43 protein-coding genes (1 of these 43 only partly in view) are annotated in these 57,671 nt (G+C 43.8%); 16 read left to right on the top strand and 27 right to left on the bottom strand.

Annotated features, from left to right (window positions below; translation table 11 throughout):
* From C5749_RS10880 to C5749_RS10845, 8 genes are all read right to left on the bottom strand, one after another.
* A protein-coding gene (locus C5749_RS10880) for a GH92 family glycosyl hydrolase (protein ID WP_105725950.1) crosses the window boundary here: on the bottom strand, positions 1–553 show its start. The gene continues 1,745 nt to the left of window position 1, outside the view; only the first 553 of its 2,298 coding nucleotides appear in the window; it begins with the start codon at positions 551–553; its stop codon lies beyond the left edge, outside the window.
* A 60-nt stretch (positions 554–613) separates the two neighbouring features.
* Positions 614–2,794 carry a hypothetical protein gene (locus tag C5749_RS10875; RefSeq protein WP_219847965.1) on the bottom strand — a complete coding sequence of 727 codons (2,181 nt, stop codon included), beginning with the start codon at positions 2,792–2,794 and terminating at the stop codon, positions 614–616.
* A gap of 29 nt (positions 2,795–2,823) precedes the next feature.
* Positions 2,824–3,639, bottom strand: coding sequence for a DUF3823 domain-containing protein (locus C5749_RS10870; protein WP_105725948.1), 816 nt, complete (start codon positions 3,637–3,639; stop codon positions 2,824–2,826).
* Between the two features lie 61 nt (positions 3,640–3,700).
* Positions 3,701–5,761, bottom strand: coding sequence for a RagB/SusD family nutrient uptake outer membrane protein (locus C5749_RS10865; protein WP_105726996.1), 2,061 nt, complete (start codon positions 5,759–5,761; stop codon positions 3,701–3,703).
* Between the two features lie 41 nt (positions 5,762–5,802).
* A complete protein-coding gene (locus tag C5749_RS10860; RefSeq protein WP_105726995.1) occupies positions 5,803–8,982 on the bottom strand; it encodes a SusC/RagA family TonB-linked outer membrane protein in 3,180 nt (1,059 codons plus the stop codon).
* A gap of 28 nt (positions 8,983–9,010) precedes the next feature.
* A complete protein-coding gene (locus tag C5749_RS10855; RefSeq protein WP_105725946.1) occupies positions 9,011–10,456 on the bottom strand; it encodes a glycoside hydrolase family 76 protein in 1,446 nt (481 codons plus the stop codon).
* 18 nt (positions 10,457–10,474) lie between these two features.
* The gene (locus C5749_RS10850) at positions 10,475–12,301 is read right to left on the bottom strand and encodes a carboxypeptidase-like regulatory domain-containing protein (RefSeq protein WP_105725944.1); all 1,827 of its coding nucleotides are present in this window, start codon (positions 12,299–12,301) and stop codon (positions 10,475–10,477) included.
* Positions 12,302–12,341: 40 nt separating this feature from the next.
* A complete protein-coding gene (locus tag C5749_RS10845) occupies positions 12,342–13,814 on the bottom strand; it encodes a glycoside hydrolase family 76 protein (RefSeq protein ID WP_105725942.1) in 1,473 nt (490 codons plus the stop codon).
* A 289-nt stretch (positions 13,815–14,103) separates the two neighbouring features.
* Between C5749_RS10845 and C5749_RS10840 the strand changes: the two genes are divergently transcribed.
* Positions 14,104–16,620, top strand: a complete 2,517-nt coding sequence (locus tag C5749_RS10840) for a Kelch repeat-containing protein (protein WP_181151359.1) — start codon at positions 14,104–14,106, stop codon at positions 16,618–16,620.
* 75 nt (positions 16,621–16,695) lie between these two features.
* Here the strand turns inward: C5749_RS10840 and galK are convergent, their stop codons facing one another.
* From galK to cobA, 11 genes are all read right to left on the bottom strand, one after another.
* A complete protein-coding gene (gene galK, locus C5749_RS10835; protein ID WP_105725938.1) occupies positions 16,696–17,850 on the bottom strand; it encodes a galactokinase in 1,155 nt (384 codons plus the stop codon).
* A gap of 9 nt (positions 17,851–17,859) precedes the next feature.
* Complete coding sequence (locus tag C5749_RS10830; protein ID WP_105725936.1) at positions 17,860–18,897, bottom strand: UDP-glucose--hexose-1-phosphate uridylyltransferase; 1,038 nt, start codon at positions 18,895–18,897, stop codon at positions 17,860–17,862.
* A gap of 162 nt (positions 18,898–19,059) precedes the next feature.
* Positions 19,060–20,334, bottom strand: a complete 1,275-nt coding sequence (locus tag C5749_RS10825; RefSeq protein WP_105725934.1) for a metallophosphoesterase — start codon at positions 20,332–20,334, stop codon at positions 19,060–19,062.
* A 13-nt stretch (positions 20,335–20,347) separates the two neighbouring features.
* Positions 20,348–21,370, bottom strand: a complete 1,023-nt coding sequence (gene hemH, locus C5749_RS10820) for a ferrochelatase (RefSeq protein WP_105725932.1) — start codon at positions 21,368–21,370, stop codon at positions 20,348–20,350.
* Between the two features lie 73 nt (positions 21,371–21,443).
* On the bottom strand, positions 21,444–22,292 hold the full coding sequence (locus C5749_RS10815; RefSeq protein ID WP_105725930.1) for a 4-hydroxy-3-methylbut-2-enyl diphosphate reductase: 849 nt from the start codon (positions 22,290–22,292) through the stop codon (positions 21,444–21,446).
* 519 nt (positions 22,293–22,811) lie between these two features.
* Entirely contained in the window at positions 22,812–23,150 is a 339-nt protein-coding gene (locus C5749_RS10810; protein ID WP_105725928.1) for a Rieske (2Fe-2S) protein, read from the bottom strand.
* 98 nt (positions 23,151–23,248) lie between these two features.
* Positions 23,249–25,054: a translational GTPase TypA gene (gene typA / locus C5749_RS10805; RefSeq protein WP_105725926.1), complete on the bottom strand. Its 1,806-nt coding sequence runs from the start codon at positions 25,052–25,054 to the stop codon at positions 23,249–23,251.
* A 130-nt stretch (positions 25,055–25,184) separates the two neighbouring features.
* Entirely contained in the window at positions 25,185–26,381 is a 1,197-nt protein-coding gene (kbl, locus tag C5749_RS10800; RefSeq protein WP_105725924.1) for a glycine C-acetyltransferase, read from the bottom strand.
* Between the two features lie 74 nt (positions 26,382–26,455).
* A complete protein-coding gene (locus C5749_RS10795) occupies positions 26,456–27,703 on the bottom strand; it encodes an ABC transporter permease (protein ID WP_105725922.1) in 1,248 nt (415 codons plus the stop codon).
* Between the two features lie 105 nt (positions 27,704–27,808).
* Complete coding sequence (locus tag C5749_RS10790) at positions 27,809–28,240, bottom strand: DUF2147 domain-containing protein (RefSeq protein WP_105726994.1); 432 nt, start codon at positions 28,238–28,240, stop codon at positions 27,809–27,811.
* A gap of 97 nt (positions 28,241–28,337) precedes the next feature.
* On the bottom strand, positions 28,338–29,099 hold the full coding sequence (cobA, locus tag C5749_RS10785; RefSeq protein ID WP_105725920.1) for a uroporphyrinogen-III C-methyltransferase: 762 nt from the start codon (positions 29,097–29,099) through the stop codon (positions 28,338–28,340).
* Between the two features lie 149 nt (positions 29,100–29,248).
* Between cobA and nirB the strand changes: the two genes are divergently transcribed.
* From nirB to mobA, 13 genes are read left to right on the top strand one after another with little or no spacing between them, the layout of a single operon-like run.
* Entirely contained in the window at positions 29,249–31,768 is a 2,520-nt protein-coding gene (nirB, locus tag C5749_RS10780; RefSeq protein ID WP_105725918.1) for a nitrite reductase large subunit NirB, read from the top strand.
* 34 nt (positions 31,769–31,802) lie between these two features.
* The gene (gene nirD, locus C5749_RS10775) at positions 31,803–32,150 is read left to right on the top strand and encodes a nitrite reductase small subunit NirD (protein WP_245893721.1); all 348 of its coding nucleotides are present in this window, start codon (positions 31,803–31,805) and stop codon (positions 32,148–32,150) included.
* A gap of 27 nt (positions 32,151–32,177) precedes the next feature.
* The gene (locus C5749_RS10770) at positions 32,178–32,567 is read left to right on the top strand and encodes a hypothetical protein (RefSeq protein WP_245893720.1); all 390 of its coding nucleotides are present in this window, start codon (positions 32,178–32,180) and stop codon (positions 32,565–32,567) included.
* Between the two features lie 4 nt (positions 32,568–32,571).
* Positions 32,572–33,519 (top strand): bifunctional molybdenum cofactor biosynthesis protein MoaC/MoaB, encoded by a 948-nt coding sequence (gene moaCB, locus C5749_RS10765; protein WP_105725916.1) that lies wholly within the window; start codon positions 32,572–32,574, stop codon positions 33,517–33,519.
* Position 33,520: 1 nt separating this feature from the next.
* The gene (locus C5749_RS10760) at positions 33,521–34,729 is read left to right on the top strand and encodes a molybdopterin molybdotransferase MoeA (RefSeq protein ID WP_105725914.1); all 1,209 of its coding nucleotides are present in this window, start codon (positions 33,521–33,523) and stop codon (positions 34,727–34,729) included.
* Positions 34,730–34,741: 12 nt separating this feature from the next.
* The gene (locus C5749_RS10755) at positions 34,742–36,064 is read left to right on the top strand and encodes an MFS transporter (RefSeq protein WP_105725912.1); all 1,323 of its coding nucleotides are present in this window, start codon (positions 34,742–34,744) and stop codon (positions 36,062–36,064) included.
* Between the two features lie 29 nt (positions 36,065–36,093).
* Positions 36,094–39,606: a nitrate reductase gene (locus C5749_RS10750; protein WP_105725910.1), complete on the top strand. Its 3,513-nt coding sequence runs from the start codon at positions 36,094–36,096 to the stop codon at positions 39,604–39,606.
* Complete coding sequence (locus C5749_RS10745; protein ID WP_105725908.1) at positions 39,599–41,095, top strand: rubredoxin; 1,497 nt, start codon at positions 39,599–39,601, stop codon at positions 41,093–41,095. Before C5749_RS10750 ends, C5749_RS10745 begins: the two co-directional genes overlap by 8 nt.
* 1 nt (position 41,096) lies before the next feature.
* The gene (locus tag C5749_RS10740; RefSeq protein ID WP_105725906.1) at positions 41,097–41,825 is read left to right on the top strand and encodes a sulfite exporter TauE/SafE family protein; all 729 of its coding nucleotides are present in this window, start codon (positions 41,097–41,099) and stop codon (positions 41,823–41,825) included.
* A complete protein-coding gene (moaA, locus tag C5749_RS10735) occupies positions 41,825–42,775 on the top strand; it encodes a GTP 3',8-cyclase MoaA (protein ID WP_105725904.1) in 951 nt (316 codons plus the stop codon). Before C5749_RS10740 ends, moaA begins: the two co-directional genes overlap by 1 nt.
* Before the next feature lie 2 nt (positions 42,776–42,777).
* Positions 42,778–43,014 (top strand): MoaD/ThiS family protein, encoded by a 237-nt coding sequence (locus tag C5749_RS10730; protein ID WP_105725902.1) that lies wholly within the window; start codon positions 42,778–42,780, stop codon positions 43,012–43,014.
* On the top strand, positions 43,014–43,442 hold the full coding sequence (locus C5749_RS10725) for a molybdenum cofactor biosynthesis protein MoaE (RefSeq protein ID WP_245893718.1): 429 nt from the start codon (positions 43,014–43,016) through the stop codon (positions 43,440–43,442). Before C5749_RS10730 ends, C5749_RS10725 begins: the two co-directional genes overlap by 1 nt.
* A gap of 32 nt (positions 43,443–43,474) precedes the next feature.
* Positions 43,475–44,098 carry a molybdenum cofactor guanylyltransferase gene (mobA, locus tag C5749_RS10720; protein WP_105725900.1) on the top strand — a complete coding sequence of 208 codons (624 nt, stop codon included), beginning with the start codon at positions 43,475–43,477 and terminating at the stop codon, positions 44,096–44,098.
* Here the strand turns inward: mobA and C5749_RS10715 are convergent.
* Positions 44,081–44,776: a Crp/Fnr family transcriptional regulator gene (locus C5749_RS10715; protein ID WP_105725898.1), complete on the bottom strand. Its 696-nt coding sequence runs from the start codon at positions 44,774–44,776 to the stop codon at positions 44,081–44,083. The genes mobA and C5749_RS10715 overlap by 18 nt on opposite strands.
* 189 nt (positions 44,777–44,965) lie before the next feature.
* Here C5749_RS10715 and C5749_RS10710 point away from each other — a divergent pair, with 189 nt between their 5' ends.
* Positions 44,966–45,316 (top strand): phage holin family protein, encoded by a 351-nt coding sequence (locus C5749_RS10710; protein WP_105725896.1) that lies wholly within the window; start codon positions 44,966–44,968, stop codon positions 45,314–45,316.
* 28 nt (positions 45,317–45,344) lie between these two features.
* On the opposite strand, the gene C5749_RS10705 is transcribed toward C5749_RS10710, so the two are convergent.
* The 6 genes from C5749_RS10705 to C5749_RS10680 all read right to left on the bottom strand — a co-directional run bounded on the left by C5749_RS10705 (position 45,345) and on the right by C5749_RS10680 (position 54,412).
* Positions 45,345–46,289 carry an FAD:protein FMN transferase gene (locus C5749_RS10705; protein ID WP_105725894.1) on the bottom strand — a complete coding sequence of 315 codons (945 nt, stop codon included), beginning with the start codon at positions 46,287–46,289 and terminating at the stop codon, positions 45,345–45,347.
* 2 nt (positions 46,290–46,291) lie between these two features.
* Positions 46,292–48,475 (bottom strand): PepSY domain-containing protein, encoded by a 2,184-nt coding sequence (locus C5749_RS10700; RefSeq protein ID WP_105725892.1) that lies wholly within the window; start codon positions 48,473–48,475, stop codon positions 46,292–46,294.
* A gap of 7 nt (positions 48,476–48,482) precedes the next feature.
* Complete coding sequence (locus tag C5749_RS10695; RefSeq protein ID WP_219847964.1) at positions 48,483–48,965, bottom strand: DUF2271 domain-containing protein; 483 nt, start codon at positions 48,963–48,965, stop codon at positions 48,483–48,485.
* A 1-nt stretch (position 48,966) separates the two neighbouring features.
* Entirely contained in the window at positions 48,967–50,484 is a 1,518-nt protein-coding gene (locus tag C5749_RS10690) for an ankyrin repeat domain-containing protein (RefSeq protein ID WP_105725890.1), read from the bottom strand.
* Between the two features lie 117 nt (positions 50,485–50,601).
* Entirely contained in the window at positions 50,602–51,999 is a 1,398-nt protein-coding gene (locus tag C5749_RS10685) for a hypothetical protein (protein WP_105725888.1), read from the bottom strand.
* Between the two features lie 25 nt (positions 52,000–52,024).
* Positions 52,025–54,412 (bottom strand): TonB-dependent receptor, encoded by a 2,388-nt coding sequence (locus C5749_RS10680; RefSeq protein ID WP_245893717.1) that lies wholly within the window; start codon positions 54,410–54,412, stop codon positions 52,025–52,027.
* A gap of 279 nt (positions 54,413–54,691) precedes the next feature.
* Here C5749_RS10680 and nagB point away from each other — a divergent pair, with 279 nt between their 5' ends.
* Positions 54,692–56,614, top strand: a complete 1,923-nt coding sequence (gene nagB / locus C5749_RS10675; protein ID WP_105726989.1) for a glucosamine-6-phosphate deaminase — start codon at positions 54,692–54,694, stop codon at positions 56,612–56,614.
* 67 nt (positions 56,615–56,681) lie between these two features.
* On the opposite strand, the gene C5749_RS10670 is transcribed toward nagB, so the two are convergent.
* Positions 56,682–57,560 carry a helix-turn-helix domain-containing protein gene (locus tag C5749_RS10670; protein WP_105725884.1) on the bottom strand — a complete coding sequence of 293 codons (879 nt, stop codon included), beginning with the start codon at positions 57,558–57,560 and terminating at the stop codon, positions 56,682–56,684.
* Positions 57,561–57,671: the final 111 nt, after the last annotated feature.

Here is a 57,671-nt window from a genome sequence, read left to right as displayed (position 1 = left end):
TATTTTCTTCTGGTATAAGCTTGACAAAAGAGCCTTTGTCAAAAGCGTCGATGACAATATATGCACTGTCGGTCTTTGGAAAGGTAAACTTGAAGACGACGGCCCGTTGCGATGGACTGAATTCTGTTGTAACGTCGTGATCTGCAAGAAATACACTATAATAGTAAGGTTTTGCAATTTCTGTCTTATGTGAAAACCAACTGGCCCGATCCTCCTGATCAAATACCGGCTGCCCCGTTATAGGCATCAACGAAAACTGTCCGTAATCGTTGTTCCATGGACTAGGTTGATGTGTTTGTTTAAAACCCTTAATCTTGTCTGCCGTATACGTGTAGATCCATCCATCTCCCATATTACCTGTCTGCGGAGTCCAGAAATTCATGCCCCACGGTCGGGCGATAGCTGGATAGGTATTCCCTGTTGAAAGTTCATACTTAGATAAGGTACCTACTAATGGGTTTACGTAATCTACCAGTTCAGCTGACTGCGCGACAGCTTTTTGCATACACGCCATACACAACAGCGTTAACAGGGAAAAAAAAGTTTGCTTCATATTTTATATAACTATTCGTCTATTATTTATATTATTTAACACTTATAAATGCCTTGCATCTTACCATCCAAACGCCACTTTTACACCATCGGGATCGTTTTCAAACCCTAAAAGGTAGGTTCTCGATTTATTATCCCAGTCCTGTAGATTAAAGACCTCCTGTCCGTTGACCTTTACGCTCTGCGGTTGCCGCGGAAGCAGCACTCTTGAAATGCCCGTTGTTTCTATAGGGCTTTTCGCCACATAAGAATAACTATTTTTGGTGGTCACCTCCTCATAGGTGCGGTAGGCAGCGGCCAATACCTGCGGCTGTTCTTTATTCTTAACGAGATCTACGTTCATAAAGTATCCCTGTTCGCCGGGAGCGATCGTACGGGTCGCATATACCGGAAGCTTAGGATCGAACAAGTCGATTAGCGTGCCGTTGATGGTGTAGTTTCCTTCGCTGACACTTTCATCCATTACTGCCACTAGTTCGAATGGCCCCCGCTGCAGGTAGAAATTATTTTTAAAAGCCAACGTTCCTCCCGCAGCTCGGTAGCGCTCCTGTACGGCACGAATCAGATCTCCACTGGCGTTGGCTCGCATGGCGTACGCTTTCGGATCCTTACGGATAACCTGTACCGATCCCTTGCCATAGGTATAAAGACCTTCCCCAGCTCCGGGGTCTATGCTCATCTTTTCGAAAAGATGCGCCGAAGGCGTCCAATAAGTATTCCCTTTGGTATTCCACCATTCCTGAACGTTCTGGAATGGATCGCGGTCGGTACCGCTGTAGACAAGCTGCCCTCCGGCATGCACCCATGCCGCCAAATGCTCATGTGCTACGGGATCCAGCGGTTTCATATTGGCATAGGTCATGAGCAACACTTTGGTATCCGCGAGCGCCTTTTTATATCCTAGATTTTCAATATGTACCGTCTTTACCGGCACACCGCGCTTGAGGAAAGGAAGAGCAAGGCCATAGAAATTAGCCAGCTGGGGGTCATCGTAGCCGGCATGTGTCGGAAAGCGTTGAAACATTAAGGAGTTGGCCATCAGCACCGAGATACCTTCGCTGCCGGAAAGTTTATGCTCGCTCAATGGCATCTGATTCAATGAATTGATCATGACCTGCATCTGCGTGGAATAATGACGTGGGATACGTTCCTTCTGATCACTGGTCGGACTTGTCCGGTATAACCCTTCGTAAATTCGTTCGGGCCAAGGCATTACCTCATAGTCGGCAATGTTTGGATAGAGCAATTGCGCAACAAAAGTCGCTTGGTAATTGGTTTTATAATCTACCCAATCCTTGGCACGATCCTCAATGGGGTCTGTCAGAAAGAACATCTTCCTACCGGTTGGCGCCGTCATCGATTCCATCGATCCATACTCGAGGTATGCCGTCTCGAAAACACGTTCTTTTTCCTTTCCGTTAAAATAGTTCGGCTCACGTGAGGTACCTGTCCAAACCTGAGCAATATAACCGTCCACAACGGGCAGGGAGGCCAAACTAGCTTCCGGCGAGACGATCATCCATTGGGCGTAGTTGACGAGCGAGTGTGTAGGCACGTAACATTTCACATCCATATCTTTGGATTTACCGTATTCTTTGGCAAAAGTAAATATCTCGTTCAGCGCCTTATAATAGAGGTGATACTTGAGTTTATTAGAAAGATAGGTGTTCTCTGGAGATTCGTGTTGTGGACGCCAATCAAAGCCATAATATTTCTTCCATTCCCGCTTGAACGATTCACTGTAGCCTGCCCGTGCCCAGAATTCAGGCTCCTCCATAAATATGGCATCGATTCCAGCATCAATGACGGGCTTCACATGTCTTTCCTTCAGGTATTTCAGAAAATTATCTGTGGGTACAATATAGGGGACCATATGTCCATGCCAAATCGTATCTTGAGCCTGGGTTACCTGTCCTTCGTCCAGATGCCATTCTCCGTCCCACTGACCGGTGAAATAATCCTGATATTCGCCCCAAGCAATACCTGTCATGAAATGGATAGTATATCCTCTGTCCTTCCAAGATTTGACCCGCTCTTCGAACGGCACGCGCTTGTGTTTATCCGATGGATTTCCACCTACGCCGTAAACCATGACCGCATCGGCACGGTTATCGATGGTTGGGCGCCATTCCCGGGAGGTCTGAAATGTCGTTTTGGTCTGTTCTGCTGTTTTTTGGGCAATGACAGGTGTGCTAAATGCAAGCAAGCAACCCGCTCCTATGCGTACTTTCCAATATATCATTTATAAATTGCTTAACTGATCATTTGTTGCTAGTTGACGAATACCTCTTTTGCATCTGTATAATTCCAGCGTCTTGTCCCGCTCCCAGCCGGTGTATCGTAATTAATCCGGGCTGCTGCACGAATAAAAACGATACGCCCAGAGGGGATCGTTCCGTTTGACTCGATGGTGACTGTCTGTCCCAGAAGGCCATTGAACGATGATCCTGTATATAAAATCTCATTGGACCAACGTTCGTCGCGAGCACGGTAACCTACCGTAGAAGAATAACTTACAAACAATTGAATGTCCGTTACGTTTTGAAAGCTGTTGCTGTATCCGCCCATGGGCTCTATCTTTTCGCGGAATTCCTCTTCCGAAACCGCTCTACTGACTCGCACTTTCGCTTGAACCTTGCCGTTGATTACCCGAGGCTCATCCACCCATTCTACTTTAAGAAACGGGTGCACTTCGAACCGAACCTGTGTCACGCCCTCAATATCGACGTCTTTTGTTTCATCAGCGATTGGTACACCACGCTCATCCTCCCGCAATAAGGGAATGAACGGGCCGTCTACCTGGACGTTATATCTTCCTTTAAACACTTTCGTATTCTGGAACGTCCCATCGGGTCTACAGAAAAAATCTGGATTAGGTGTAACGTTATCTCCCCAGCTAGTTTCTATGAGACGCACCCTGATTCCTTCACTTCCCTGATCCGTCAGCACCGGTTCTCCGGTAGCTGCATCAACCACCTCACCTTGCAGTGTTTCGGCTGGAGCTGGATAATTATCCAGCTCAAACATACTGCAGGATGCCAAAAAGAAAAGAGACGCTAACGCTATAAAAATGCTTGTCTTTTTCATCTGTTTATTTTTATATTTTCTTTATTCAATTAATTTACCTTTATCAACTATTCCCTAGTCTTTACCTGTTCGGTTGTTGGTCTATTACCGAACTCTTTGCGACTTCTCCTCCAGGGATAGCAAAATAATAGTCGATTATATTATATTCAAACGTTTTCAAACTAACCCATTGAAACCGTGCATCGAAAAAATATTTTCCACTATTGGTAGAAAAGAAAGGGTAAAGCCCCCGGAAACGGTAACGTGTATTGTTACTAAAGGCATCTCTATTTCTGTTTTCACCCCAGAAACCATTCCTTCCTTCGTAGTGTTGCACTCTCCATCTCCGAATATCCCATTTGGATTTGTGTTCTAAAGCCAGTTCCTTACGCCGTTCTTTTCGTACGATATTACGTCCGCTCTCCGTTGATGTAATCGGACTCGTCAACAGTGACGCTCCGGCCCGCTCCCTGATTTCATTAACCGCTTGCGTGGCTACCTGCATCAAGTCCGATCCGTCCGGAGATCCCTCCCCTGCGAGCGATAGCTCAACGGCAGCTTCCGCCGCATTCAAAAGTACTTCGGCGTAACGCATCAATACAAAGTGCTGATCAGATCTACCTTCTGCCGCTACAAAAGATGGATCGGGGTTTAACCATTTCCTTCCATAAAGACCAGTCAGGTTCCCTTCGCCGTTGTCGTAAAATGGACCATTAGCGCCGGCTGCAGTTATCTTGGCACCGTTATAATCAACCAATTCTTGCGCGTTTCCTTCCCTAGGACTCAGGTAGAGCATTTTAGGGTTAGCCCGATAAGCATTCAGGTTTTGATACCGGGTTTCAGCCGCCTGATAGGAATAATCGTTAAAAAACGGCTGTATAGGAGTGGAACCTGTGTAGATACCTGCCCGAATTTCGATGTCTGTACCTTTGAATCGGTCTCCCGGGAAAATGACATAGGCACGCAGTCGTGGTTCAGCATCTTTGAAAAAATCCATAGGTGTGTCATACATCAGGTATTCGCCCTGCGTGTTGGAATTTCCAGTTGTTACCTTAATCGTACCATTTGGGTAGCGGTCAAACCCTTCGAAAAGTTCCATAAAGTCGAGTGTAGGACAGGTTCCTGACGCTAACGGTGCTTTAAAAATAAAAGGGGCACTGTAAGCATCATATCCATGTGTGGCAATAGGAAACGTGTATTCCTTTACGTAGATGTTTTCCGGACTTTCCAAATCACTGAACATGTCGACCATATTCTGATATTGGGCTTCCGGGTTATTTGCTGCCCATTTTTTCTTATAAAGCGCATACTTTCCATCGTTCATAATCTCCCTAGCCGCAAGATAGGCCTCCTTGAAATATTTTTTCGATGCGGGTTGCCACGTATTTTCTGCAAAACCAATAACCCGGACGCCGGTTTTCTCCCCCAACCCCGTGAGACGACCGGGTACTGTTTCATTATACTTGGCTACACTTCCTGCATAAAGCATAGCTTCTGATTTAAATGCCAAAGCAACATACTTGTTGGCATAGCCGCGCTTTGGACTTTCCGGGGATAGTAATTCAGCAGCCTGATTAAAATCGGCAAGCACCTGATTCCAGGTCTCTTCCTCACTGGCACGTGGCACTTCTAGCGCTGCGAGTTCTGCTGGATACTGCATTACTTTGGTCACCAAAGGTACACCGCCAAATCTTCTGGCCATCGCATTGAATACGAATGCCCTTACGAAATAGGCTTCACCTAAATAGTGATTATAGGTAATCTCGGGAAACGCATCTTGGTGAAGCGGAAGATTTTCGATTAAATAGTTAGCATCCCGTAAAAGCGTCATGGCCTTACCCCAGTAAGGCGTTCGCTCACCGGTGAAAGCCGAACTGATTCCATCACGATTCAGTGCCTCTCCGGTTCCTTCAATACCCATAGCTGCTAACCATCCATTAAATTCAACCCCCCATTGCGCCATATATTTGAAATCTTCGAAGGGCATATTACTGTACATTCTTGCCAGGTAGACGTCCATCCCTGATTCACTGGTAAACAGGTCTTTATCACCTACTATGTTCTTCGGTGGAATATCTAAAAAATTCGAACACGAGGTAAATAAAACACAAATGGCCAGCGTGAGCTGATATATTTTTTTCATGCGATTGCTTTTTATCTTAATATAGTCCATAACAAAAAGGATTAAAAGGCGAGGGAAAGACCCGCGGTAATAGTTTTGTTCAACGGATAGAGCCGTCCCAATTCGTCCTCCGGATGTTCCGGATCTACAAATTTTACACCTGTTATTGTAAACAAGTTATAAGCATTAGCAAATACCCGCAGGTTCATCGTTGACGAAGGCCGGAATTTCGGCAATGTATACCCCAGCTCTATGCTTTTTAGTCGGAGATACGCCGTGCTCACACGATTAAATGTCGAGGTCTCAAGCGGATAATTGCCCGTAAAGCCGTAATAACCGCTGATCCATTCCTGCGAAGGATCCCAAGGATCGGCCTGTGGATCAACCGTGTGCCATCTGTCTACATACTGTTCAAGTATCCCTCCACCATTGGTACCCCAGATCGCGCGAAGTGGTTCTAGGTACTGCATGGAGCCAAGAGCTGTTCCCTGGAATAGGAAACTCAAATCAAAGCTCTTGTAACTAGCGTCAAAATTAAAACTGAAGTTCAACCATGGCGTGTTGTCAAAAAAGAGTGGACGCATGTCTAACCCATTGATCTCGCCATCACCATTCCAATCCTCGTATTTATAATCACCCGGCAGGGTCTGATTACCTTTATATATCGGAAAACTCCGGATATCATCCCAGTCTAGGTAACGTCCTATTCCCTGATACCCAAACTGCATTCCTTGAAAACGGTTATTGAGATTGTCGTTACGCCATCTGTCGTATGAATTTCCCCAAGGCCCTTTCTCGGAGCCTACCAGATATTTCTGACGGGTGATTGTTCCGATAGCCTTTACCCGGTAGGATAGATCACCTATTTTATTTCTGTGCGAAATTTCAACATCCATCCCAAAATGCTTGTCGCTATCGAGGTTCTCCCGAGGAGCAGTCGCTCCTACAACGGTTGGAAGATCCCCTGTCCGACGTGCAAAAAGCCCTTTTCGCTCCCTTTCAAAATAATCCACGGCGAAGCCAAAAAGGCCGTTCCATCCTTCAAAATCGACACCAAGATTTAAGGTATTGGCCGTGTACCATGTAATCAACTGGTTAGGAAGCGCAAGCGTGGAAACGCCATAGATAAACTGGTTTCCAAACATATATCCGGGAGCGTACTGTGCATAATATCCTTTTTCTGCATTATCAGATGTTGCAGGATAATTATATCCGGTAGCCCAGTCATATTGAAGGGCGCCATCGTCTCCCAATACACCGTAACTTGCACGCAACTTTAACTGGTTTACGAACTGTAACTTATCCCAATTCTTGAAAAATGGTTCCTCGGATATGCGCCAGGCGACTGACGCAGACGGAAAAAATCCCCACTGACGGCCCGGGAGAAACTTCGAAGAACCATCATAGCGGAATTGTGCTTCCGCTATATACCGGTTGGCGAAGGTGTAGTTCATCCTTCCGAAAATTGCGGCATTGCTCGTCTCATAAATATCATTCAAAGAAGCGTTCATTCCACCTACTTGGTCTTGAGCAACACCTCCAAATAGGTAATCCATAGCAAAGGCGAGATTACGCTGAGCAAAGAAATTATCTCCAGTTTGCTTTTGCACTTCACCTCCCAACATACCGGTCACCTGATGTAGGCTATTAAATTCCCTGTTATAGTTTGCAACAAACTGTCCTAGAACTTGCTGTTTATCAAAAACTTCCCTACGTATTTGATTGGGCGTACTAAGATTATACAATTTAGACACATACGATTCGGTTATCTGGTCGAAAGCATATTGATAATACTCTCTCCGATTGATATTGTTATTATCCATACGGTAATCGTAACTTACCAACGCCTTTGCCGAAAGGCCTTGCAGCACATCACTGACCGCACCGAAATCGTAATTCAAGCTTGCAGACGATTGAATCTGTTTCTGACCAGTTTTACGATAACCCGAGATATCGGAGGTCATCTTCGCCACGGTATTTTCTTCGAGATCCAATCCTTCATAGTTGAGCATGGTATTCTCCGGATCTGCATACGCCGGAACGAGTACGCCCTGTCGCCAATAGTTTCTGATTATATCTGCCGAACTCGAATAAGGACTATTACGTTGATCCACGATGCCGCTCAAATTTAGGTCGAAGCTCAGCCCCTTCGTTATCTCAGCACTGATATTTGAACGAAGATTCACTTTACGGTAGTTCAAATCGCCCGATTTGAAGAAGCCTTCTTGATACAGGTGTCCTACGCCGACATAATATTGCGATTTGTCTCCTCCGCCGGTGATGCTTAGGTCTTGCTGGGTTTGAGGTGCGTAGTTGGAAAAGATTAGGGACGTCCAGTCCGTTGTACGTCTCTCCCCTGTTCTAAAATCTTCAAACCAACTCTCCGGGTAAATAAGCTCATAAGGCGATGCAATATTATTCCGAACTCTTTCATTCTCAATCGTCATCGTTTGGTAGGGATCGGCAAGCACCGGCAATCCCGAGGGTCGCTGAAAGGTATAAGTGCTATTCAACGAGACGCTTGTACGCCCCGTTTTTGTTCCTTTTTTTGTCGTCACAAGGATTACACCGTTAGCAGCTCGCACCCCGTATATTGCAGCAGAGGCATCTTTCAATACGGATATATCATCAATATCATTCGGATTAAGCCGTTGAAAATCTGCTGTAGTCCGCGGTACCCCGTCAATAACTATTAATGGACTACCTAAACCTCTAATATCAAAATTAGCAGCGAAATTTCCGGGTTCGGCACTGCGTTGCCAAACCCTTACTCCGGGAACACGACCGGTGAGCATATTCTGTGGATTTTCGTTTATAGTTTTTGTCATTTCGGAGCCTTTTATTCCCGATACCGCTCCGGTCAGCGTTACTTTTCGCTGCGTACCGTACCCCACGACAACGACTTCTTCTAATGCGGCCTCATCTGCCTGCAAGACAACATCTATACGGCTCCGCGTACCGACAGTTTCTTCTGCACTGATAAAACCCACGAAGGAGTAATGTAATACGGCACCTTGCGGCACTTGAATGATATATTGGCCTTTGGCGTCGGTACTGGTTGCAATTTGTGGTGAGGAGCCTTTCACAAGTACGGATACGCCAGTGATCGGCTGACCCTCCGCGTTGGTTACACTCCCCGACACATCGCCATTTTGTGCCGATGACACTGCAGGAATCAGGAGAAATGCAATCCATATCGTCTGCATAAATATTCTCATTTCCATAATTAAATTCTTGATCATACAGGTTCTTTTTAACACTATTGATTAGCTATTTTGTTTGTTCATATCTTGACAAAACCGCATATTCGGCCGCAAAGGCGAAGGTAAACATCCCCTCCGTATTATTTTTACCACGATCACGGTTCCATCCCACCAACAAGTTTGTAGGCAAAAAGCCATTGTAGAAAAAATGTTCATACGCATAATCCAGATTTTTCTGAAATGCGTCAATGTAATTTTCCGTCTCGTTATGCAGCGGGTAAAAGTCGACGTACCCTCTCATCAACACGCTATTGAACCAGTTCCTAAAGCCGCTGATGTCGAATGTGTAATGATTTTCGACATTTACGCCCTTCTTTGCGAAGTAGGAAAAGCTGGCGTTTGCTAATGCCACACCGTCTGCACGATATTTATCGTCTCCTGTAACACGATGCAGATCGGCTGCTCCCGATAACATCGTACCGCTGTTATAGGTTATAGCCGGTCCCACTCTATCACGGCATGTCACTCCTCGACGATAATTAACGCCATCAATTTGCTCTAATTGGGGAGATCCCGGCGTGCAGCCTCCCATCATATCATCATACACACCATCACCGCGAAGTAAGGCACTTTTCTGCCAATCGTAGATCTTTTCTGCGAATAGGAGATAATAGTCGCTCTTCTTCATTTGAACCGTCTTCCTGGTTCTTCGATCTGTCGCATCGATATAGCGATGTGTTATCGCATCGCTTTTTCCCTTATAGAGTTCGTGCAACCAAACCAGCGGGCTTATCATGGGACCATTGCTACAAGCATGCTTGGTCACATAGCCAGGTCCCCAGGCAATTCCACCTACCTCGTTGCCGTTCGCATCAAACGTGCAGTCCCAACCATCGAGCACATATTCCGTGAGGTATTCTGCTTTTTCGAGAAACGATTCATTTCCGGTAGCTTTATAAGCTTCCAGAAATTCCCGAATCAGCCACATTTGGTCGTCATAAACGTTTTCAATCCCTTCTACCCTAGCGCCACCTTTAGAGTTCCCACGATTTACGCCATAGACCGTCCATTCGTTGGTGCCGGTATAGGAAGTAAGCACGAATGTTCCCAAATAAAAATCAGCCGCATCGTAGAGTTTCATAAGTTCTTGTTCGTACTTGTTAAAGTGAGCATTATAGCGTGAAACATCACCCTGTTCCTTTTCGGCTTCGAGGGCATGAAGAATTGCCGTTACAGCCTCAATAGCACTCGTATACATCCATATACTCCCGATTTCATTCGATCGTTGATCGGTATACGGATTGTAATATCGTGCCATCGTCATTCCGCTTCCCGTAAAATAGGCTTCAAGCGCATTATCTGTAATCTCCATAGCGCGGGTCAGCGATCTCGTGGCAAGATCCGTATCCTCCGGCGGTGTTGTCCCATCATCGTTATTAGCCTTATCACAAGCATAGATAAAGAAGCATAGCAGACTCCCCACCGCGATAATTATACTTTTTTTCAGTCTCATCTTATTAAACTTATTTGGTTAATCCATTTTAATATTGTGCAATACCAATTTATTCTCTCCGGTATTCGCCTCACCATTATATACACCAAGCACTAAAGTGACATCGGAGCCATTGAATGGCGATAGGTCATAGGTAAACAAAGCGTATCCTTCCGGATTACCCGCTCCTCCGTCGCCATGTTTGAATTTCCAACAGCCATCACTTGCAGCCGATGCTTCTTGCGCTGTATTGGAGGCGGGTGAAAGATGCGTTATCGTACCGTTGTTTTCAATCGCCGTCAGTTTAAAGTAAGTAAAGTTACTTCCGAAAGTACGGGTACTGAGCGTCAATCGGTTACTTCCGCCAGCGATAGAGAATTTAGTATACATATACGCTTCGGGTACCTTAGTGTCTACTTCCGGTGTATTTCGTGTCTTGATGATATACCCTTCGGAAGGGAATACTTCTGGGTCTTTTTTCAAAGGCATGAACATCCATTCCGCGGCAACGTGAGCGACATTCCGCCAGGCACGATATGCATCCACATAGTTATCACGGTTACCACTTACAGGACTGATCCCGGTAAACGATTTTTTGGTATGTGGCATGGTAGACCGAACGGTTTCATGAGAGAGCTTCCATCCGTCAATGACATCGGTTCCAGGAAGCCAGTCCCAATTCTCGACTTTTCTGTCAGCAAACCGGATCGCCCGCAAAACGAGTTGCTTCCAATAATCCCCGGTCGCTTGCCTATATATTCCTATGGCAATGATTACTTCCTTATCGACATAAGCACTCAGGTCAAAATCAAAATCCGCGTAACCTCCCGAATAGGTGCGGTTTTGACCTACTTTCTCCGCTTTCGGTTCAGCTGCATTTAAATCAATGACCTGTACGCCGAAATAAACCGGTGCAGAGGCATCCGCATTGTGGGTTTGAACCCTCAGCGAAAGAATTTTGTTGTCTTCCGTAATCAATTTGCTACCATACACAAACGAATCAAAAACGTCCATATCTGCAGGGTTATTCCGATCGTCCCCGCTGTTTCGAATCTGCAATGTCGTTCCTTCATTCTGTTCTTGCCATGCACCTCTGAAGTCTAAGGTACTCATATAGTTACATGCCCAGTCCCAATGCGGATACGCATCCGCATTCCGCCCGCCGCGGTATTCGTTATAATACCACTTTTCGGCACTTTGCAAATCAACAGTGGTTAATCCTGGGAGCAGTTCTTCGCTTCCCATTTGGATATTAACGGTAGCAACGCCATCCACAAAATCAGCTGGTACTACCGTCTTCACGATGGAGACGTATCCGCTTTTCGTAAACGTAACGGTATAATTATTTTCGATCAGATTAGGAATGACAAAAGCTCCGTCAGCATCGGTCGTGACCGTACCACCAGCCATGCCAATGGACACGGTAACGTCTGAAAGTGGTTCGCCAGCCTGAAGTGCATCCGTTACCGTTCCTACGATTCTCGCAGAAGCACTGATCATATCCACATTAATGGTAGCTGCCCCACTAGCTTCAAAATCGACAGCGGTTACTGTTAGCCCCACAGCCATCCAGCCATCTTTCTCAAAGGTCACCGCATGTGTCTTATAAGTCACATTATCAAAAGAATACGTTCCGTCGTTCCCGCTGGCCGTCACCTGGTCTTCTTCATTGATACCCGAAAGGGTAACTTTCACGCCTGAAATCGGTTGGCCATCGACATCTGTCACCGTACCCATAACCTGCCCACGACGATTGTCCGTAGGATCATGGTCCTTTTTACAACCGAAATGTAACATGACCATCAACGTGACCAATGCCACATGGAATGCATTTTTTAGGTTCTTCGTTTGGATTCTAAATTTCATACTTCATTCATTTTAAATAGGTTTATTGCTTAATTAATTTCTAGATCTCCTTTAGTTGATGCCTCGCTAAAATGGCGTATTGCGCTGCATAAGCAAACATAAACATGCCTTCTACGCCTTGCCCTGCTTTTTCTTCGGTCCAGCCTTTCAATAAATTTGTCGGAAGAAAACCATCTTGATTAAAGTGTTCAAAACCATAATCCAGATTTCGTTGGAACGCCGTCAAATAATCTCCAATATCGGAATCCAGCACAGTCGCCTCGTGATAACTACGCAGCAGAATACCATTGAACCAGTTTCGAAATCCTTCCGTTTCAAAGCTGTAGTATGCTGGAAGGTCTTTTCCTAGAGACGAGAAATGCGTGAAACTATTCTTCGCCAGCTCCCGGCCATCCCTTGCATACTTATCTTCGCTTGTAATCCGATACAGATCCACTGCGCCGGACAACATTGTTCCGCTGTTGTAGGTATAAGCCTCTCCTACAGCTTCCGTCAAAGGTGTGTTTGCACGATATTGTACACCGTCTACTTCTTCGTAACGTACATCACAGTTTGGCAGGCAACCGCCCATCATATCGGTATACACACCATTTGCATTAAGGAGGTTCCTTTTCTGCCATTCATAAATAGATCGTGCATAATCAAGATAGTATTGTCGTTTCTCGCGTTGTTCACTTCGACGTGTTTTGCCGTCTTTATCGATATAACGATGCTCGACTTTATCAGACTTATCCTTGTAGATCTCATGCAGCCAAACCAGTGGGCTGATCAGGGGTCCATTACTACAAGCATGTTTAGTTGTGTAACCCGGTCCCCAGGGAATGCCGCCGTTTTCTTTTCCCGCCTCATCATGCGTCACATCCCAGCCATCAAGCACATAGGCTGTCAGGTATTCGGCTTTATCTAGATAGTCCGTCTTTCCTGTCAATTTATACGAATCCAGTAGTTCGCGTATGAGCCACATTTGATCGTCATAGACATTTAATACGCCGGTCACATTGGCCTGACCTTTTTCATTGGCACGGTTTACTGCATATACCGACCATTCCTTTGTCTGGGTGTAGGAAACAAGTTTAAAAGTACCCAAATAATAATCTGCATTTGCATAAAGCTTGTCAAGTAGCTGGACGTAACGTTCGTAATGGTTACTGTACAGACTGTTTTCTCCGGCTTCCTTGGCTTTTTCCAACGCGAAGAGAACGGCATTGACAGCCTCTATGCCAGCAGTATACATCCAAACAGACCCCCGTTCGTCCGATTTAATCTTCGTAAAAGGATTGTAAAAGCGGTGCATCTCGAAAGTTTCCGGTTCGAAATAATGCGCTATTGTTATATCGATCAGATGCATAGCATGCTCTACGTTTTGGGTTGCTAAAAGTTTCGGATCGTCTTCCGCCAGACCCTCCTCGACAGGAGAAGAAGACGGACTGCTAGCACATCCTGATAGAACGACAGTTGTCGAGACCAAGCTTAATAGTATTGTACAATAAACAGCGAAAATAAAACGCTTCATTTCGGGATTGATTAAGTTTATAACAAAAATTTAAAATTGGTGAAACGGTCTTTCGACGTTTTCATACACAAAATAGGATTATACGGATTAAAACTAGGGTTAAAAACGAGATTTAACCGGCAACAAAAACATTAACCCTCTTTCATTTTTTTGCATATTTTGATGTTCCAAGCTTTTTTTTGGCCCTTCTTTCTTCTATTCTTCACTAATTTTTTCGTATTATATTAGCTACCTTTGTATCAAAAGTTATAAGTTGTACATCACATTTATGACAACGATAAACCAAAACATGTGCATTTACCGAGTACGATTTTTTTCTCTTTGTCTATTCATTTTAACGATTTCATTCGCTTTTCCAAGCAGTGGCTTTGGACAGGGCATCAAGTTTACCGGAAGCGATCAACCGATTGAAAAACGCACTTCTGCAGCTTTTTTTTCTGACTCGAAACCTACATTTCATCATTGGTTTACCATCGATTTTGATCTTCAGCTACCAAGTAATGGTACTATGGGTTACATCGTGCGGGTCAAAGAAAAAAATCAGGGAGCAATTTTCAATTTACACTATGATGAAGAAGAAGGACAGGGCGTATTTCGTCTGAACGAAGAAGGGAAAGCCAGTTTGATCACGATGCGGATTGCGCTTGAGTATCTTGTTGAACGACATTGGTTTCCTGTGCGGATGAATTATGATCTGCAGAAGGGAGAAATCACGCTTCAGATCGCCAATGAGGCACCACAGGTTGCAACGGTGTCCATCGCGTCACCTTATTCCCCCAACGTGACATTTGGGCGTAGCGATTACATGATTGACGTCCCTTCGTTCTCCCTTCGAAATTTCCGTATTGGGAACAAAGAAAAAAAGATTGTCTTCCCACTGCTTGAAAGCGCTGGAAATAAACTGCACAATGCTTCAGGTGAGGTGATGGGGCACGTTACAAATGGCACCTGGTTGTTGAACGATGCTTTTCATTGGCATAAGCACACCGCAATGCGCTCATCAAGTCCATCGGGATCAGCCTATGACCCAAAAAGAAAATCTATCTATTACTTCAATAGCGATTCATTACAGATTTACGAAATACCGACAGGCATTAGAAGAAGTTTCCGTTTTAGCTCTCCCTGCCCCATGAGACTTAAACTTGGAAACAGCTTTATAAATCATGAAGAAAACAGGCTGTACATCTATGAAACCTATTATGAGGAAACCTACGCCGGTCCTACGGTCGTCAGTTTGGATTTGACTGATTTTAGCTGGAGAATAGAAAGTAGTGACTACTTACAGCGCGAGCTAAATCACCATGCGTCATACTTTCTACCCGATAGCCGAAAAATACTGTTATTTGGTGGATATGGGAAGATGGTCTATAGTAACGATTTGCTATTTTATGATTTAACCCAGAAAACGTGGTCTCAACCAGAGCGCACGCGCGGTGACTCTATTTTACCTCGGTACTTTACCTCTGCAGGTAGATCGGAGGTGGATCAGAAAATTTATATTTTTGGAGGTATGGGTAACGAGTCTGGACAGCACATAGTCGGACGAAAATACTTCTACGACCTCTATACATTAGATCCTACAACCCGAAAAACAACGAAAATATGGGATGTAGACCGGAAAGGAAACCTATTCGTACCGGCCCGCGGTCTGGTCATCCCCGACTCGAATTGGATTTATATGCTCGGATATCCCGAGCATTTAACACACTCGTTTATCAAACTTCGTCGGTTTGCTATTCACGATGGCGAATATGAGGAATTAGGAGACTCCATTCCGATTTATTCCGATAAAATCAGCACCCATGCGAACTTGTATTTTGATCGTCACCTGAATAAGCTGATCGCGCTCGTACAGGAATCGGACAATGATATCCGTTCCTCGCTTACCGTATATAGCTTGAACTTCCCGGCTATCAGCGAATCCCAACTATATGCTTTCCCCGGTTCTAAAAAACAGCAAAATATAGGGTTCTATGTTTTGGCTCTTACCATCATTTGCATAGGTATCTTCTTATACAGAATTTATCGTCGCTCCAAGCACGCTGAACCTGTTGTGCCACTGCCTGACGTGCCGAAGTTGCCCGAAGAACCACAGACAAATCGTATTTATCTTTTTGGTGATTTCACGGTCGTCGACAGACGAGGAATGGATGTTTCTCATTTGTTCAGCGCACGCTTGCAACAGGTTTTCTGCTTGATTTTGTTCCACAGCCATAATACAGGCATCAGTTCCAATCTGCTTACTCACTTACTGTGGCCGGACAAACCGAAAGATAAAGCAAAGACCTCTAGAGGTGTAGCGATAAACAATCTTCGGAAGGTATTGAGCGAATTGGAGGGTATAGAGATCGTCTATGAGGAGGGACATTATCGCGTAGTATTCGAATCTTGTTATTGTGACTATTGGGATCTAAAGGAACTTCTTACGCAAGAAACCGATGTTCTTTCTCCAAAAGTTTTAAGTATTCTAGGGCGTGGCGAGTTCCTTTTAGGAATGGATGACCCCATTTTCGATAAATCCAAGTATGCTATCGAAAGTATGTTGATCGAAAAATTTCAAAAAAGTATAGCCACAAGTCGGGAGGATAAAGACTGGTCTTCGTTATTTCGTGCAGCAGAAGCTTTACTTACAATCGACACGGTCAATGAATTAGCCTTGGAACAAGGTCTTTACGCGTTGTATAAAGGAAAACTTGAACCCCGTGCAGCACTTTTTTATAAGCGTTTTACGGAGAACTATCGGCGGTTGATGGGTGAAGATTACGCTTATACGTTTGATGATATATGGCGGCGAATAATTCAATGACAAGGGTCACCTTTATTTTACGCTATCATTCACGATGAATAAAGATGATCCGTGGACTGCCTTTTGTTATGTTATCTACAGTAATTCCGTCCCATTAGAAGGAATAACCTTTATAGCTGTTAGTTCCAGGTCAAATCGATCTTTGTAGACCGGCGACAACCGTTCAACAAGTAAATCTTGGAAAGATTTCTTTACTAAATTGATAGTACATCCCCCAAAACCACCCCCCATCATACGGGCACCTAGCACTTCGGGAAAAGGTCTCACGTACTCCACCAAGAAATCTAATTCGGGACAGCTTACTTCATATTCGTCACTCAGTCCCTCGTGTGCACGAAACATCTGCTGTCCTACCGTTTCCAAATCGCCTTGTTCCAATGCTTCACACGCACTGTTCAATCGTTCGTTTTCTTCTACGACAAACCGACATTTTCTATACACATCCATATCCACTGGTCTTACATGGGTATCCAACATACTCAGGGTCACATCACGTAGGCTGTTTACCTCCCCAAATTGTTGCTGTACCAAACGGACACCTTCTTCGCAGGCAGCTCGACGCTCGTTATAAGCAGACGATGCAAGCGAATGTTTTACATTGGTGTTCAACAATAAGATCGCATAATCACCTAAATCCAATGGTTTGTAAGAAAACGAAAGGTCCCTACAATCCAGCTTTACTACATGGTCGGCCTTGCTCATCACTGATGCAAACTGATCCATGATACCACATTTCACGCCGGCGTAGGTGTGTTCTGCCAACTGCCCGATTTTCGCTATCTCCACACGCTCTATTTGCAAATCAAAGAGTACGTTTAATGCAAACCCTACCGCACATTCCAGTGCAGCAGAAGATGATAAACCTGCTCCTAAAGGCACGTCGCCGTCAATGTACATATCGAAACCACTCAGGTTTGCTCCTCTCAATTGAAGCTGATCCACTACGCCGAGTACGTAGTTTGGCCAACCTTGTTCTACGGGCTGTATTTCAGTTAACGGAATTTCAAAATAGGCGACAAAGTCCTCAGCGTATAAACGGATTAAATCGTCATCCCGCTTTCCTACGCCTACGTAAATGGCCTTATCGATGGCTGTGGGTAGCACAAAGCCTTCATTATAATCTGTATGTTCGCCGATGATATTAATTCTTCCCGGCGAGCGGACTACATGTGTCGGCGCATATCCAAAAACGGCCGTATATCTTTCTTCTATCTGCTGTTTCGAAATCATGTGTTTATTCTATCCTTTGTAATGAATCGTCGACTGTTGTTTTAAGGTATTCGCTGCTTGTTCTGGGGTGATGTCACGTTGTGGTGTCGCTAACATCTCATAGCCCACCATAAATTTCTTTACGGTTGCCGAACGCAATAACGGCGGATAAAAATGCATATGCCAGTGCCATTCGGGATGTTCTCCAGAATTTACAGGCGATTGATGCATGCCTGCTGAATACGGAAATGAAGTCTTAAAAATATTATCGTAACGAATGGTTAATTCGCGTAATGTACGCGCAAAGTCTTCTTTCTCCACTTCGGTAAATGCTAAAACAGAAGGAACAGGCCGCTTACTGATAATCATCGTTTCGTAAGGCCAAGCCGCCCAAAAAGGAACGAGCGCCACAAAATGCTCATTATCGATGATGATACGTTCGTCTTTTTTTAATTCGATCGCGACATAATCTTGGAGGAGTGTCCGCCCGTGCTGCTTGAAATAAGCCCTCTGTTGCGTAGTCTCTTTCTCTATCTCCACAGGTAATGAGCTTTCCGCCCAAATCTGACCATGTGGATGCGGATTGCTACACCCCATAATGCTGCCCTTATTCTCAAATATCTGAATATATTTTATCCATTCTTTTGCAGCCAGTTCTTGAAATTCCTTTTGCCAAAGGTCCACTACTGCCTTAATCGCTGGTAAGTCCATTTGAGGAAGTGTCAGGTCATGGCGTGGTGAGAAGGAAATCACCTTGCATATTCCTCTCTCGGATTCGGCTATGAGTAGGTTCTCCTCATTAAACTGCTCAACAGATGTTTCTTCCAGTAAAGCGGAAAAGTCATTGACGAATACAAAACTGTCTTTATAATCTGGATTTTGCGTACCATCTGCGCGCACGTTACCTGGGCACAAATAGCACTTTGGGTCGTACTGTGGGCGGTTGTCGGGTGCTAAATCTTCGACCTGTCCTTGCCAAGGGCGTTTACTACGATGAGGAGAAACAAGGATATGGTCTCCGGTTAACAGATTCTTACGTTTGTGTGGTTGTTCTGCAAAATCTAACATGGTTTAAGGTTATATTTTTATAAATATCAACTTTTTTTTGCAAAAACAAAACAGGATGACAATAAAAAGTGTCCATAATACACTTTACCGACACTGGAAGCCATAAAGACTGGCGTGTTTTATCAAGATCAAGATCGATGAGGCATTTCCGTAAGACAGTTACTAAGACAGAATCGGTCTTTCTCCTTTTATTAATTCGAAAACAGTAATCTCCGGCAGAATTCCTACGCGCCCAGGGTAACCTAAAAAGCCATAACCTACATTAACATAGAGTTTTTGGTGTTGCTCCTCATAAAGCCCTGCCCATTCTTTATATACGTATTTAGCAGGACTCCATTGGAAGTGCTCCCCACGAACACCAAACTGCATGCCGTGGGTATGTCCTGCAAACATGACATCGACATCCGTATCTAGTACCTGTGCTCTCCAATGCGAAGGATCATGCGACAGAAGCAGTTTCACGGGAGATTCTTCCGTTCCCATCAATGCCTTTTTTAAATCGCCTTTCTTCGGAAAACGACCTGTACCCCAGTTTTCCACTCCTATAATCGATATCTTGTCATTATTCACCGCTATACTGCGATTCTCATCCAACAACAAATCCCAACCCATCACCTTATGTGTTTCTTTCAGGTCTTTCAAGTTTTTAACCTTTGCCGCAGAATCCTCTCTACCAAAATAGTAATCTCCATAATCGTGATTACCTAATACCGAATATACGCCTAAATCTGCTTTTAGTTTGGTAAAAATATCTTGATAATCCCGCATTTCAGAAGCAACATTGTTAACTAGATCTCCGGTAAAAAATACGACATCTGGCCTTTCGCCCATCAGCATCTCTATCCCGCCTAATACAGCTCTCTTATTATAAAAAGAGCCCGAATGTACATCCGATATCTGAGCGATGCGCATACCATGGAAGGAAGCCGGAAGATTGGGCAGATACAGTTTCTGCCGGATGACTTTATAGTCATAACCACCGGAAATCATTCCCCACGACAAAGGGAATATAGGCAACGACGCCACCAGTATTCCGGATTTGGTTAAAAATTCTGAGCGTGAAATACCATTAACCGGCTTTTCGGGCAGAGGTGCCGAAAGTTCCTCTACATGTTCGGTTAAATTTTTGCTCTTTCGTGGCGTAAAGAATTTGGCAATCCAAATCCCTCCTCGACGAATATCATCCAGAAGCAAAACGATAATGAAAATAAACTTACTGACCGCCGTCATGAAAAACGCAACCAAGATAACCGACCTATAAGCTAGCGGAAGGTTAAACTGCGCCGAGATATAGAGTCCTAATAAAAGGCCAATAGAATAACCCCACCATACAAATGAAAACCACTTCGTTTTCGCGGCTTTAATTTTCGTCGCCCGTAAAGCGAAGAAAATGTAAACGTCGAAAACAAGTAATAATATTGCGTTAAATATTAACATATCAATTCTTTTGTCATTGTGCTAGTCGTTTTAGCACGTTAATCCATTTGGGATCGTCATTCAGACTTTCGACCATGGTAATTTCTTCTCCCCCCAACGATTTAAACTCGTTTGCATATTCTACCCGGATCTCATCTAATGTTTCTATGCAATCAGCTACGAAAGCTGGACTAAATACCAATAGCTTCTTAAATCCTCGTTCTGCCATTTGGTGCAGTGTATCAGAAGTATATGGTTGAATCCACGGTGTCTTTCCTAGCCTTGACTGGAAACAAACAGCGTATTGCTCTTTTGAAATCCCCAGTTTTGCTGCTATTGCGCGTGATGTTGCATAGCACTGTGACAGATAACAATGCGCTTTTTTCTGCTCTCTACAGGATTCACAGCCTACATCTGGACATTTTAGTTCGCCCGTTGGGTCAACCTTGCCCAGTTGCCTTACGGGTAATCCATGATAGCTGAACAATACATGATCATACTCCTCAATAGGATACTGACGTCCATGATCGGCATATGTTTCGCACATTTCCTCATCATCACAATAGTTACTAACGAAGGTTACCTGCGGAAAGTATTGCCAGCTCCGCATTATTTCCATTACTTTATCAATAACCGAACCCGTTGTTGCGGAAGCATATTGGGGAAAAAGGGGAATCACCCGAATGGATTCCAACTGCATTTCCTCCATATTCTTGAGCGCTGAGGCGATAGATGGGTTCTGGTAACGCATAGCTAACTCCACATGATAATCCTCTCCCAATTCTTGTTGTAACAAATCACGTTGTAACTGGCTATAATATAGCAGTGGAGAACCTGTTTCACCATCCCATATTGTACGATAGGTTGCTGCTGACAACGATGCACGCTTAGGAACGATTGCCCCTTTTACCAATAGTGTACGTCCCAGATAGGGAATATCCATTACTCGAGGGTCCATTAAAAACTCTGTCAAATACCGACGTACATCAGCTGTTGTAGGATTGTTCGGCGTGCCCAATTGCACCAAAAGAACTCCTTTTGTAGCACTCTTATTCATTTGTCACAAAAATAGCTATAAATTACACGGAAGAGGGGAAAACACCGATAATATGAGAATAACATGACCTAGGCTAAAGGCGCTCTAGTGCTTGTTTCACGTCCTTCATAAGCCACATTGGGGTAGATGTCGCACCGCAGATACCCACCGTATCGTTGGGTTCAAAAAGGGTTTCATCCAATTCTGCGAGATCGGAAATAAAATAACTCTGAGGGTTCGCTTGTTTACAAACATCGTAAAGCACCTTTCCATTGGACGATTTCTTTCCGGATACAAATATAATCTTGTCATATTGGCGAGCAAAGCCCCCTAAATCTTCGTAACGGTTAGAGACCTGTCGACATATCGTATCATTGGCTTTTACTTCATAACCGCGGTTTTGTAGCTCTGCTTTAATAGCGTAAAACTTGTCGACGCTTTTTGTAGTCTGGCTATATAAAGTAAAGGATGAAGGAAGTTCGACATTATCTAATTCCTCTAAATCTTGAAAAACTATCGCTTCATTGTTTGTTTGCCCTTGTAGACCAATCACTTCTGCATGGCCGTGTTTGCCAAATATCAAGATTTTTTCTCGACCGTCATGCGAGGTCTTGATCCTATTCTGAAGTTTGAGAACCACCGGACAGGAGGCATCAATAAGGGTAATATTATTTTCTAACGCTGTACGATATGTTTCGGGGGCTTCTCCATGCGCGCGAATCAAGACTTTTTCATTCTTTAAGTTAGCTAAGTCTCCGTGACCGATAATACGTAGACCTTTTGCTTTTAATCGGGCTACTTCTTCGTCGTTATGAACAATATCACCCAAGCAATACAAGTATCCATCCTCTTCAAGGATTTCCTCCGCCATATCAATGGCATAAACAACACCAAAACAGAAGCCGGAGTCTTTATCAATCGTTACTTGAAGATCTTTAGCCATACTTTACAAAAATACAGATTATTTTTTTAAATAATTTACTTCTTGAACGAGAGCCTATCCTAAGGTATAAAACTGATAGGTTAAAAGGAACGTTTTCTTTAATCATCTTTCTTCCCCTTTTTTCTTGACAAAAAAGGGGACAAAAAGTCAAGACTGAATATTGTTCTGCTATTTTTACTCGTCTATTCCTAAACAGCATACAACTCGCTACCGCTCAAACAGTATGCTTATTTTAACGGAATAGCCTTCATAAAATGACCGCAGAACAATATAAGGTCGTTTTATTCCACTTAATGGCTATCCTTGGTTGACCGCTTTTAATCCGCTATTGCACCATCCCTCCTTAACTTTAATTGTCGCATCCAAATGTTTTACGACTGCACAGTCTCGTCCTTAGCACTATCCCTATTGTAAAACATTTGAAGCGACGATTTTTTTTGCATACTTTTTTTGAGGTAAAAAAAGTATGAGCCACGTCGCGGCTAGAGCGACATAAAAATATATAATTTTAACCTTGAATTAAAACAACCTCTTCCACCAAGACTTCTTAATACCCACGTACCATTGATTATTTTCTTCCTTTACAGGAAATATGTCGATATAATTTCCTTGTCCCTCGTCACCCCTTCCGGTTTGCAAATCAAATCGATGTCGGTGATAAGAACAAACTAATTTTTCACCTTCACACCACCCCAGACTAAGGTCGGCTCCTGCATGGGGGCAACGGCTCGACGTAGCGTAAAGCTTTCCGTTCAATAAAATGATGCAAAGCTTTTTACCGCCGACCTCCGCTTTCTCAATTTTCCCGTCTTGTCGAGGTTTTCTTATCGTAAACCATTCTATATTATCCTTATCCATGTCTAAAGATAACAAAATGCAATAACCGTTCGTGCATTAAAACAAAAAAGAGACGCCTCGGCGTCTCTTAAAATATAAGCAAATCTTTCGATCAAAATCTATTGAAATTTCTTAGCGTTTATCTTTCTTTCGTTTTCTGTAAGGTAAATCTTACGCAAACGAATGGATTGTGGTGTCACCTCGATATACTCATCTGCTTGAATATATTCCATACATTCTTCTAGCGAAAACTTGATGGCTGGCGCAATTCGTGTATTATCATCCGAGCCTGACGCACGCATGTTAGTTAACTGCTTTCCTTTTGTAACATTGATTGTCAAGTCATTATCACGGATATGTTCACCCAAGATCTGTCCTTCGTAAATATCTGCACCCGGATCAACAAAGAAACGTCCACGGTCTTGCAGCTTATCAATAGAATACGCAGTTGTTGTACCGGTATCCAAAGAAATTAATACACCCGCTAAACGCCCCGGAATAGTTCCTTTCCAAGGTTCATATCCTTTCAAACGATGCGCCATTACCGCTTCACCAGCTGTAGCTGTCAGGACGTTATTCCGTAGTCCGATGATACCTCTCGATGGAATGGAAAATTCCAAATGCTGCATTTCTCCCTTTGTTTCCATTACGAGTAGTTCTCCCTTCCGCTGGGTAACCAGCTCGATCACTTTTCCTGACACATCCGCCGGCACATCAACAACCATCTCTTCGATCGGCTCACATTTCACCCCGTCAATTTCTTTTACAATTACTTGCGGTTGACCTACTTGCAATTCGTATCCTTCACGACGCATTGTTTCGATCAATACCGACAAATGTAGGATTCCACGACCGTAAACTAACCAAGCATCCGGGGATTCCGTAGGAACTACACGCAGCGCGAGGTTTTTCTCCAATTCCTTCTGCAAACGGTCGTGAATATGACGAGAAGTCACAAACTTACCTTCTTTACCAAAGAACGGAGAGTTATTGATCGTGAACAACATGTTCATTGTTGGCTCGTCGATGTGAATAACCTCCAATTGCTCCGGGTTTTCAAAATCAGCTATGGTATCTCCGATTTCAAAGCCCTCTATACCTACTACTGCACAGATATCGCCAGCTTTTACTTCCGCTACCTTTGCTCGTCCTAAACCTTCAAATATTTGCAATTCTTTTACGCGGGATTTCACAACTTTTCCGTCACGTTTCACTAAGGAAACGGGTTGATTTTCTTTGATGACACCACGTGCTACACGCCCGATAGCAATACGCCCAACAAATGTAGAGTAGTCTAACGACGTAATCTGCATCTGCAACGTACCTTCAGACACTTTCGGGGCCGGTATATGCGTAACGATAGCGTCGAGCAATTCTGTGAAATCTGTTGTGGGTTGTTGCCAGTCAGTAGACATCCAACCTTGCTTAGAAGAACCATATAATACCGGGAAATCTAGCTGTTCTTCAGTCGCACCTAAATTGAAGAATAAATCGAATACCTGCTCGTAGACTTCATCCGGACGACAATTTTCTTTATCAACCTTGTTCACCACTACGATGGGTTTTATTCCTAAGGCCAGTGCTTTTCCCGTAACGAAACGAGTTTGTGGCATTGGACCCTCAAACGCGTCCACCAACAATACCACCCCATCTGCCATTTTTAATACACGCTCCACTTCTCCACCGAAATCGGCGTGACCTGGCGTATCGATGATGTTGATTTTGGTATCTTTATATTTTACGGATACGTTTTTGGACACAATCGTGATACCCCGCTCACGTTCCAAGTCATTGTTGTCCAAAATCAATTCTCCCATATTTTCGTTATCCCTGAATTGATTCGTATAATGTAGGATTTTATCAACGAGGGTTGTTTTGCCGTGGTCAACGTGCGCGATGATCGCAATATTTCTGATGTTTTGCATTGAGCGATAATGTATTATATAAAAAATTTGAGGTGCAAAGATAACCATTTTGCACCTCAAATTTTTATTTTTTAGATTATTATTTTATTAACAGCTATTTAGCCTCTCTTTTTTACTCCTTAATAGTCGTCTATTTTTTCACGATTACTCCCAATTCTTTCCCTACTTTCGTAAAAGCAGCAATAGCTTTATCCAGATGCGCTCTATCATGGGCTGCCGAAAGTTGCACACGGATTCTCGCTTTACCCTGGGGAACAACCGGATAATAAAAACCAATCACGTAAATGCCTTCCTCTAACATTTTAGCTGCAAATTCCTGTGCCAACTTAGCGTCATATAGCATCACTGGAACAATCGGATGTAGGCCAGACTTGATATCGAAACCTGCTTCCACCATTTTTTCGCGGAAATATTTCGTGTTGCTTTCGAGTTTGTCGCGAAGTTCAGTTGTTTCGCTTAGCATATCTAAAACCGCAACAGAAGCTCCTGCAATAGCTGGCGCAAGCGTGTTCGAAAACAAATACGGACGCGATCGCTGGCGCAACATATCAACAATTTCCTTACGCCCCGAAGTGAACCCTCCCGAAGCACCACCCAATGCCTTTCCAAGGGTTCCCGTGATAATATCTACACGATCTATCACATCGAAGAGTTCGTGCGTTCCTCGGCCGGTTTTCCCTACGAAGCCCGAACAGTGCGACTCATCAATCATCACCAAAGCCTCATATTGGTCTGCCAGATCACAGATTTTATCCAATGGTGCGACCGAACCATCCATGGAGAAAGCCCCATCGGTTACAATAATTTTATGACGAGCTCCCGAAGCAGCTTTCAGTTGGGTTTCCAGGTCTTCCATGTCACAGTTTTTATATCGGAAGCGCTGCGCCTTACACAAACGTACGCCATCTATAATAGAGGCATGGTTAAGCTCGTCGGATATAATGGCATCTTCAGCACCAAGTAAGGGCTCGAAAACCCCACCATTTGCATCGAAAGCCGCTGCATATAGAATGGTATCTTCTGTACCCAAAAATTCGGAGATTTTACGTTCCAGTTCTTTATGAACATCTTGCGTCCCACAGATGAAGCGGACGGATGACATGCCATAACCATATTGGTCAATCGCTTTCTGTGCCGCCTCTATTACTTTTGGGTGGGAAGACAATCCCAAATAATTGTTTGCACAGAAATTAATGACTTTCTGTCCTGTACTGACTTCGATATCCGCTCCCTGCGGTGTCACTATAATACGCTCTTCTTTATATAGGCCTGCCTCTTTAATCGCTGCAAGCTCTTTTTCCAATGCCGGTTTTAAAGTTTTATACATCTTTATTCTCTCTTTAACTTTCACGAAGATAAGGGTATATTTCCGAATACGGAGTATGGAATCGTTTGCTCAATTTATTCGTAACGTAGCGCTTCTACGGGATCCAATTTGGAAGCCTTTGACGCCGGATAATAACCTGACAACATACCTACGCCAACGCAAACAGACATACCTAGAGCCATCCATTTCCAAGGTATAATAAAATCTGCTCCCAAAGCTAGTGCCAATAAGTTACCGATAACAATACCAACTGCGACACCTACAATGCCACCCAATACACAAATAACGATAGCCTCCATTAAGAACTGTTTTCTAATAACGGTGGGGGTCGCTCCTATCGCCTTCCGCACACCTATTTCACGTGTACGCTCTGTCACTGAAACAAGCATAATATTCATCAGGCCAATAGAAGCACCAACCAGTGTAATGAAGGCGATAACAACAGCTCCTAAGGTCACGTAGGCAAGATTTTGCATCAGTATCTGTGCGACGGCATCTGATTTAACGATTTCAAAGTCATTAGTTTGTTTAGCTGTCAATCCTCGGATTTTACGAAAAGTTGCAATGGCTTCCCCTTCTGCTCCCTCCATTTTATATGGATCTGTAGTCATTACTGTAATGACGAAAGAAGGATCTCCTTGCGCCATCATCGATCGGCTTCGCGAGAGGGGAATAAAACAGGTTTTATCTGATCCGAAGCCTGCGCTGGAACCTTTGCTTTCCAGTACGCCCACCACGGTAAACCGCTCTCCTCCTATAGTGATATATGCTCCTATTGGGCTCTTTTTATTCTTAAATAATTTGCTCTTAACCTCCTCACCGATAATTACAACACTATTGGCATTTTCCACATCCTGCGGTGTAAAATCACGACCGTCCGAAAGTTTGTATCCCGATGTCTGTAGATAGTTGTCGTCCACCCCGATCACCCCGATATTGGGATTGGTTTTTTCTGCCATATACTTAGCAGTTGCCCCCCACGTAACGTTTGCGCTGAGCGAAACAATAGCTTTATAATCGAAGCGTTCTTTGAACGCTAGGGCATCCCGATACGTGATGGATGGAAAAACTTTTGCTTGGCTTCCGGAATCTCCAATACGAACATTCACCCCGCGATTACGAATATTAAAGGAATTAGCGCCCATGGAGGAAAAGGAGTTGGTCAACGAGCTTTGCATAGCGTCTATCGAAGTCAATACACCGATCAGCGCCATAATACCTATGGCAATGATAAGCGCCGTGAGAAAGGTGCGCAACTTATTACTTACAATAGATTGCAAGGCAAGTTTAACATTCTCACGGTAAGACATATTAACAGACATGGCGCGTTATTTCGTCCAAACTTACATAAATCCATTTTTATATGCAATATATTTGCACCGCATGTAAAGCGGATTAGCGCAGCTCTCCTCAACCCGTAAAGGCTATCAGTTTGTCAGTTGCCAGGTCTGTGTTCGACCAATTAAAGAAAATCCTACATAACCACGCACTAGAAGCTTATTACCCTCTCTGGTGATGCTACATTTATAAGTTTTACCATTTTTGGGATCTGTGATCGTTCCACCGGAAAATTCATCTCCTTTTTTTGTTATTCCCCGAATAATCTCCAGTCCTAATAGAGGTTGGTTTTTACGATCATCTTTACACTGCACACATTTGTCGTTCTCTGGCTTGATGAGAAGTTTGCTAATTTTTCCATAATATTTCCCATCTGCCTTTTGGAAAACTTCCACAATAGATTTCGCCTCTCCCGTTTCATCGTCTATGGTTTTCCACTTTCCAACAATATTTTGGCTATTTTGTGCTGTAGCACTAAATCCAATCAACATGCTAAGCCATATGAACAATATTTTCCTCATATCTTTTTGTTTATAATTATCAACCACGCTTAAACGATCAAAAACCATGCAAAAAAACGTAACGCAGTGTGTTTACAGCATATTAACGGTTAGCGGATTAAACAATATTTCGTTCAGGCTGCAGTAAGGACAACAGGTCGTGTTGCAAAGTGACAACTTCTCCTATCACGATAATTGCTGGATGTGACATTCGTGCTGCTTGACTAACTTTAACAAGGTCCTTAACTTTACATATCACTTTCTTTTCATCTGCTCTGGAAACTTGCTGTATAATAGCTGCCGGCTTATCTCCTTTACCATTCATCAGATATATCCGCGCAATTTCGGCTAATTTACGCATCCCCATATAGATGACAACAGTAGAATTACAATGGACTGCTAGTGAAAGATCAGCTGCCATGTCACCATCTGTTTTCATTCCAGTTAACGCCCACACACCTTCGCTAATACCGCGGTGAGTCAACGGAATATCGTTTAGCCCAGCTCCCTGCATACTACTGATTCCTGGAATATACTCAACATCTACTCCCAACGTCTTCGCTACTAACCATTCTTCAAAACCTCTACCAAAAACATAGGGATCACCACCTTTCAGCCTTACTACACTGGAAAAACGCTCACAATAATAAGCGATTAATGTATTTATATCGCCCTGTGGCATGTATTTTCCGTACGGATGTTTTCCTACGTATATTTTTAAACATTTTTCTGAAGCAATATGGAGTATTTCTTCATTAATAAGGTTATCATAGAGTATTACCTCAGCATTTTTTATGCTTTTATACGCTTTTATCGTCAATAATTCTGGATCACCCGGACCAGAACCAACTATTTTTAGATATTTTAACCTATTTATCATATATAAATCATTAAAATTTACCACAAATCAATCAAAAATAGAAAATAATATGATATATATCATTAAAATATTTCATTTATTGATATCAAAAACATAAATTAGCGAAATAAATAACGAAAAATCATTTTTTATCTATAAAAATCTGAAAAATGAACACAAAAAAAGTCGTAGTAATCGGAAATGGAATGGTTAGCCATAAGTTTTGCGAAAAATTAACAACAAAAAGCAGAAATTTTAAGTTAATAGTATTCGGTGAGGAACCAATTCGGGCTTATGACCGCGTACATCTCACTGATTATTTCGGAAATAAGACATTAGATGATTTATTTTTGTCAAAAAATGAGTGGTACGAAGAAAATAATATCGATTTATACCTTAATGACCCTATTGTACACATTGATGTTGAAAAAAAATGTATCCATTCAAAAAAAGACATCCAGATAGATTACGATTACCTCATCCTCGCTACTGGATCGGCTGCTTTTGTCCCCCCAATTCCCGGCGTCGACAAAGAAGGGGTATTTTTATATCGCACGATCGAAGACCTTGACCAAATTAAAGCATATGCCTCGACCGCAAATAAAGGCACGGTCATTGGCGGTGGATTATTAGGCTTGGAAGCTGCAAAAGCACTCGTAGATCTTGGCATCAAAGAATCAGCAGTCGTGGAATTTGCTCCACGGCTAATGCCCAGACAAATTGACGATATGGCCAGTAGCATATTACAAAACAAGTTACAGGCACTTGGATTGACCTGCTTCCTGCAAAAATCCACAACCCAAATATTAGGTGAAAATAAAATAACAGGGCTTGCATTCGCTGATGGCTCTCAATTGGACAGCGATATCTTGATCATATCGGCAGGCATAAAACCTCGTGATGAGTTAGCAAAAGCTGCGGGACTAGCTATTGGACCTCGCGGAGGAATCGTAGTCGATGAGAACATGCGTACGTCCGACCCTCACACCTTCGCTATCGGTGAATGCGCCCTTTATAACGAGATGATATATGGCTTGGTTGCCCCTGGATACGAAATGGCGGAGGTCGCTGCAACAACCATTTCTGGCGAACAGAAGCTTTTCGCTGGCTTCGACATGAGCACAAAGCTAAAATTAATGGGTGTCGATGTGGCTAGTTTTGGAGATCCATTTATCACAGAGCCTCACGCCCGGACCATTCTTCTGGAAGACAAAAACAAAGGTATTTACAAACGGCTCAATATCAGTCCGGATGGCAAAAGGCTATTAGGTGGTATTTTGGTAGGTGAAGCAGCGAGTTACAATATGTTATTACAAACTGTAAATAACAATATGCCGCTACCCGAACACCCCGAAACACTCCTTTTAGGAGAACAAAGTGAAAGTAAACCCGCCGGCACAGGACTGGAAACTTTGCCCGACACAGCGCTGATCTGTAGCTGCGAAGGCATTACAAAGGCTCAAATATGTGATGCGGTTACGCAGCAAGGGTGTGAGCATGCCGATGATATCAAGAAATGTACGAAAGCTGGTTCTGGTTGTGGTGGTTGTGTCCCTATGATCAAAGACCTGGTAGCATATACGATGAAGAAACAGGGCAAATATATCCGCAACACTATATGTGAACATTTCAACTTCAGTCGACAAGAACTATTTGATCTCATCAAGATTCATGATCTAAGAACCTACGACAGCGTGCTGGACAATCTTGGAACAGGACATGGTTGTGAAGTCTGCAAACCACTGGTCTCTTCTCTGCTGGCAAGTCTTTGGAACGAGATGATACTAGGAAAGGGAAATGATGTGGCTCAAGACAGCAATGACCGCTTTTTAGCCAATATACAACGGGGAGGAACCTATTCTGTTGTACCCCGCATACCGGGTGGCGAAATCACGCCAGAAAAACTGATCACTATCGGAGAAATTGCTAAGAAATATGGGCTTTACACCAAAATAACCGGCGGACAACGCATCGATATGTTTGGGGCTCACCTCAATGACCTTCCTTTTATATGGGAAGAGTTAATTGCCGCTGGTTTCGAAAGTGGACATGCCTACGGAAAAGCTTTACGCACGGTAAAAAGCTGTGTAGGAAGTACGTGGTGTCGTTTTGGTCTTCACGATAGTGTATCCTTTGCTATTCAGATCGAAGAACGATATCGTGGGATCCGATCTCCCCACAAATTGAAATCCGCCGTCAGCGGTTGTATCCGGGAATGTGCCGAAGCCCAAAGCAAGGACTTTGGAATTATAGCGACGGAAAAAGGCTGGAATTTGTATGTATGCGGCAACGGTGGCAGCAAACCGCAACATGCACATCTCCTGGTGAGTGATATCGATAGCGAAACTTGTATACGCTATCTAGATCGGTTCCTCATGTTTTATATACACACTGCCGATCCATTGACACGTACGGCCACCTGGTTAAATAAAATGGAGGGAGGCGTAGATTATCTTCGAAATGTTGTCGTGGAAGACAGTCTTGGAATGGCGGAAACCTGGGAAAAAGAGATGCAGGCATTAGTAGACGCCTATCAATGTGAATGGAAAGTTGCGGTTAATAACCCTGATATACGCAAACGCTTTGTTCATTTTGTGAATGCACCTTCCGAAAAAGATGAAACGGTAAAATTCGAAGAAATGCGCGGACAAAAGAAAGCGGCCGACTGGAATGCCCCAATAATATATTAATCAAACAAATACGAAACTTTAACACAATATCATTATGGAAATGTTAACAACCACTTCATGGAAATTAGCTTGTCGCGTAGAAGACACCATTGAGAATGGAGGCATCTGTTTAAAACTAGAGGATCAGCAGGTTGCGCTGTTCTATTTCAAGCGCCGTAATGAATGGTACGCCACACAGAATGAATGCCCCCATAAAAAACAAATGATCCTTAGTCGCGGTATGATTGGATCAATAGGAGATAAACCCAAAATCGCCTGCCCTTTTCATAAGAAAACATTCGCACTGGACACAGGCGAATGTCTCTCTGGGGATGAATGCGCTATCAAGACCTATCCGGTAAAAGTGGAAGACGGATTTGTATATATTGCATTACAAAACTAATATAGGATAACGTCAACCCTTTGCCATATGAAGACAAGCCACACTTTTTGCATGATAGTGCTCCTATTGTCAACGGTAGCCGTACAGGCTCAGCAAAAAAAAATTAGCACGCGAGTTTTTGACGGTATTATCGTAGCGGGTTATACGGATAATGGCGCATATATTAACTGTACCGGACCTGGCGTGAAATATATCGCCCCGAAATGGAATCTCATGTTAGGGTTATTACCATCTATCAAAATTAAAGAAGACACTTCCGATGTAAAGAATGCTATGTTTACTCCTGCTTTAGGCTTTGGCGCTACCTTAACCATTTTTAAGCATCTGACACTGCAAATCCCGACATTCTATACACCAAAGACGAATACCAACAATGGAAGGTGGACTTTAGGCGCCGGTTTGGGATATAAGATATAATAGAATGAGAGATATAAGCCATAAAATTAGCACCTTACGCACCGCATCAGCTAACGCCGTTATATATATCACGGAATCCACGGCTATAAAGATTAAACACGATCAATTGCCAAAAGGAAACCTGTTTGATGTTGCTCGCGCAGCAGCATTCTTAGGGGCAAAGGCCACCCCGCAGTTACTTCCCCACTGCCATCCGGTCAATATTGACGCGATGCAGGTCGATTTCGACTACATCTATCCGAGCTCCCATCCAGATTTTTTTACCGAACCGCAGCTGAATGCCGGGATATTGATTACGGTAGCTGCCAAGTCGATAGGTCGTACCGGCATAGAGATGGAGGCGCTCACCGCCGTATCTATAGCAGCGCTAGAACTTTATGATATGTTGAAACCTGTCGACGATCAATTGGAAATCGGTCACATCCGTTTAGCGAATAAAACAGGTGGTAAATCGGATCATAATCGCTTTTTAGCACCCCTTGCCAGCTGCGCTGTTTTGGTCTGTTCAGATGCTACCGCCAGCGGACAGCGACAGGATAACAGTGGCCGAAAAATCGAAGAAATGTTGCTGACTACCGGGGCACAAGTAACGGATTATCAAATAGTTGCGGACGATAAACTACTCATCCAACAAGCAATCAAAACTTGGGTTGACCGAGACATACCGTTTATTTTTACGACCGGTGGAACCGGATTGGGGCCACGAGATGTAACCGTGGAAGCTGTTTCCGAATTAATAGACAAAAGGGCAGATGGCATTGCCGAAGCTATGCGCGGACACGGGCAGCAGCGGACGCCATTGGCTATGATGAGTCGTTCTGTTGTGGGCACAATCGGCAATTCACTTGTCGTCACGTTACCCGGAAGTACCAACGGTGTAAAAGAGTGTTTAGAGGCTATTTTGCCAGCCTTATTTCACGCTCGGAAAATGATGATGGGAGGAGGACATTGATATGCTGACCTATCTGGAAGCCCGGGACAAGATTCGAAGCGTGGCGGAGCAGCTTCCCACAGAAAGCATCCCTCTCGCCCAAGCATTAAATCGCATACTGGCCCATCCCATCTTCGCAGATAGAGATTATCCTCCATTCCATCGTGCAGCGATGGATGGAATAGCCATATGCATCGATGACTGGAATAACGGCATCCGGGAATTTCGTATTCGGACAACAATTTTTGCCGGTATGGAAACACCTATAACTATTGCAACCGGCGAATGCTATAAGATCATGACCGGCGCCGCTTGCCCTGTTCCCGCAGACACCATTATCAGGAAAGAGGACCTTACCTTTACACCAAATGGTACGGCTCTTATTCGCTGTGAATCTATCTCGCGTGGGCAACACCTTGCACAACGAGGCGAAGACCTACAGAAAAACGAACTGGCCGTTACCGCGCCCCGGGTTTGTGATATCTCGCTGATCGGAACATTAGCCGCTTTGGGCGTCCACCAAGCACCCGTTTATAACATGCCCACAGTAGGGATTGTCACAACCGGCAATGAAGTGGTCGATATTGATCAGCAACCAGAACACTTTCAAATTCGCAACAGTAATCAATATCTATTGCGCGCGCTTTGCGAACAATGGCAATTGCCCATTCGGTCTTGTCAGCATGTGTCTGATGAACCCAAAGCGTTATCAGCGGCCCTGAAACAAGCCATGGAGCAGCAACTCATCCTGATTAACGGCGGTGTTTCTGCTGGCGATGCCGATCATGTGCCCCAGATTTTACGAGAACTGGGCGTAGAGATACTATTTCATAAAGTCTCCATTAAGCCCGGCAAACCGCTTTTGGTCGGATTCTTACCAGAGGGCAAGATCCTATTTGCGTTACCCGGAAATCCCTTATCCTGTTTCATGACCTTCAAACTATTTGTAGAGGAGTATCTCCACGGATGTCTGGGGTTTACGAACGAACGCTTCCAAACGTCGACATTAACGATTCCCAGATTTAAGAAATCTTCGCTCGATGAGTTTTTTCCTGTTTTTCGGCGTGCTGGGGAATATGGATACACCTGGAAGCCTCACCATGGCTCCGGAGATATAACAGCCACTGTCGGATGCGATGGTATCGGCTGGCATGTCCATAACAAACACGTAATTGCAGAAAACGACAGCATACCGGTACTCTCTTTACATCCTATTTTTTATCTCATTTAAAACATACTAACGATGCAACAGAACCAATCTCCCCTTTCAAAGCTCAACATCTTTTCATTCAAAGGCGTTCAAATGCGTACATTCCATATCACTTGGATAACGTTCTTTTTCTGTTTCTTCGGATGGTTTGGTGTCGCGCCTTTGATGCCCATGATCCGCGATCAGCTGAATTTGACCAAAAGCGAGGTCGGTAATATCATTATAGCGTCCGTCTCCGCCACCATTATTGCCCGTTTATTGATCGGGAAGTTGTGCGACACACTGGGACCACGCCTTACCTATACCATTTTATTAGTTGTAGGGGCTATTCCGATTATGTTGATCGGCCTCAGTAACAGCTATGCTTCTTTTTTGCTATTTAGATTCTGTATAGGAATTGTTGGAGCTTCTTTCGTCATCACCCAATTCCATACATCCATGATGTTTGCGCCCAATATTGTCGGCACCGCCAATGCGGTAACCGGTGGATGGGGAAACCTCGGCGGTGGCGTTACCAATTTGGTTATGCCGTTAATTGCTGCGGGTTTTGCTGCGATGGGCTTTGTTAGCGAAGCAGATTCCTGGAGGCTCGCCATGGTTGTTCCCGGCGTCATCCTGCTCATCATGGCTTTTATTTACTATCGATACACAACCGATACGCCTTCCGGCAATTTCAGCGATTTGCAGAAAACAGCTGCATCTACCCATCAGAAGAAAAGCAAGGGATCACTTGTAGAAGCATTACAGGACTATCGCGTATGGGTATTGACACTCGCTTATGCCGCCTGCTTCGGCATCGAGATTACCGTAGATAATGTAGCAGCCATATTTTTTATAGATCGTTTTGGCACGAGTATCATTGTAGCGGGGGCTATGGCCGGTATATTCGGCGGCATGAATATTTTTGCCCGTGCACTGGGAGGTATCGTAAGTGACAAAGTCGGCAAGCGATTCGGGCTAAAAGGAAAAGGGACATTGTTAGGACTGCTTTTGGTTTTGGAAGGTTTGGGTATCGCGTTGTTTGCGGCTTCGGGTACGTTGGTTTTTGCCGTTATTTCCATGTTGATCTTCGCCTTGTTTCTAAAGATGGCCAATGGCTGTACCTACGGTATCGTCCCTTTTATCAACAAAGATAATATTGGTGTCGTCAGCGGTATAGTAGGTGCCGGTGGAAACATTGGCGCCATGTTGGTTGGCTTTCTGTTCAAATCCGAAAACCTGACCTATGCCGATGCCTTCCAATATATCGGCGCGGGGGTCGTGTTCATCGGTTTATTAGTCACGCTGACTAAATTCCAGCCAAAGCCAGCAGTCAAGAATAGTATAGAGACAGGAAAGCTCGACTTTCAACAGTAAAATAGGAATTGATTTGCCTTTTGTCAGACATGAAAGAAACAGAAGTAACAAGTACCTGTTGTTATTGCGGTGTCGGATGCGGTGTGAAAATTCAGCTAGACAAACACAACACGGTGACGGTAATAGGTGACGAAGAACATCCAGTTAATCGGGGGAAATTATGCAGCAAGGGCATGAATCTGCAGTATACGGTCAACGATAAGTCCGACCGCCTACTTTATCCACAAATGCGATATCATCGCAATATGCCGATGCAACGGGTCAGCTGGGAAGATGCACTCACCCGTACAGCAGCTGTATTCCGTACGATGATAGATAAATACGGTCCGGATGCGGTAGCCTTTTACGCATCCGGTCAATGCCTCACGGAAGAATATTACGTCATCAACAAACTGATAAAAGGTTTTATAGGCAGCAACAACATAGACACCAATTCACGCCTATGCATGAGTAGTGCCGTTGCAGCCTACAAAATGGTGCTTGGGGAGGACTCTGTGCCTATATGCTACGATGACATTGAACTCTCCGACTGCTTTTTGGTGGAAGGAGCCAACCCCGCTTGGTGCCATCCCATTCTCTGGCGTCGGGTAGAAGCTCACAAAGCAAATCATCCAGACACAAAAATCATTGTGGTTGATCCCCGAAAAACGGATTCAGCAGCTATTGCCGATCTACACCTACAGATCCAACCGGGTACAGATATGGTTTTGAATTATGCTATTGGCAGGATGCTAATTGAGCAGGATGCTATTGACAACCATTTTATAGCGCACCATACAGAGGGGTTTGAAGATTACAAAGCACGGGTATTTGAGCGCACCGTGACTGAAGCGGCGCATATCTGCCGAATACCTGAATATGAAATCCGTCAAGCCGCAACCTATATCAGCGAGTCGAAAACACTATTGACCATGTGGACAATGGGCCTTAACCAGAGTGTGAAAGGTGTGGATAAAAATCTGTCTCTCATTAATCTAAACTTGATTACCGGAAAAATCGGCAAACCAGGCTCAGGGCCTTTCTCGTTGACGGGCCAACCAAATGCGATGGGAGGCCGGGAGGTCGGCGGTCTGGCCAATTTGCTGCCCGCACATCGTGATCTAAAAAACGAGGCGCACCGGCAGGAAGTGGCTGATTTTTGGGGAGGAACCACGCTATCCGACAAACCGGGGCTTACAGCTACCGAAATGTTTGAGGCATTGGCCGACGGCAAGCTGAAAGCCGTCTGGATATTATGTACCAATCCCTTGACAAGCCTACCCGATACGCGAACAGTAGAACAGGCCTTGGAAAAGGCTAAATTTGTCGTGGTGCAGGAGATCAGTAACAAGCCCCAAACCTTAGCTTATGCCGATGTCATTTTGCCCGCAGCTGCTTGGGCAGAAAAAGAAGGAACGATGACTAATTCCGAACGCCGGATCAGTCATTTGCACAAAATCATCGACCCGCCGGGCGAAGCACTTCCTGACGCCGAAATTATCTGTCGTTTTGCCAAAAAAATGGGATTTGCAGGTTTTGAGTATCCAAACACCGAAGCCATATACAAAGAACATACGCGACTCACAGCCAGAACAAATCTGCATATCGAAGGTCTGGATTATACGAAGATTGACAAGCATAAAACCATTCAATGGCCCTATAATAAACGGCGAAAAACAGGAACAACGCGTTTATTTACCGACCATGACTTCTATACGCCGTCCCGGAAAGCCATTATCCACAGTCCGGATACGGATCTCCATAGCGAGTTACCAGATACGGCCTTTCCCTTTATTCTGACCACCGGACGCATACGCGACCAATGGCATACCATGTCCAAGACGGGCAAAGTCAGTAAGCTGAAACAGCATATCAGCGAATCTCAACTCGAAATCCATCGCGAGGATGCAGAACGGCTCGGCGTAACGGAGGGACAACTGGTCGAAATCACCTCACGTCGCGGTAATGTACGCGTCAAGGCCAGCCTCAGCACCAGCATAAAACCGGGATGTGTCTTTTTACCCATGCACTGGGGAAAGCTCGGTGATACGGACTTACATCGGGCAAATAACCTCACCAACCCGCTGCTCGATCCCATTTCAAAAGAACCCGATTTCAAATTCTGCGCCGTGCAAGTCGTTCCTTACGAAAAGCCCTTTGAGCACATCGTTATTGTCGGTGCCGGGGCCGGGGCTTTCGGTTTTGTAAAAGCTTTTCGGGAAATCAACACCACCGACGAGATAACGGTAATCAGCAATGAAAACCTACCCTTTTACAACCGGGTCATGCTACCACATTATGTAAGCGGCGACCAACAATGGGAGGAGCTCGTCAAAATGCGGGATGAGGAAGAAAAAAATGTCTACCATATCAACCATATCAGAGGCGTTACCGTGACCCGTATCGATCGCGAGCATAAATACGTTGAAGATTCAAGAGGAATAAAAACACCTTATGACACCTTGATTCTCGGCACCGGCAGTCGATCGGCCATGCCCAAGGATATTCCATCGTTACCGGGGATATTCAGCATCAGACATCGGTCGGATGCTGATAATCTCCGTAAATTCCTCCGCAAGAATGCTTCTGTCGTCATTATCGGGGGCGGATTGCTGGGCTTGGAGATGGCGGCGAGTTTGCGGGAGATGGACGTACAGGTTACGGTTGTCCAGCGTGTTTCGCGCTTTTTGAATCGGCAATTGGATGTACTCGGCAGTCAACTGCTCCATGAAGAGATGATTGACCAAGGCTGCGATGTCTTTTATAACGATGAGGTGCAGCTCTATTACGGCAGAAACAAAGTCAATAAGGTGGAATTGAAGAGTGGCCGACAGATCAAATGCGATGCTGTTATCGTTGCTATCGGCACGACGCCTAACATTGAGCTCGCAAAAGCCGCCGGATTGCACTGTCAGCGTGGTGTGGTGGTAAACAATAGATTACAAACCAGTGATCCCGCTATCTACGCTATCGGTGAAATTGCCGAATTTGAAGGGATCTTGTACGGTTTTTCGGCTGCTGCCGAACAGCAAAGTGCTGTGGTGGCCCGTTATCATAACGGCGACATCGGCAGTATATATCCAGGTTCTGTCTTTATGAACATCATCAAAATACAGGGCTTCGATCTTTGTAGTATTGGCGTAGTCGACTGTCTAAACGAGGAATATGAAGAGATCGTATTTATTGACAAGGCAAAGCGCTATTATAAAAAATGTATTATTCATCAAGATCGCTTAGTAGGTGCTGTACTTATTGGTGATAAGAATGAATTTCTAGAATTCAAAGACCTGATCACCAACAAAACAGAACTCAGTGAAAAACGTCTGCAGCTTTTACGCAGCGGCAGTGCAAAAGAACCGGTTATCGGTAAGTTGATTTGCAGCTGTAGCCAAATTGGAGAGGGGAATCTGTCTAAGCTCATCCAATCCGGATGCACAGAGCTGAAAACATTATGCGAAACCAGTGGTGCCGGAACAGGATGCGGTTCATGTCGTCCGCAGGTGATGGCAATTTTGGATAATTTTTTAGCAGAAAAAGAAGAAATGGAGGTCACGAATGGCTAAGCAGATACAACAGGAATGGAAACGCGTGAAAATCAATCTACCTGGAGGTTATGTATCGGTGGGTGATTTCAAGGCTATACTGGAAGCAGCTCATGCAACAGGGGTTAAAACCGTGAAGATCGGCACACGCCAACAACTGCTTTTTTCAGCCACTCCAACACAAATGGAAGATATCGAATATCAGCTCTTTAATCAAGAACTGCTGTATGAAGTAAATGAAAATCACTATCCAAATATCGTGAGTTCTTATGTGGCCGATGGTCTTTACAATCAGCCACATTGGCTGAGAGAGGGAATTTATAAAGATATTTTAGCGTCCTTTGAATATACGCCCAAACTAAAGATCAACATTGTAGATGCGAATCAGTCGTTTGTATCTTATTATACCGGTAATTTGAATTTTGTTTCCTCCGGAGTAGGCAATTATTGGCATGTCTATATCCGATGGCCCAAAACAAATCAAGTAAGAAGCTGGTCATCAATCATTTATTCCATGGATATTGCCGCCATCAGCAAGGAACTGGAAAGCGCCATAATGGATAACAAAGATATAGCAGAAGACGACATTACTCCTGTATGTGCGGATCTGGAATTAAAAATTAAAGCGTCGGGTGCATTTCATTTTCAACAAGTCCAAGAACCGTTAACAGAATCGGATTTCCGTCTTCCCTATTATGAAGGTTTTAACCAATATGACGATAAATATTGGCTAGGCATTTATCGGCCAGACGAGTGTTACACCGTTTCCTTTTTGCTGGACGTTTGCAACGTTTGCCAAACATCTCGGGTAGGTCAGATATATACGACGCCCTGGCGGTCACTCATTATTAAAGACATCCGACAACAAGATCGTAAAGAATGGGATATCATTCTCGACAAACACCGTATTAACTTGCGCCACGCCTCCAACGAACTAAACTGGCAAATCGAAGACTGGTGCGAACCAGCACTAAAGTTGAAGCGTTCCATCGTCAGGTATTTTGATCGCTGGAATATTCGAACTTACCGACTTTGTTTTGGCATTAAGATTGGATCAAACAGTGGCATCTGGGGTTCGATTATCATCAAACAGATTAACGATGGCAACAGTGAACCTTACTTCGATGTTTTCCACACGCAAGATTTCAAGGCCAACTCTTATAACCTTGTTCTCTTTAAACAACGCGTAACAGAGAAATCGTTACCCGCGACGCTAAAAACACTTTGTGATTGCTTTTATGATGCCACATTACAAAACAGCAATCCGGAACCTGAACATCATCCCTCCGATTTACCGGAGTTTTCGCATAGTGCCCCGCAGCAATCCTTATTCCGCTGCCCACATTGCCTCAGTATTTATGATCCCGCTTATGGGGATGTATTAGCATCAATAGAACCAGGTATCGCCTTCGACGATCTACCTGCAGATTATACCTGTGGTCTATGCGGTTCTCCCAAAAGAGAATTTATAGCATTTGATCACATCAACACCACACCTTTAAAGCACTGACATGGAACTCTATTATATCGCATTCGTCCTATTTGTTGTTGGCTTCTTGTATGCCTCTGTTGGGCACGGAGGTGCCAGCGGTTACATTGCTGTCTTTTCTATTTTTTCCATCCCGGTAGCGCAATACAAGCCGCTTATTCTCATGCTCAATATGCTCGTTGCCAGCACAGGATTCATCCAGTTTCGGCGTGCCGGATACTTCAGATGGTCTACCTGCTGGCCATTTTTGATCACCTCTATTCCAACGGCATTCCTGGGTGCCCGATATGCCCTTGAAGGGAAAGTCTATTTTATACTACTTGGACTTGCCTTGATATTGCCTATCATCCGGCTGCTGGGCATAACGCCCAAAGAGCACCCAGAACGCAAAACGGTAAATATAACGCTGGCATTATTCATAGGCGCCATTATCGGCCTCCTATCGGGTATGCTCCATATCGGTGGCGGTATCTTTTTAAGCCCGTTGCTTATTTTATTGGGCTGGGCCAATGCCAAGGAGGCTGCCGCTACCTCCGCCATTTTTATAACGTTAAATTCTTTCAGCGGTCTGTTAGGTAATACTACCCCGATATACATCGATACATCCTTCGCCATCTGGTTTTGTGCGGCAGCTGCCGGGGGATTTACGGGCGCATATTTTGGTAGTGCACGTTTTCCTATGGCAACCGTACGCTCGTTGCTGAGCGCAGTGCTCCTGATCGCTTGTTGTAAACTATTATTTTTCATCTAATGTGCAAATTGACAGACCATATCGGAAGATCATTCAAAGTCCTGCGCGTGAGCCTGCTTGATAAATGCAACTTTGCGTGCACCTATTGTGTATATGAAGATGGACTCACCGCAGCCATACAAAAACCCGTTGTGTTGTCCAGCGATGAGCTCGTCGATCTCATAGGTCGTTTGCACGATGTATTACATCTACAGACGATTCGTTTAACAGGCGGTGAGCCACTTCTCTACCCCGATCTTCCCAAATTAGTAACGGGTATTCGACAATTGGGTATCCATGATATTAAGATGACGACAAACGGTTTCTTGCTGGCGAAAAAAGTTTCTTCTCTCCAAGAAGCCGGTCTTCGGTCTGTCAATGTCTCGCTGGATGCATTATCCGAAAGTTCTTTCTATAGGGTAACAAAACGGGCGGGGCTAAAACAGGTAATCGAAGGAATAATAGCCGCGCAAAAGATGGGATTGGAGGTAAAAATTAATACGGTGGTTATGGCCGGTGAAAACGATCAGGAGATTCTACCTTTACTAGATTTTGCCTTTAGGCATGGCATTAAAATACGCTTTTTGGAATTGATGGGCATGGGTCATCTATTTGGTGATACAGACAGCAAGTTTTTCTCGAGGCAAGCCCTGCTGGAAAGAATAAGTAGTGTCTATACGATCGACGAACAGGCAAAGAAATACGGAGACACCGCAACGTACTGGAACACCGCTTGCGGTTATAGCTTCGGAATCATTGCCAATGACAGCCATCCTTTTTGTGCCGACTGCAATCGTCTGCGATTAGATGCTCAAGGAAATATTTATGGCTGTTTAAGTAGTAATACGCCCATACCTCTTCGGGAGGTCAGCAGTCAGAAAGGATTAGAAGCGGGTTTATACGCTGCACTCGGGCAAAAACAAATGCAGTTTTCCGGAAGCGAAATGAGCATGTTAACAATTGGAGGATAAATATGATTACTTTGGAATTTTTTGCAGGATTGAAAGACTACTTTCCTGCGGTCATGAGTTTAGAAGAGATTCCCAACGATATCGGGAGTTTACGCCGATACCTGCGTGGTCAGAAACCCTTAGCATCTGCGTTGCTGGAGCAATGCCGGTTTGCGGTAGATGATACGTTTATCGATGAAGATTACCGACCCCATCACGGCGACATTGTCTTGGTCATTCCACCCAGCAGCGGAGGCTAATGATGACACATCTTAGCACCGAGAAAATTGATGTCATGACACTTTGGGAGCAGGCGCATCATCCAGAAGCCGGGGGAGTTGTGCTGTTTAGCGGTGAAGTACGGAATAACCACCAAGGAAAGGAAGTCTCGCATCTTTACTATGAAGCTGCCGACCAGATGGCCAACAAGATGATTGCCGCATTACTGGATGAGGCAAAACAACGTTGGGGGCTACAAGTTGCTATCGCCGTCCATCGGCTAGGTAAGGTTTCGGTCATGGAAACAGCCGTGGTGGTCATTACTGCTGCTGCCCATCGTGAGGAAGCCTACGCAGCCAATCAGTATATCATTGACCGTATCAAACATCATGTTCCCCTATGGAAATGTGAGCATTTCGTGGACGGTGAGCGGGCCTGGGGAGGACATTGCTCCTGTCAGCAGAAGTAAACGGACGACATGGATATCTATACTATTTATCAATGGAAAACACAACACACACCTTGCTAGGATTAGTGCTATGCGGAGGTAAAAGCAGTCGTATGGGAACTGACAAAGGACAGTTACGGAAGGATGGCTGTACCTGGGCCAGACATATGAGTGACAGGTTAGAACGTCTGGGCCTGAAAATCTATTTTTCTATTAATCCCCTCCAGGAGAGCACTTATCGTCAGATTTTTTCTCCTGAAACGTTGATTACCGATCAAGTCGATGTAAAAGGCCCTTTGGCCGGTTTGTTGAGTACCCACCAATTGTTTCCCGAAGCAGACCTCTTCGTGCTACCCTGTGATATGATTGATATAGAAACGCCGCTATTACAGCGACTGTTGGACATTCGTCGACAGATTGTGGGAGCTGACATATATCTCTATGCAAAAAATGAACAGATAGAACCCTTGTGTGCCATTTATACCGTTTCCGGACTACAAAAATTATTCATCGATTACCAACATGGGTACCTGACTAACTTTTCCGTAAAGCGTGCTATAAAAAATCTTTGCGCGGTCAGACTCCCTGCTTCTGGGAACGCAAAAGATTTCCGGAACTACAACACGCCCGACAGCATCCGTAAATGGCAAAAAACCAACTCATTGAGGCTCCAATGAGGCACTATTAGAAAGCAGTATTTCTCTATCTTTTATTTTGATACGTTTATGGAATACCTCTATAGCTCCTTCCGCCTCCAGCTCAGCAATCATGCGGTACACACTTTCATAGGTTGAGCCTACATAAGCTGCCAAATCCGTCTTAGATAACACCAGCCTGATGCGCCCATTCTCATCAGTTCCCATCTTCTCTTCTAAGAGAAGAAAACTCCATGCGAGCCTGCCTTTTACAGACAAATGAGCCTGGTTGGTTACTTTTTGCTCGGAGAGCTGCAACTCATCCGCATAAAACATCAACAATTCATAGGTCAATGAAGGATTTGTTTTCAGCAGCGATTTAAAGAAATCAATCGGTATGAAACATAATATTGTATTTTCAAGACAAGTGGCCGATATCGGAAAAATAGATTTTTCCCTAGCCATGCCGCGATGCCCAATAATATCTCCTTTCTTGGCAAAACGGACGATGCTCTCTTTATCACCCCAACGTTTATGTACTTTTACTAATCCCTCCTGCACAAAATATACCCCCTCGGCGTCCGTCCCTTCATCTATAAACCGTTGTCCCTTTTTTACCTTGATTATTTGTCGCCGTATATCGATATTCTCCCACCAGTCCGGTACTACATACCTACACATAAAACAGGAATGATCACATACCTTCAGTTTTTTGCTCATCTGCTTATCCTAAGATTGTTCTCTTCTGCTTACAATAATAATCTTTTTATCGTATTATTCCCCATTTCTACCTTCAGCATTTGAAAGCGCACTAGAAATTCACCTTACACCTAACCATTGTTATTCTAAGCTTTGGCACTTTTTTTGAGTAATTATAAATAATAAAATTACGTTAGCACACAACTTATTATGAGGTTTATTATCAATTTATTTATTACAGGCTTAGTGATTGCCATTGCGGCCTATATTGTCCCCGGGGCACAAGTAGCCGGCTTTGGGTGGGCAATCGTAACAGGTTTAGTTATTGGATTAGTAAATGCCATTGTTGGGGGTATCTTAAGATTATTCACTTTTCCCCTAAACTGGCTGACGTTTGGGCTTGTTTCCTTTATTATCACTGTATTAATGGTCTTGTTAAGCGATAAGCTCATGGGAAGCAAATTTGACGTAAATGGCTTCTGGACCGCATCGTTATTTGCTATTGTTGTAGCTATCATTGAAATGATTATTGGCAGCATCGGGAGGGATAAAAGACGCTGAGCACGTTATCCTAAGATTAACGACCCTATTATCTATCTTTGACAATAATTGCTTTATAATCGGGAAATTTTTCAAGAAGTTTTTTGCCGTTTTTGTTGCCTAAAACCATAATAGACGTGCTTAGAAAATTGGCAAATTCCGCAGATGCTCCCCAAACGGTAACACTCGTCAACCCTGTCGATGGCCAACCGGTTTTTGGGTTTATAATATGTGCATAGCGGTTACCGCCTATTTCGGCAAACTTTTCATAGCTTCCAGATGTTGCTGCCGCACCAAATCGAAGTTTCAAGACCTTGATCATCTCATGGGTTTTGAATGGATTACGTACGCCTATTTTCCAAGGCTGGCTGTCGGGTTGTGTACCCCAAGCCGAAAGATCACCGGAAGCGTTGACTATCCCACCTACAACCCCCATAGATTGCAACAATTCCCGGCCTTTGTCTGCCGCATAGCCTTTTCCAATCGAACCAAAACCAATTTTCATCCCCTTCTTTTCTAGAAAAATAGTAACGTTTGTACTATCCAAAATAACGTGCTGGTATCCTACATGTCGCACAGAATTACGGATTACATCATCAGAGGGCAATCGTTCCATACTTCCGTCAAAAAGCCAGATCTTGTCCAAAGCAGCGATACTGATGTCAAAGGCGCCCTCTGTAAGACGGGAATATTCAATAGCGCGTTGTGTCAACTCAAAAACTTCACGGTCAACCTTCACCGGCCGGATACCTGCATTTCGGTTTACCTGTGAAATCTGGGTATGTGGCCTCCACTCGGAAATGAGGTTTTCAATACGTTCTATTTCATCGGCCACTAACTGAAAATATTGTTGTACCTGTGCGGAATCATTTTCCACCAAAACGAATCCAAAAACCGATCCCATCTGCGTCGTTTGTTTCTCAAAGATCTGCTGAGAAAAACCATTCAGCACAGTCACTATGAGCAAAAAGAAAACTATTGGTACAGGTTTCATCCTCAGTAGCAATCCGTTAAAATCTGTCCTTTATAATTGCCCAAGTCTCTGGTTATGCAAATGTCGGCAAGTATTTCCTCTACATCTTTTTGCATTGCCAGTGACCCACAAATCATGATGACGCCTTCATTCTTCAGTAATTCAGAAAAGAAAGCAATATCCTCTCTAATTAAATCCATTACATATTTTCGCTCTTCTTCCCTTGAAAAAGCCATCTGGAAATCGATGAGCTTTCCGGAAGTTATGGCCTCATCCGCAAATTGACGATACTGTTTGGAAAGCGCGTTGTTATATCGGAAACCTGCATATAGCCGGACGGGTATCTTCTTTTTATTTTCTTCAATCATGCCGAGAAAAGGCGCAATACCTGTACCATTCGCAATCATAACAACAGCCGGGGCTTTCTTTGGGAAATGGAAACCTTTGTTAACTACAATCCGAGCAGATATGCTGTGATCTTTGGTTAAATTATACAGAAACTCAGAACCCAATCCATTGGGGTATAACTTAACCATAAGCTGGATATCTCCATCTTTCTTACCGATAGAATACAATCGTTCCCGGCCATCGCCAGCGGGATAAATCGCTAACAAATCCCCCGATTGGAAAGACTGTCTACCTTGTGGCTGGAGCACAATCTTAAAAGTGGCGTTGTCTTTAGTCACTTCCAACCGTTCCAATACATTGAACTTCTTCAATCCGGTTATCTTGGTTGAATACTGTGCAGGCGTGACGCTCAACCCGCAGGATGTTTTTCCGTTCCAAGCCTTCACCCAGGCAATAAATTCCGCTACGGAACGGTCGTTTATCGTATACAGATCAAGTTGTCGTTCCGCCCAGGGTTGTTTTGCCAAAAGCCCATCAATGTGCTTTACGTATCCACAGAAATCGGGATAGGTCTTTGATCCAAATCCAATGACGGAATACTGCACGGGCTGCTGTTGTGGAAACTTTGTAATTAACTTATCAAACTCTGTTGCGTTTGCGGGCGCTGTACCCAAGCCATAAGTAGAACTGAAAATTAAAAAATGCTTTGCTTTCGGAAAAAGTGTGAAGCGGTTCATTTCGGTCAGAAACGATTTATATCCCAATGCCAGCAACTGCTGATGAATTTTGTTGGCGAAAGATAATGTACTACCGTTTTCTGTTCCTACTAAAATCACGTAGGTTGCATTGGATGCATTGAACTTGTTTTTTACTTTCGTCCCTTTTCTACGAAACGTGATCACAAAACCGGTATAAATAAAAAACAGGATATTCAGCGAAGCAAAACCCAGAATAATTGCCCAAATAGCGTTTGTTCGTCCAGTATGCAAATCAAGACTAAGTTTTTCTAAGATTAGGCTATACGGGTATTTGGTTTCCTCCACAATTTCGCCGGTAAGCTGATTTATTGACAATTCGCGATCCTTCAACTTCAACACATAGCGTTCGTCGGGGTCGTCGGGGATAAACGGAAATTCTATTTTCTCTACATCAGCAAGTAGTGTTTCCTGAAAAATGGGAAATTCGACCAAATCTTTCTGTTCCAGAGTTTCTCCGTTCAATAGGTGGTCAACGGTTTGATTTTCGCCACCAACCAGACCAATCCTAACCATAAAAAGATGCGTACCTGTTAAGGCCAGCATCAGCACCGGAATTAAAAAAATCCTTCCGCTGACAACATGAAAGTATTGGGAGAAAAAATCTTTATTGATTTTGGTGAAAAAATTTCGTAGCCCCTGTTGACGTTTGGCAATCAATATACCCCCCGAGACGGTAATCAGAAAAAGTAGGAAGGAAACGATTCCAACAATAATACGTCCGGTTTCTTTTAAAAACAAGGATCGGTGCAACGCAATATTCCATTGAATGAAATCGCTTTGTGGCTTCACTTCCCCCAAGACAGCCCCGGTTCTCGGATCGATATACGCCTGTAGGCTATTGCCCTCCTCGTCGAAGCCTTCCAAGATGACAAACTGATTGTGATCCACCCGCAGTTCCGTGATTTCCGAATAAACCTCCCACAATGCCGGAAGCATCTGTGCGAGGTTTATCTGATCGAAATCATGGGCTTTATACGCTAGTGTCTTTTCCTCTACTGCTCCAATCGCCAAGATAACGCCCGTTACCGAAAGTATCAACAAAAACAAGGAAGAAACAATGGCTAAAGCCAGATGCGCATATCGCCAGATGGATACCGTCATATTCCTTCTACTGTGTCTTGACAAGTTTTACGAAACGGATATAACCCGTTCCGGTAGCGCGTTTTAATAGCCCTTCTGGTGTTACATCAAGCTCCACATCTTTGACGTGGTATTTCTGCTCCTCCACTGCCGATTCGAAGCGCAATTTATAGCCCTTATTCAGTTTCGCATCATCGATTGCGATGGTACGCACGGCACGGTCGCCACCACCCACCGAAGCACCGGTTACGGCGCTTACATTCTCCTTCGTTTTCGATTGAAATCTATACCATTCTTTCAAGGTATTGAACCATTGTTTATCTGGTCCAAGTACCGAAAGCGTCTTTTCGTACTCACCTTTAGGATTAATCAGTGAGATAATGACATAAGCCTTCTCGCCTTCATAACCCACCATCTGGATCATGCATTTATATTTACTCGTTTGCGCAAAGGAGCCTATCGAAAATAGCCCCATCAACAGCGCTGCGATTAATATTATTTTTTTCATCATACTACTTTAGGAAATCAATAGCGACGTTATTGCTTTTTAAGAACTCATTTTGTTCCGCAAGCTCATAAGCGGTCTCTTCAAACTCTGTTTTCAGATCTTTTTTTGCTCCAAGTGCCACCAAGTTTTTCAAGATCTTATCGTCCTTGGCGATCAAGGCTGCCTTATGTAAGGGCGTGGTACCTTCCGCATCCTGCGCATTGATATCAGCACCTAATTCGACCGCTTTTTTGATTAAGGTATCATTTTCGTTCGCAACTGCTAAGTGGAACAGCGAGCTGCCGTTTGTTTGTGGAGCCGCCACATCCAGTCCGTTGCTTTTCAAAACATCGAGTTTCGCTGCAAATTCCTCTGCTGGAGAAGGCCCCGAAGTTGTCCCCATTGCTCCGCCGAAACGACCTTCGCTGTAGGAATTGAACCAGTAGTAAGCCAGGTTATAACCATCTTTATCTTTCACTTGAACATCGGCACCATGTTTCACCAACATTGCCACAACCTCTGCCGTGCCGTTAGCCATCGCTTTGGTCAAGGCAGATTCGCCTTTCACATCGACGGCATTGATGTCGCTGGTTTTAGGAATCAAAGCCGCCACTAGTTCCGCATCCCGACCAACTACGGCATTCATCAGTACCGTATTTCCCTCTCGGTCTTGTTTATTGACATCTACGTCTTTCGTTAAGAAATAATCGATGACTTCCTTATTGGGGCGACGCACTAGTGGGTGTAAGATTGTCGCTCCGTCTTTCGGATTAATAGCCTTCGGATCTAATTTCAGTTCTTCAACGAGGTATTGATAGGTATCGACACCATTTTGGTGCATCCTTGATCCTTGTGTTGCAAAGAAAAGCGCACGGTTTGTTGGCTGGATTCCCTTTGCAATTAATTTTTCGATTAACGCTTTATTGCCCAATTTTGCTGCATAATCGACGGCCGTGCTTCCATATTCATCTGTATCTTCGTAGGATAGACCTTTAGACACAAAATAGTCTGATTTTAAAAGATTATTGTCTGTGGAAACGCCTAATAATAATAATGTCGCACCATCCTCAAATTTCTGCTTCGGATCTACACCCGCTTTGAACAGTGCTTCCAAAACAGAAAAGTCATCGGTAGCGCTCACGGCAGCATTCTCGATGACAGCACGTCCATGACTATCTTTTAGATGGATATCCGATCCTTTTTCAATGAGGTAGGCAACCAAATCCGCATTTCCTCTCCCTGCTGCCCAGTGCAAATAGGAGGCACTATGGTGCGTCTTTTTGGTTACGCCATTACCTTCTTGCTCTACCATAAATTTTATGGTTTCTAAAGGGGCATTATTAAGAATAGCCCTTGCAGTTGGGTCCCAAGAAGCGGCATTAGGTTGCGAGGGACTGTTGCCTTTGGCAATTTCTGCTTTTACCTGTTCTATGGTAGGTTGTGATTTCCAAAAATCAGCATCCATCAAGGTATTGGTTTCGGTCTGCTGTGCAGTGGCAGCCAAAGTCGCGAGTAGGAATGCGGATAAAATAATTTTCTTCATGACGTAATTTTTTACGCTGCGTTAGCAGCAATTTATACATATATTTTTTTGCCAAAATCAGGCAAAGCGTACGGCTTTGCCTGATTTTGTATGTTTTAGACAAGGATTTGTAGAGGACTAATACGCGCCAATGAAGTGGCTTCCCACCTCGCCCTTCAACTTGATACCTTTCGTGACATCACCGGTTCGCCAATTGACAATGTATAGATGACCGTCTTTTCCACTAGCTGTCAGCGGCACATAAGCATAATTGCCTGCTACCCCAATATTCTGATATTGCCCGAAGGTAGTCGAAAAATTGGTGTCCGATTCGTTATCTGTGGACAATTTCCGGGCAGTCACGGCATTCAAATCAATCAACGCCAGGTATCCACCATCGACATTGCTTTCTGTATACAACACCAGACCGATTCCATCGGCAATATATCTCCACGCCTTAATCTGCACATCATTCTGCGTACCTAACGCTGTTTTTAAGTCAAAATTATAGCTATTATCGTAGTCCGCCGTATTTCTATTAATACGCAAGATCTGCGAACCCGAGGTAGCTGTCGCCTGGTATACATGGCCATCGGTACCTACGTATTGTGTCATGGTACGATAGCTGTTGTTGGAAGCTTTACTTTGGGTGGACCAGATTACTTTTGGATTCGCCAATGATGGATAATCCACTACTAAGGTCACTGTACCACGGATATTCTCGGAATCATCCTGCCAGCTCCATGAAACTTCACCGGTATTATCGTCGGTGGAACTAACCGGCTCCTTTGTAGGATCAACCTTCGAAAGTGCACAGCCGATATAGATTTTATTCCCATTGATGACAGGAACATCAATCCGGCCTACAGCATAACCTGCCTCTTTTTCCTCATCCGTGAAAGGGAAATCGAATTCGGTGGAGTTAGGCACACGTGGGTCATCTAAATCAATGATTGCAATATCAACGGATCCGCGAACGTACTCGTAGGTCTGTTCACCAACCTCTGCTTTCGCCGGATCGATTGGCGCTTCCGCCCCTTCAATTTTTACCCCCACGCCAATACCTTCGGCGGCTTTCACCCAACGTGGCGAGGTACTCAACATACTCGCGACATTTAATTCCTCGTTGGTGTCTTCAAAATCAGCACCACCTGTTACACGATATTTATTAAACACACCGCCGTTTGTTCCTGTGTACTGAATATTATAAAGGAAGTTGCCGTTGATAGAACCTTGGACACGTGCTGTTCTTTGTGAGCGCAACCCATAACCGTTCGTATAAATATCCAGTTCCTTAGTAGCATCGGTCGCTTCCTCCAGTGTTAACGCATAGGCTGAGGTTCCGCCATCACCGGCTCGTCCATTAGATCCGGGAATTGCCGCTGTTAAGGTAATAAACTGCCGCGGCTGATTATCCGGGCCTGAAGCGCCGGAATCAGAGCCATCATCAGGGCCATTATTTTTTTCACAAGATACCATTGCGCCTAGCGCAAGGACAGACCCGAACAAAAGGGATTTTATAGTTCTGTTTTTCATTGTCTACTGATATTTTATATTATCACTATTTTCCAGTTAAGTTATTAAGCATGTAATTCAATTTCATGTATACCCCGCGTCCGGGTTTTTGCACGCCGAAATTATCATATACTTCTGCGTTCAAGATATTTTTCACATCTACGCTGACGATGAACCGACCATTTGGTGTACGGTAACTTCCACCGATATCATGATAGAATTGCCGCGGCGTCGTAAACCAGCCGTCCGAATCAATCCAGACCGTCTGAAAAGGTGCTACATAGCCCGAGTTATAAAAAAAATTCACCGTAGATCGTTTCTGGATCAGGTTATCGATCCGATATTGTGCACTAGCATTAACCATAAAATACGGTTCATTCGGCAACTGCCGATTATATAACCGGTTTAACCGTCCATTTTCGTCATATTTTACCTTCATCAAGGAATTAAATCTCGATAAATTAACTAGTACACTAAGTCTGTTATTATAGACGTATGTCAACTCCGCCTCAAACCCTCTTGATTGCGTTTTTCCAAGATTAATATATCTTGTTGTTTCGATATTTGCATCGCTCTCACGTCCGACAATCACCGAATCAACAGCCTGCACCGTGATTTTGTCATATCCATTCCGCCAGAATGCACTCGCGTAAAGCGAAAGTCGGTTGCGCTGATCTTCGAATGCCGTGTATCGGAAACCCGCATTATAATTGACATTACGCTCAGGCTTCAAATCCAGATTTTCTAATATACTGTTCTCCGGACTTCCAAATATTTGCTCGTCTCTTGCCGAAATAACGGTATTCTCCGTGGAGGCAATCAGAAACAGTTTGGGAATCACATTATAGGAAACCGTCAAACCATACCCAGGATTTCTGTTGGTCAACGTGGTGATCCCACCGTTGGAACTTGTATAATGATTTTGATTAATCGTATACTTTGCCAACAAGTTCGTTCTCAGCTTATCTCCGAATGTTGTCGCTTCGTAATTAAAGCCGAAGATATTGGTGGACGTCCGGCGATCATTGCCAGTAACTATCGCGTTCGGATTTAATAGATCCTCATCTTCCCGACGCGAGGTATTCAGATTATGGTTGAGCGAAAGGCGATGCCCGTGTGCTACGGTATAGGATAGGTTTGTCCGCATGTTAACAATATCGCGGTCGATACTGGTCATCACTGCCTCCCCCTGTTGTCCTTGTCCAGGACGCCTCACCAAAGGCGTAGGTTCGCCATTAAGTATCCGCACCATCGGCGTTCCATCCCAATTGTACATTGTTCTAGCCGTATCCTGCAAATAGGTATTTCTTTTGCTATATACGGCATTCACATTAAGTGCCAAACCATCGATAAAAAAATTAGATTTATTGTAATTCAAGCTAAATACATGTGCCTGATATTCATTAAACCGACCTACATATGGCTGCGCCATTGTTGTACCATGTGGAATATCTCGATACGTATCGGATATATTATACCCTACAAAAAACTGATCTGCCCAGGGCACATCGGTAAATCCAACCTCAAAGCGTCCTCCTACAGACTTATAGGTATTGTTAAATCGTTTGAAGCGTTGGTATCGCTTGAGGCGTTGCTCCGCATCAGTGATCATCGCAAATTTACCCCACATTTCATAATTGTTATCGGTGTAAGTATAGAATCCGGATGCCCTTGTCGTAAAGCCTGATTTTTGGTTTCTGTACATACCACTCAAGTCGGCTTGATAAGTATTAAACGAACCATAAGACACGGCGGCAGTAATGTTATTAGCGGATGCATCTTTCTTCATGACCACGTTAATCGCTCCGCCGACATAGTCACCCGTCAAATGTGATGGCAATACACCTTTGTAGATCTCTATGCGTTCGATCATCGCGGGTGGAATATTATTTAGGTTAAAAGACGACCCAAAGGTTGCTATCGGTGTACCATCGAGGAATATCCCAACAGCACTCCCCGACATCCCATTTAAGTTATACTCAACTTGTGACCCCACGCCCCCATTTTGCCTCACCCTTACCCCCACCGCGCGATCCAACAACTCATTAGTTGTAAGGTTACGAAGCGAAGCTTCTTTAGTTTCAATAACTGCCACGGCAAAACCACTCGTTTCCATCTCTTTTTTCTCCGTCATCCGGCTTACCTCTACACCTTCTATCGCAATATCACCTGTTGCCGATACCGCAATGGAAAAATTGTGTATTGGTTTATGTACTTTTAGCTGGACTGTTTTAGATTCAATCTCGATAGCTGTAATTTGAATTTCTCGGTTTCCATAAGGGACATTATTTAAAGCATATTGACCATTCTTATCGGACATACTACTGATATCCGTTCCTTTCACCCGTACCGTAGCATGGCTAACGGATTCACCGGAGGCCAGATGAATTTTTCCCGTTATTGTGCTCTGCTGCCCAACAACTGTTATTGACATTAAGGTTAATAAACAAACTACAATATATGATATCGATGTTTCCAACTTCATTTTAGAACTGGTCTAAATAGTAATACGGCGCAAATATAGATTTATTCTAAATAAGAAAATAACGCAATCGGAAAATAAATATTCAGATTCGGAAAATGGGCATATATAAAACAACCGATTGCACCCCTGATTTATGCTTTTTTTTGCATGATTTTGCTTCTTTCTTCGATTGGAAAGGTTTTTATTGTTAAATTTGTTATTCAGGTTGTAAACAATATAATTATCCTAATGGCAAGATTAAACTTATTGGAGGAGACTCGTTTTGAACGCGTACCGGTTAAGGTGTACGCTAATCAGGACGAAGCTTCCGCGGATGTTGCTAATCGTATAGCTACCATCATTAAAGAAAAGCAGGCAAAAGGCGAAACGGCAGTATTAGGGCTGGCTACAGGTGCCACACCGGTTAAAGTTTATAAAGAACTGGTTCGTCTTCACAAAGAAGAAGGATTAAGCTTTAAAAATGTCGTCACATTCAATCTGGACGAGTATTATCCTATGAAACCTGATGCTCCCCAAAGTTATGTGACTTTTATGAACAAACATTTGTTTGACCATATCGATGTGCTTCAAGAGCATATCAATATTCCCGATGGTACGCTGCCGGAGGATGCCATTCATGCCTATTGCGAAGCATACGAACAGAAAATATCCAATTTAGGAGGTATCGATATTCAGCTTTTAGGTATCGGTCGGACAGGACACATCGGGTTTAATGAGCCGGGTTCAGCACCAAATTCAGGTACCCGTTTAGTCGTATTGGACGACCTGACACGTCGTGACGCTTCTCGTGATTTTGGAGGTAAAGAAAATGTACCCACCAAAGCGCTGACGATGGGGGTTGGAACGATCTTCAAAGCGAAAGAGATTGTTCTCATGGCTTGGAATGAGAAAAAAGCAGAGATTGTAAAAAAAGCCGTAGAAGGCGAAATATCATCGGACATACCGGCCACGTACCTCCAACTTTCCGATTCGGTAGAATTTATACTGGATAGAGACGCGGCGTCACATTTGACGCGTTTTGATCTACCTTGGCTAGCACATGAAGTAACGTGGACCGACACACTGATAAAGAAAGCAGTTGTATGGCTATCATTGAAACTGAATAAAGCCATCTTAAAGCTTACCGATGACGATTACAACAATAATGGTATGGCTCAACTCGTAACGGAAAAAGGGCCTGCGTACAGCATCAATATCAGAATTTTCAATGAATTGCAACGTACCATTACCGGCTGGCCGGGAGGAAAACCAGGAGTAGATGATACCAATCGTCCAGAAAGAGCAGAACCGGGACGAAAAAACGTTATCCTGTTTTCACCACACCCCGATGACGATGTTATTTCTATGGGGGGAACATTTATCCGATTAGCTGATCAAGGACATAATGTGCATGTTGCTTATCAAACTTCAGGCAATACGGCGGTTTGGGACGATGATGTGTTACGATATCTCGAATTTGTCCAAGATTTTGCTGTCGCTGTTGATGACGACAATGGTGTTACGGCCAAAATCTATAACGAAGCCAAAGAGTTTTTCAAAACAAAACAGCCGAACCAAGTCGATCCGGAAATCATTCGTACAGTTAAGGCATTAATACGCAAAGGAGAGGCTATCGCAGGAGCTCGTTTTGTAGGGCTTCCAGACGATAACATTCATTTTCAAGATTTACCTTTCTATGATCGCGGTAAGTTTTCCAAAGAGGTTTCTTATGAAGATGACATCCAGCAAACGATGGGATTGCTCCGAAAAGTAAAACCGCATCAGGTATTTGCTGCTGGTGACTTTGCGGATCCGCATGGGACGCATAAGGTATGTTTTGATATACTGTTCGAAGCTTTGCAACGTCTGTCAAAAACAGATGAATGGACGAAAGATTGCTGGTTATGGCTATATCGGGGAGCTTGGCACGAATATCCAATCCACGAGATTGAAATGGCGGTTCCACTTTCTCCACAAGAGGTGAAACGCAAGCGCCTAGCTATCTTCAAGCATCAATCCCAAAAAGATGTGCCTGTGTTTCCAGGGGACGATCCGCGTGAATTTTGGGTGCGTGCGGAAAATCGAACAAGTGAAACAGCGGAATTATATCATAAACTAGGATTGGCAGATTACGAGGCAATTGAGGCTTTCGTGAGATGGAAATTTGAGTAATAAATAACGGAATAACAAGTGACGGGAATCTATCTACTCGTCGCTTGTTACCATTATTTCATAAAAATTACCAAACATAGCCTAGCTCTACCATAATTTCAGTCCCCTGTTGGAGCAGGAAACTATATTTTAAGGAATTTGGAATGAAGCCAAAATACTTTTTAAAAGCAGTAGTGAAGTGGGTAGCATGTTTATAGCCTGTCATGCGAGCCACATCTGATATCCGGTGGTTGCCGGTAAGGATAAGTTCTTTGGCGTATTCCATCTTCTTCTCCGTGATGTAATTCATGACCGTTTTACCGAAATATTGTTTAAAATATTTCTTTAAATACTGTACATTAGTACCTACCTGTTTGGCGAGCTCGGGGATATTACGGTTCTTTGACAAATCCTCTTCAATAATCTCTTTAGCAAGTAGAATTTTTGCATAGTGATCTTTAACCATGATCACCTGCTGTGTACTTTCGCTTTCTACAGCCAGTGATTCGATTTGATGCAGTACAAAATCCAAAATAATCAACTCCGTACGCATTCCGTAAAGCAAATCCGTCTCTGATAATGAATGAAGTTGTTCGAATAAAAGTCGGAATCGCGTATCACTTCTAGTGACAAAACCTTTTGCAAACCTTACCGATTCCCGTTGATATTTATTATGAAAAAAATCAAGACTTTCCGGAGCAATCAATACAATGACAAGATAGTTACTTTCGTCTTTGCTTCGTATTTCAATAGTATCCTCCGCGTCAAGATGGTGAATAACCCCGTGTCCTTCTGGCAATATATAGGGTGATCGCGATAAGGTGTAATGAACGGTTTGCGAACAATCATGGGAAAGAACATTGACATAACACGCTCTTTCTGTTTGATAAGAAAACAGCACATTTCCTTTTATGTATTGATATTGAAAAACGTATTGGGTGTCGATCAACGCACAACTACCGGCCATTTTATTTAGATTGATTCCACACAGAGCAAATATACCGATATTTTTGTGTTTTGCAATTATCTCTTCAATTTACAATGCCTTGACCTAAGATAATGGGTAGAAAATAAAAAT

It is taken from the genome of Sphingobacterium gobiense (assembly GCF_002980575.1).
GTDB classification, from domain to species: Bacteria; Bacteroidota; Bacteroidia; order Sphingobacteriales; family Sphingobacteriaceae; genus Sphingobacterium; species Sphingobacterium gobiense.
Note: the sequence above shows the minus strand (reverse complement) of the source record. Positions and strands in the feature narration are given on the sequence as shown.

Excerpts from the sequence above, each read along its gene's own strand:
- C5749_RS10875 (WP_219847965.1), bottom strand. The coding sequence starts at position 2,794 with ATGATATATTGGAAAGTACGCATAGGAGCGGGTTGCTTGCTTGCATTT.
- C5749_RS10870 (WP_105725948.1), bottom strand. The coding sequence starts at position 3,639 with ATGAAAAAGACAAGCATTTTTATAGCGTTAGCGTCTCTTTTCTTTTTG.
- C5749_RS10865 (WP_105726996.1), bottom strand. The coding sequence starts at position 5,761 with ATGAAAAAAATATATCAGCTCACGCTGGCCATTTGTGTTTTATTTACC.
- C5749_RS10860 (WP_105726995.1), bottom strand. The coding sequence starts at position 8,982 with ATGATCAAGAATTTAATTATGGAAATGAGAATATTTATGCAGACGATA.
- C5749_RS10855 (WP_105725946.1), bottom strand. The coding sequence starts at position 10,456 with ATGAGACTGAAAAAAAGTATAATTATCGCGGTGGGGAGTCTGCTATGC.
- C5749_RS10850 (WP_105725944.1), bottom strand. The coding sequence starts at position 12,301 with ATGAAATTTAGAATCCAAACGAAGAACCTAAAAAATGCATTCCATGTG.
- C5749_RS10845 (WP_105725942.1), bottom strand. The coding sequence starts at position 13,814 with ATGAAGCGTTTTATTTTCGCTGTTTATTGTACAATACTATTAAGCTTG.
- C5749_RS10840 (WP_181151359.1), top strand. The coding sequence starts at position 14,104 with ATGTGCATTTACCGAGTACGATTTTTTTCTCTTTGTCTATTCATTTTA.
- galK (WP_105725938.1), bottom strand. The coding sequence starts at position 17,850 with ATGATTTCGAAACAGCAGATAGAAGAAAGATATACGGCCGTTTTTGGA.
- C5749_RS10830 (WP_105725936.1), bottom strand. The coding sequence starts at position 18,897 with ATGTTAGATTTTGCAGAACAACCACACAAACGTAAGAATCTGTTAACC.
- C5749_RS10825 (WP_105725934.1), bottom strand. The coding sequence starts at position 20,334 with ATGTTAATATTTAACGCAATATTATTACTTGTTTTCGACGTTTACATT.
- hemH (WP_105725932.1), bottom strand. The coding sequence starts at position 21,370 with ATGAATAAGAGTGCTACAAAAGGAGTTCTTTTGGTGCAATTGGGCACG.
- C5749_RS10815 (WP_105725930.1), bottom strand. The coding sequence starts at position 22,292 with ATGGCTAAAGATCTTCAAGTAACGATTGATAAAGACTCCGGCTTCTGT.
- C5749_RS10810 (WP_105725928.1), bottom strand. The coding sequence starts at position 23,150 with ATGGATAAGGATAATATAGAATGGTTTACGATAAGAAAACCTCGACAA.
- typA (WP_105725926.1), bottom strand. The coding sequence starts at position 25,054 with ATGCAAAACATCAGAAATATTGCGATCATCGCGCACGTTGACCACGGC.
- kbl (WP_105725924.1), bottom strand. The coding sequence starts at position 26,381 with ATGTATAAAACTTTAAAACCGGCATTGGAAAAAGAGCTTGCAGCGATT.
- C5749_RS10795 (WP_105725922.1), bottom strand. The coding sequence starts at position 27,703 with ATGTCTGTTAATATGTCTTACCGTGAGAATGTTAAACTTGCCTTGCAA.
- C5749_RS10790 (WP_105726994.1), bottom strand. The coding sequence starts at position 28,240 with ATGAGGAAAATATTGTTCATATGGCTTAGCATGTTGATTGGATTTAGT.
- cobA (WP_105725920.1), bottom strand. The coding sequence starts at position 29,099 with ATGATAAATAGGTTAAAATATCTAAAAATAGTTGGTTCTGGTCCGGGT.
- nirB (WP_105725918.1), top strand. The coding sequence starts at position 29,249 with ATGAACACAAAAAAAGTCGTAGTAATCGGAAATGGAATGGTTAGCCAT.
- nirD (WP_245893721.1), top strand. The coding sequence starts at position 31,803 with ATGGAAATGTTAACAACCACTTCATGGAAATTAGCTTGTCGCGTAGAA.
- C5749_RS10770 (WP_245893720.1), top strand. The coding sequence starts at position 32,178 with ATGAAGACAAGCCACACTTTTTGCATGATAGTGCTCCTATTGTCAACG.
- moaCB (WP_105725916.1), top strand. The coding sequence starts at position 32,572 with ATGAGAGATATAAGCCATAAAATTAGCACCTTACGCACCGCATCAGCT.
- C5749_RS10760 (WP_105725914.1), top strand. The coding sequence starts at position 33,521 with ATGCTGACCTATCTGGAAGCCCGGGACAAGATTCGAAGCGTGGCGGAG.
- C5749_RS10755 (WP_105725912.1), top strand. The coding sequence starts at position 34,742 with ATGCAACAGAACCAATCTCCCCTTTCAAAGCTCAACATCTTTTCATTC.
- C5749_RS10750 (WP_105725910.1), top strand. The coding sequence starts at position 36,094 with ATGAAAGAAACAGAAGTAACAAGTACCTGTTGTTATTGCGGTGTCGGA.
- C5749_RS10745 (WP_105725908.1), top strand. The coding sequence starts at position 39,599 with ATGGCTAAGCAGATACAACAGGAATGGAAACGCGTGAAAATCAATCTA.
- C5749_RS10740 (WP_105725906.1), top strand. The coding sequence starts at position 41,097 with ATGGAACTCTATTATATCGCATTCGTCCTATTTGTTGTTGGCTTCTTG.
- moaA (WP_105725904.1), top strand. The coding sequence starts at position 41,825 with ATGTGCAAATTGACAGACCATATCGGAAGATCATTCAAAGTCCTGCGC.
- C5749_RS10730 (WP_105725902.1), top strand. The coding sequence starts at position 42,778 with ATGATTACTTTGGAATTTTTTGCAGGATTGAAAGACTACTTTCCTGCG.
- C5749_RS10725 (WP_245893718.1), top strand. The coding sequence starts at position 43,014 with ATGATGACACATCTTAGCACCGAGAAAATTGATGTCATGACACTTTGG.
- mobA (WP_105725900.1), top strand. The coding sequence starts at position 43,475 with ATGGAAAACACAACACACACCTTGCTAGGATTAGTGCTATGCGGAGGT.
- C5749_RS10715 (WP_105725898.1), bottom strand. The coding sequence starts at position 44,776 with ATGAGCAAAAAACTGAAGGTATGTGATCATTCCTGTTTTATGTGTAGG.
- C5749_RS10710 (WP_105725896.1), top strand. The coding sequence starts at position 44,966 with ATGAGGTTTATTATCAATTTATTTATTACAGGCTTAGTGATTGCCATT.
- C5749_RS10705 (WP_105725894.1), bottom strand. The coding sequence starts at position 46,289 with ATGAAACCTGTACCAATAGTTTTCTTTTTGCTCATAGTGACTGTGCTG.
- C5749_RS10700 (WP_105725892.1), bottom strand. The coding sequence starts at position 48,475 with ATGACGGTATCCATCTGGCGATATGCGCATCTGGCTTTAGCCATTGTT.
- C5749_RS10695 (WP_219847964.1), bottom strand. The coding sequence starts at position 48,965 with ATGATGAAAAAAATAATATTAATCGCAGCGCTGTTGATGGGGCTATTT.
- C5749_RS10690 (WP_105725890.1), bottom strand. The coding sequence starts at position 50,484 with ATGAAGAAAATTATTTTATCCGCATTCCTACTCGCGACTTTGGCTGCC.
- C5749_RS10685 (WP_105725888.1), bottom strand. The coding sequence starts at position 51,999 with ATGAAAAACAGAACTATAAAATCCCTTTTGTTCGGGTCTGTCCTTGCG.
- C5749_RS10680 (WP_245893717.1), bottom strand. The coding sequence starts at position 54,412 with ATGTCAATAACAGTTGTTGGGCAGCAGAGCACAATAACGGGAAAAATT.
- nagB (WP_105726989.1), top strand. The coding sequence starts at position 54,692 with ATGGCAAGATTAAACTTATTGGAGGAGACTCGTTTTGAACGCGTACCG.
- C5749_RS10670 (WP_105725884.1), bottom strand. The coding sequence starts at position 57,560 with ATGGCCGGTAGTTGTGCGTTGATCGACACCCAATACGTTTTTCAATAT.